The 41,805-nt window shown below is 42.4% G+C and carries 32 protein-coding genes and 1 pseudogene (1 of these 33 cut by a window edge); 8 read left to right on the top strand and 25 right to left on the bottom strand.

Features of this window, described 5'->3' with window-relative positions; translation table 11 throughout:
* From B4Q04_RS22955 to B4Q04_RS14200, 3 genes and pseudogenes are all read left to right on the top strand, one after another.
* Positions 1-123 (top strand): annotated as a pseudogene (locus tag B4Q04_RS22955) (IS5 family transposase); the annotation flags it as partial.
* Positions 124-665: 542 nt separating this feature from the next.
* A complete protein-coding gene (gene gap, locus B4Q04_RS14205; RefSeq protein WP_013995959.1) occupies positions 666-1,655 on the top strand; it encodes a type I glyceraldehyde-3-phosphate dehydrogenase in 990 nt (329 codons plus the stop codon).
* Between the two features lie 129 nt (positions 1,656-1,784).
* Complete coding sequence (locus B4Q04_RS14200; RefSeq protein WP_161496073.1) at positions 1,785-2,879, top strand: aldose epimerase family protein; 1,095 nt, start codon at positions 1,785-1,787, stop codon at positions 2,877-2,879.
* 12 nt (positions 2,880-2,891) lie between these two features.
* On the opposite strand, the gene B4Q04_RS14195 is transcribed toward B4Q04_RS14200, so the two are convergent.
* The 8 genes from B4Q04_RS14195 to B4Q04_RS14160 all read right to left on the bottom strand — a co-directional run bounded on the left by B4Q04_RS14195 (position 2,892) and on the right by B4Q04_RS14160 (position 11,775).
* Positions 2,892-3,740: an SDR family oxidoreductase gene (locus B4Q04_RS14195; protein ID WP_201723398.1), complete on the bottom strand. Its 849-nt coding sequence runs from the start codon at positions 3,738-3,740 to the stop codon at positions 2,892-2,894.
* A gap of 21 nt (positions 3,741-3,761) precedes the next feature.
* The gene (locus tag B4Q04_RS14190; protein WP_123772374.1) at positions 3,762-3,959 is read right to left on the bottom strand and encodes a hypothetical protein; all 198 of its coding nucleotides are present in this window, start codon (positions 3,957-3,959) and stop codon (positions 3,762-3,764) included.
* Positions 3,960-4,064: 105 nt separating this feature from the next.
* Positions 4,065-4,514, bottom strand: coding sequence for a MoaF-related domain-containing protein (locus tag B4Q04_RS14185; RefSeq protein WP_088697169.1), 450 nt, complete (start codon positions 4,512-4,514; stop codon positions 4,065-4,067).
* A gap of 97 nt (positions 4,515-4,611) precedes the next feature.
* A complete protein-coding gene (locus B4Q04_RS14180; RefSeq protein ID WP_088697168.1) occupies positions 4,612-5,472 on the bottom strand; it encodes an AraC family transcriptional regulator in 861 nt (286 codons plus the stop codon).
* A 198-nt stretch (positions 5,473-5,670) separates the two neighbouring features.
* Entirely contained in the window at positions 5,671-6,789 is a 1,119-nt protein-coding gene (locus tag B4Q04_RS14175; protein ID WP_161496072.1) for a fasciclin domain-containing protein, read from the bottom strand.
* Between the two features lie 115 nt (positions 6,790-6,904).
* Positions 6,905-8,752 carry a cytochrome-c peroxidase gene (locus tag B4Q04_RS14170; protein ID WP_088697166.1) on the bottom strand — a complete coding sequence of 616 codons (1,848 nt, stop codon included), beginning with the start codon at positions 8,750-8,752 and terminating at the stop codon, positions 6,905-6,907.
* 85 nt (positions 8,753-8,837) lie between these two features.
* Positions 8,838-10,376: a hypothetical protein gene (locus B4Q04_RS14165; RefSeq protein WP_088697178.1), complete on the bottom strand. Its 1,539-nt coding sequence runs from the start codon at positions 10,374-10,376 to the stop codon at positions 8,838-8,840.
* 259 nt (positions 10,377-10,635) lie between these two features.
* Complete coding sequence (locus tag B4Q04_RS14160) at positions 10,636-11,775, bottom strand: Gfo/Idh/MocA family protein (RefSeq protein WP_088697165.1); 1,140 nt, start codon at positions 11,773-11,775, stop codon at positions 10,636-10,638.
* Positions 11,776-11,924: 149 nt separating this feature from the next.
* On the opposite strand from B4Q04_RS14160, the gene B4Q04_RS14155 reads away from it, so the two are divergent.
* The 5 genes from B4Q04_RS14155 (at position 11,925) to B4Q04_RS14135 (ending at position 15,635) form a co-directional block, all read left to right on the top strand.
* On the top strand, positions 11,925-12,194 hold the full coding sequence (locus tag B4Q04_RS14155; protein WP_088697164.1) for a hypothetical protein: 270 nt from the start codon (positions 11,925-11,927) through the stop codon (positions 12,192-12,194).
* Positions 12,195-12,264: 70 nt separating this feature from the next.
* Entirely contained in the window at positions 12,265-12,735 is a 471-nt protein-coding gene (locus B4Q04_RS14150) for a hypothetical protein (RefSeq protein ID WP_088697163.1), read from the top strand.
* Between the two features lie 46 nt (positions 12,736-12,781).
* Positions 12,782-13,435: an SGNH/GDSL hydrolase family protein gene (locus tag B4Q04_RS14145; RefSeq protein WP_236631024.1), complete on the top strand. Its 654-nt coding sequence runs from the start codon at positions 12,782-12,784 to the stop codon at positions 13,433-13,435.
* Between the two features lie 114 nt (positions 13,436-13,549).
* Positions 13,550-15,271: a phytoene desaturase family protein gene (locus tag B4Q04_RS14140; protein ID WP_046288143.1), complete on the top strand. Its 1,722-nt coding sequence runs from the start codon at positions 13,550-13,552 to the stop codon at positions 15,269-15,271.
* A gap of 100 nt (positions 15,272-15,371) precedes the next feature.
* Positions 15,372-15,635, top strand: a complete 264-nt coding sequence (locus B4Q04_RS14135; RefSeq protein ID WP_088697161.1) for a hypothetical protein — start codon at positions 15,372-15,374, stop codon at positions 15,633-15,635.
* A 9-nt stretch (positions 15,636-15,644) separates the two neighbouring features.
* Here B4Q04_RS14135 and B4Q04_RS14130 read toward each other — a convergent pair whose 3' ends face one another.
* The 17 genes from B4Q04_RS14130 to B4Q04_RS14050 all read right to left on the bottom strand — a co-directional run.
* Positions 15,645-16,805: a mandelate racemase/muconate lactonizing enzyme family protein gene (locus tag B4Q04_RS14130; protein ID WP_013995975.1), complete on the bottom strand. Its 1,161-nt coding sequence runs from the start codon at positions 16,803-16,805 to the stop codon at positions 15,645-15,647.
* A 31-nt stretch (positions 16,806-16,836) separates the two neighbouring features.
* Entirely contained in the window at positions 16,837-18,138 is a 1,302-nt protein-coding gene (locus B4Q04_RS14125) for an MFS transporter (RefSeq protein ID WP_013995976.1), read from the bottom strand.
* A gap of 307 nt (positions 18,139-18,445) precedes the next feature.
* A complete protein-coding gene (locus tag B4Q04_RS14120) occupies positions 18,446-20,983 on the bottom strand; it encodes a glycoside hydrolase family 2 TIM barrel-domain containing protein (protein WP_088697160.1) in 2,538 nt (845 codons plus the stop codon).
* A gap of 115 nt (positions 20,984-21,098) precedes the next feature.
* A complete protein-coding gene (locus B4Q04_RS14115; RefSeq protein WP_088697159.1) occupies positions 21,099-22,115 on the bottom strand; it encodes an L-rhamnose/proton symporter RhaT in 1,017 nt (338 codons plus the stop codon).
* A gap of 60 nt (positions 22,116-22,175) precedes the next feature.
* Complete coding sequence (locus B4Q04_RS14110) at positions 22,176-23,219, bottom strand: aldose epimerase family protein (protein ID WP_088697158.1); 1,044 nt, start codon at positions 23,217-23,219, stop codon at positions 22,176-22,178.
* Between the two features lie 37 nt (positions 23,220-23,256).
* Positions 23,257-24,351 (bottom strand): mandelate racemase/muconate lactonizing enzyme family protein, encoded by a 1,095-nt coding sequence (locus B4Q04_RS14105; RefSeq protein ID WP_088697157.1) that lies wholly within the window; start codon positions 24,349-24,351, stop codon positions 23,257-23,259.
* Positions 24,352-25,806 (bottom strand): aldehyde dehydrogenase, encoded by a 1,455-nt coding sequence (aldA, locus tag B4Q04_RS14100; protein WP_013995981.1) that lies wholly within the window; start codon positions 25,804-25,806, stop codon positions 24,352-24,354. It abuts the gene before it with no gap.
* A gap of 13 nt (positions 25,807-25,819) precedes the next feature.
* On the bottom strand, positions 25,820-27,208 hold the full coding sequence (locus B4Q04_RS14095) for a sulfatase (protein WP_088697156.1): 1,389 nt from the start codon (positions 27,206-27,208) through the stop codon (positions 25,820-25,822).
* Between the two features lie 45 nt (positions 27,209-27,253).
* On the bottom strand, positions 27,254-28,018 hold the full coding sequence (locus B4Q04_RS14090; protein ID WP_173427297.1) for an SDR family NAD(P)-dependent oxidoreductase: 765 nt from the start codon (positions 28,016-28,018) through the stop codon (positions 27,254-27,256).
* A 30-nt stretch (positions 28,019-28,048) separates the two neighbouring features.
* A complete protein-coding gene (locus tag B4Q04_RS14085; protein WP_013995984.1) occupies positions 28,049-29,065 on the bottom strand; it encodes a (R,R)-butanediol dehydrogenase in 1,017 nt (338 codons plus the stop codon).
* A 13-nt stretch (positions 29,066-29,078) separates the two neighbouring features.
* Positions 29,079-30,227: a glycoside hydrolase family 117 protein gene (locus B4Q04_RS14080; protein WP_231854779.1), complete on the bottom strand. Its 1,149-nt coding sequence runs from the start codon at positions 30,225-30,227 to the stop codon at positions 29,079-29,081.
* 129 nt (positions 30,228-30,356) lie between these two features.
* Positions 30,357-31,049, bottom strand: coding sequence for a helix-turn-helix domain-containing protein (locus tag B4Q04_RS14075; protein ID WP_161496071.1), 693 nt, complete (start codon positions 31,047-31,049; stop codon positions 30,357-30,359).
* A 283-nt stretch (positions 31,050-31,332) separates the two neighbouring features.
* The gene (locus tag B4Q04_RS14070) at positions 31,333-32,124 is read right to left on the bottom strand and encodes an IclR family transcriptional regulator (RefSeq protein ID WP_088697153.1); all 792 of its coding nucleotides are present in this window, start codon (positions 32,122-32,124) and stop codon (positions 31,333-31,335) included.
* A gap of 95 nt (positions 32,125-32,219) precedes the next feature.
* Positions 32,220-33,857, bottom strand: a complete 1,638-nt coding sequence (locus B4Q04_RS14065; protein ID WP_161496070.1) for a tetratricopeptide repeat protein — start codon at positions 33,855-33,857, stop codon at positions 32,220-32,222.
* Between the two features lie 9 nt (positions 33,858-33,866).
* Complete coding sequence (locus tag B4Q04_RS14060; RefSeq protein ID WP_088697151.1) at positions 33,867-37,220, bottom strand: VCBS repeat-containing protein; 3,354 nt, start codon at positions 37,218-37,220, stop codon at positions 33,867-33,869.
* Between the two features lie 166 nt (positions 37,221-37,386).
* Entirely contained in the window at positions 37,387-38,901 is a 1,515-nt protein-coding gene (locus tag B4Q04_RS14055) for a RagB/SusD family nutrient uptake outer membrane protein (RefSeq protein WP_088697150.1), read from the bottom strand.
* Between the two features lie 22 nt (positions 38,902-38,923).
* On the bottom strand, positions 38,924-41,805 hold the 3' portion of the coding sequence (locus B4Q04_RS14050; protein ID WP_088697149.1) for a SusC/RagA family TonB-linked outer membrane protein. The gene runs 133 nt beyond the window's last position; 2,882 of the gene's 3,015 nt are visible here — the last part of the coding sequence; the start codon falls outside the window, past its right edge — the gene reads right to left on this strand; the stop codon is at positions 38,924-38,926.

The raw sequence follows: 41,805 nt of genomic DNA, 5'->3' as shown, positions 1-41,805 counted from the left end.
ATCGACAGTTTCAGGTCACTGCTCAACAGGTTCGATACCTCCGTTGAGAGTTGGAAAGGGTTCAACTACCTATCATTCATCGTAATCGCCCTGAAAAAAATCAAACTAAAAAAGTTTAAATGAGTTCTTAGTAAAAATTCATAGGTTTTGCCCCAAAAGCGGTTTTTTTATGTTAAAATTATCGATAAACTGCACTTTTCTCAGTTTAAGAACCAAAAAATCGGATGAAGTAACCAATTCGCCACCTATTAATTCCTACTAGTATGTCCTGTTATTTTCCCCATTCGATTTTTCCATAAAGCAGTTATCCCATCTTAATTTTAGTTTCCATCATACGACACTTTTCTAGTTTGAAGACACACGGATGTTCTTTGGAACAAATTCCGAATCGATAAAAGAAAAAAATCGTTCGGATTCGATCGCAAAAACCATCTTCCAACCTATATAGCACCTCAAATATCGGATAAGGTTACTTTGATGGGGACACTTTCATTATCATGGCAAGCGTATTGAAACCGGTTTATCGTTCCCTTGTGCCTTAACAGCATTTTAACGTACCGAATGTCGGTTCCCTCTTTTGCCTACGACCAAGGAATCAGGAAGCGATGGCTGTAAAAAGTCGCCTTTTGACATAACCTAAAAACAATCAATTTAAAAATTACACTATGAAAAGAATAGCAATTAACGGAATGGGGCGAATAGGCCGAACCGCATTAAAGGTCATACTAGATACCCCTGAACTGGAAGTAGTTGCGGTCAACGATATTGCATCCATTGAAAACATCGCCTATTTATTGGAATACGACAGTGTACATGGAAAGTTCGAGAAATCAGTCGATTTTCAAGAAGGAAAGTTAATCGTAGACGGAAAAGCCATTCGCTTCCTGAACGAAAGAAATCCGGAAGACCTACCATGGAAGGAATTGGATATTGATGTGGTAATCGAAAGCACGGGTATTTTTACGAAGTATAAGGATGCGGACAGGCATATTAAAGCAGGAGCGAAAACCGTAGTCTTGTCGGGCCCTTCAAAGAGCCCTGAAATACCTACCGTAGTTCACGGGGTCAATTCCGACGACGGCAAAACCAGCATCTTTTCGTGCGCCAGTTGTACCACGAACAACATTAGCCCCATAATTGAAATCATAGGGAGGCGTATCGGAATCAAAAAGGCCATTATGACCACGATTCACGCCGATACCAGTTCTAACGCCATGGTCGACTCACCGAACAAAGGTAATTTTAGAATGGGACGTTCAGGTATCAACAACCTTATTCCCACAACAACAGGGGCAGCCGTTGCCACGACCAAGGCATTGCCCGAATACGCCGGTAAGTTTGATGGTATGGCGGTTCGCGTACCCGTTGCCGTGGGTTCTATTTCCGACATTACCATCGTAACGGAGAAACCGGTAAGTGCTGAAGAGGTAAACAAAATTTTGGAGGAAGAAGCGCAAACGGACCGTTATAAAAAAGTATTGCAGACCACCTATGCCCCTTTGGTTTCCAGCGATATTATCAAAAGTCCTTACGGATCCATAGCCGATCTATCCCTAACCAAGGTTGTAGACGGTGATTTACTGAAAGTACTGGCATGGTACGATAACGAATGGGGCTTCACCAATCAGATGATCCGTCAAATCCTCGGTTTGTAATTGAAAACAGATTAGATTAATCATAATTCACTTATAAAAAACAGGCCAAGCTTTTATAGTTTGACCTGTTTTTACTTTATACCCCTTTTTCTTTTTTGTAATTTGATGCGATTTTTAAAATTTCATCATTTGAAGAAGATACTTTGCTTTGCGGTATTTTTCACCTTGGTCAGCTATCCTATGTATGCTCAATCCATTCAAAAAGAGCAATGGGGAACCGTAAAGGGGAAAGAAGTTTCGCTCTACACCGTTACCAATAAAAATGGAATGAAAATGCAGATCATGAATTTGGGCTGCATTATTACCTCACTCTTCGTACCCGATAAAAACGGAAAATTGGACGATGTGGTCCTAGGCTTTGATAATTTGGAAGACTATGTAAAGGGCCACCCTAGTTTCGGTACCACCGTGGGAAGGTATGCAAACCGAATTAAAGATGCCCAATTCGTTATGAACGATTCGGTTTATAAACTTACGGCCAACGAAGAAGGTACCGCCATACATGGTGGGAACGAATTCAGGGACGCCGTTTGGGATGCCGAGATCGTTTCTAATGAAAATGGTGAAGGTCTGCGATTTCATTACCTATCGCCCGATGGTTCTTTTGGTTTTCCGGGAAAACTTGATGTTTACGCCACGTATCTTCTCAATGACGACAATGCCATTTATGTGACTTTTGAGGCGGAGACCGATAAGGATACCCATGTAAGCATGACCAACCACAGCTATTTTAACCTGAACGGAGCCAAAGAGTTGATTTATGACCACAGGGTACTCGTTGATGCCGATACCTATACGGAATTTGATGAGGATATTACCCCAACCGGAAAATTACCTCGGTTAAAAGAAACGGCATGGGACCTTTCTTCGATGACCCGGTTAGGCGATAAAATTCACGATATCCCCTTAAACGGCTATCACCACTGTTATGTTTTGAATAAGGAGGATGGCGAAATGAAAAAGGCCGCAGAAGTTATAGAACCGAACTCGGGCAGAAAACTAGAAGTGTTCACCACCCAACCGGGAATAACCGTCTACGCCAGTAATGGACTGGACAACATTACCGGAAAATACGGCACTGACTATATCCCCCATATGGCCCTTTGTCTAGAAACCCAAGATTTACCGGATGCCGTAAACCATCCTAATTTTCCATCCACACTCTTAAAACCAGGTGAAACCTATTCCGAAACCGTTGTATACGATTTCGGCATCGTTAAATAAGCTAGGGCCAGCCTATGCCTTTTTAAAATCCCTTATAATATCAATATGTGGTCTATGGGGTCTGCCTGCAGCCATTTCATAGTGAGATGGAACATCATTGACCCCATTGCGGATCCCTTCATATATACCTGCTATTATGGTCCCCATAAAATCACCTAAGGCTTCCTTTCTTTCCGCTGCATATTCCGCTACGGACACGGAGTTAAATTTTAGGTTTAAGCCATATACCTCGTTAATGAGGTCGGCCAACTTTGCTTGGGTAATGGCCTCGCCCACTAAGTTATAGACATGTCCGTTGTGCTTATTATCCAAAAGCATTTGGGCATAGGCATAAGCCAATTCCCCCCTACTGGTATAGCCACACTTTCCTTCACCGGCACAGTTTCGAATCTCACCATCTTTCGCATAATGGTCAATATACTCTAAATCAGGCTCTATATAAATGCCGTTTCTACCGATGGCCCATTCGAGTCCAGACTCTTTGATATCCTCTTCGGTCTGGCGGTTACTTTTTACGACCGGACTAAAAGCCGTGTTCGCTTCATCGCCAACAATGCTGGTATAGACTATTTTTTGAACCCCGTTTTGTTTTGCCGCCTCAATAACGTTTCTATGCTGTTGGATTCGTTTCTTGGGGTCATCCATCCCAGAAACCAAAAGAACCGTATCGATGCCCTTTAATGCGGCATCAAAATCTTGACGGCTATTATAATCACCTTTTCTGACCTCTACACCAAGATGTGCGGCCTTTTCGGGAGTTCGGGCAATTCCTATTACATTTTCTTTTCCGATCTCATTTATCAATTGGCGCACGATTGAAGCCCCTAATTGTCCACTTGCGGAGGTTACTGCTATTGTCATGATTGTCGTATTTGTCCTAAATTACAATTTTGCTTTTAGCGCCTCTAGTTCTTTCTCTAGATTATCGGCTTTTGCCTTGAATTTCTCCATGGCCTTTTTCATCTGGCCAATCTTTTTGAAGGCCTCTTCGTCTTGTACCGCCTGATAGGTAACAACACCTTCTTTTTCCTTTATCTTTGATTTGCTGCCGCATGTAGGGCATATTGCTACTTGACTCATAATTGTATCTTTTTCTTTTACAAAATTCAAAAAACAAGAAGCTCCGTTAAAGGTAAATCCACTATTAAAAATGGTAAATATGACAATATAATGATGGTAACCTACTTATTCGGCTATCTTCAACTGATCAATAATACCACTTTGTAAAATTGTTTTTAGCCTTCTTTCAGGTTTGTTCCGGTAGCCGATAATAATTGAATTGTGCATGAGCATTTTATCAAAGTCGAATACCAGGGTCAAATAATCTTTTAAACCTGTTTCATGCCAGCTTACCAAGTAAAGGTTATCACCTATTTTAAGGGACTTGTAAGCAATATCTTTGTTTCCGTTTCCTCTTGAAGGTCCGCCCACCCATTCGTACTTGGCCCTCCCATCATAAAATATCATGTGTATGGCCACCCCATTTTGATACTGAAAGTTCATGGAGTAGCCATCCAAATAATGTTCCGGCTGTCCGAACCGATAGTTGTTTACTTCCATGGCCTTACCCTGACCAAAACTAAGTCCGACACCAAACAAGACAAGCCAAATACAGCTAGCCCATTTTGTTTTCATTTCTCCAAGATTTTAAGTTGGGTACAAAGTTGGTACAGTACGGCACCCCCAGGTAGGCAAATGTTCTAAAAGAATGGTAAATATGCGAACAGGGGCGCTAAAATTCGGCCTTGAACCGTTTTGGAGTAATGCCGCTGTGCTTTTTAAAGAATTTGGTAAAGTTCGTTACCTCATCAAAGCCCATGGCATAGGCGATTTCCTTTAGGCTGGAATTGGTACTCGCAATGGCTCTTTTTGTTTCGAGAATCACAAATCCGTCAATAAAATGCTTGGCCGTATTCAAGGTAAACTCTTTTACGACCTGATTCAAATGTGCGGTAGAAACGTGCAACATTTCTGCATAATCCTTTACATTTCGCGTCTTCACATACTGCTTTTCCACCAAATTCCTGAATTCAAGAAACAAGGGGTAATGAGGCTGATTTTGCCTTACCAAGGAAGTGGAGGCATCATCGCGCTCCAGTCTTAACAAGTACAGTTCAAGAATTTTGGCGAGAATGTTCTGTTGGGCCACACTAGGCCCACGTTTGAATTCCTCCCCTAATTGTTTAAGAAAGGGTTCCAATCGGGTATTTTCCACCAAGGGTTCGGAAAGGTGGTAGTTGTAGAGATGGGAAATATATTCAATAGAGAACTTTGAGAAATATTTTAGGATAAAATCCTCGGTAAAGATAACCAAGGCGCCTTCGTAGTTGATATCCTCTTGAAAAGCATGTACTTGTCCCTTGGCTATTTTTAAGACACTCCCTTTTTTTACCGGATAGGTTTTAAGGTCGATTTTATGGTACCCACTCCCCTCGGTCACCAAGAGCAGGGCAAAGAAAGTGATACGGTGCGGCTGCCACGGATTATGGTCTAGACCTTTGTCTATTTTAGCGGACAGTTCAGCCATGCTCAAAACATCAAAGTCCCTTATGTGCTCTTGCCCTTCAAATGCTATACTGGGGATGTTGTTCAATGCCGTTTGGTTTTCTTGCTTATCGAATATGCTAAGTTAAGACGATTCGCTTAAAACAGAAGCCTAAAGTCTGACAACCGGCACAAAAGCAGTCGCTTTAGCTTTTCCTTTTTAACCAAAACCAAAGCCCCCCCATTTTTCATAACCCGATGTTTTCGAGTTACAAGATATTTTTATTTCACTGTAGAGAAAAACGACCTAGTTGAGCAACAATAACGCTTTTTGGGGAATAAGAATTTTATCTATGGTATGTATGATCCCGTTGGAAGCTTCAATATCGAACTCAACAAAATTGGCTTGCTCATCAGAAGCATCTTGTATCGCCAAGCCACCTGCCCCTTCTACCACCTCTATTGAATCACCGGAAATCAGCGTAGGTAACACCCCTACCTTTAAATCATTACGGGCTATCACTTGTTCTAGCACATGACCTAGAATAATTTCTTTTAAAGCCTGTTTTTCTAGAATACTTGAAAAGTCCTGAAAAGAATTATAGTCATCTCCAAGCGTTTTGAACAGGGTCTCGATTGCAGTATTTGTTGGGGCGAAAACCGTGTAATCGCCATCATTGAACCTACCTTCCAATCCAGCTTCCGCAATGGCATCTGCGAACATTGACAAGTCATCGCTTTCATTTACCAAATCGATCAAGGATGATTTCGGGAACAAGGCCTCCAGCACGGACTCCGGTATCAAAACCTTGTCGATGATGTGGAGAACCCCGTTGGCCACCTCGATATCGGCCGTGGTTATTTTGGCTTGCATCTCCGTAGTATCAATAATATACACATCGCCATCTACCGTAATTTTAATTTCTTCGGATTGCATGGTCTCCAAAATGGAACCGTTGGAGAGTTCGGTAGAAAAATTGGCCCCTCCTATAATTGCATGGTACTTCAATACTTGCGCAAGGATCTCTTTTTCGAGCTCTTCATCAAAATCAAGTACATCGGTATATTCCTTTAAGGAAGCTAAGAATTCGGTAAAGGCTTTATTGCTCGGCACAAAAAATGTAAGCTTTCCGTTTTCATCCGAAAGTTTTTCCACAAGGGCATCGTCAATAGTTTCCAAGGCTTCGACAGCAATGGTCAAACTATCTTCCGATTGAATAAACTCGGCAGCATTCACTAAGGTTTCATCATCAGTCGCCTCTTCCCCAGGAGTCTCCCCTGCAGTTTCCTCGGTCTTGTCTTCCTCTTTGCTAATTTCCTTCTCAACATCATCGGCAATATCATTTCCTTTTGAACATCCTATGGCCATTGATACTCCCATAAGCAGCATCGCCAAATTTTTAAGAAATCCTTTTGTAGTCTTCATTTTCATGCGGTTTAGTATCTAGCCACAAAGTACTTCTTTATATAAGTTGTAATTCGTGCTTTTCTTTAATTCTAGGTTAGCTAAAGTTTAAATTTGTAAGTGCAGCCCCAAACACTTAGGAGGTAGCATTGGCCAATTGAGGCATTTCCCCTTCCTCAACATTCGTATCGGACAAGGTTTTCAAAAATGCAATGAGGGCTTGCTGCTCTTTTTCGGTCAGGTTCAGCTCATCAAATGGCAAAGTTTGGTGCGGTAAGTCGAATCCCATTCCGCCGCCACCGCCTTTGTTATAGAAATCCATAACCTCCTCTAAGGTATTGTAAACCCCATTGTGCATATAAGGTGCGGTAAATTCGGCATTCCGTACCGTTGGGGTTTTGAACATGCCCAAATGTTCTTCTTTATTGTAGCGCCAATAGAAACCCAAATCATCGTCTAAAGTTTTGTTCGCTTTGGTTTCCGGAACCCCAATAACCTCTTTTTCAGTTTCTGCATAAAAGGGAGGTACCGTACCGTTGGTCAAGGGAATAAAGTGGCAGGTAGCGCAAAGGGCTTTCCCCATAAACAGGTTCATACCCAATTTTTCTTCGGCGGAGAAGGAATCTTCTTCACCTCTCATGTTTTTATCGAACTTAGAATCAAAACCGTTCAAAGTAGAGATGTACGATGAAATCGCCTTTATAATATCTGTATTTCTATTGGAAATTCTACCAAAGGCATCTTCGAACAAAACATGGTAGGTGCTATCTTTTAGAATATCGGTGGAAAACTCGTGTACGCCCGTATTGAATTCTTGTTCATTATTAAATACCGATGAAATCTGATCTAAAATATTCTCGGCACGTCCGTCCCAAAAAAAACTTTTTTGAAAGGCCGAATTGATCAAGGTGGGGGCATTGCGTTGCAACGGACTCCCATTATTCCCGATACTGACCGTTTTTCCGTCGGTATAGGCCTTATCTGGCATATGACAGGTAACACAGGCCATCGTGCCCGACTGCGAAAGATTGGGATCTAAAAACAATTTCTTGCCCAAGGCGATCTGTTTTTCGGACGGGTTCCTATTGATCGGGGGAGTGAAGTATTCTAGGTTAAAAGCGTCTTTTTCAAAAAAGGTGGGGGCATCAAAATTAAAAGGTTTGTTGTTCACCCCTTCCCATAGTCCGCTCTCCTTTCGTATGGCCACCCAGTTTCGGGTAATGGGGCTCATATACTCTCGAATAAAGGTATAGCGATCAAAGGCATTGAAATCGGCATTCTTTTCAATAAAAGCGACCGCCCGCGCTATGTTAAGGAGGAACTCCGTATCCAATTCGGCATTTTTTTCTTTTATAAGTTCACCTAGACTATGGTCATACACTTCTTTTAAACTCTCTAGCGACACTACGGTTTCGGAAAGTCCCAATTGACTCACAGGAGTATCAAAGCCAGAAATACCCATACTTATGATCCGTAAGAGTTGTTGATGGGTAGCGATAAAAAAACGTTCGGCATTCAATTTGCGTTCGCCCACGTTTTGCATCAGGTTTACCAATAGGCCCTTGGTCAGCTGGGTCTCCCGTACAAAAATTGCCGGGTCTTCCCCTCCTTCATAAATAGATTCCTCTATTTTTTGGAGCCCTATAGGGTTTAGCACACGTTCCGTGTCTTCCGCAAATACAGGCAGGGCCGGGCCATTGGCACGATGTCCGACTTCAGGGTTCAGGTAAGAAGCATAGGGTTCCGCTTTTTTAAAGGCTATACGGAGGTCCGTAAAGATTCGTTTGGCCTCATCGCTCTCCGCATCCACTTTACTCAAGGCATCGATCAACTCAACGGCCTCGGTCATATTTTTATGGTAGTATTTTTGGGCATAGCCCCAGTCGACATTCTCGGTCTTAAGAACCGTAGCCAATTGCTCATTTTGATTTTTACAGGAGAAAGAACCCAATAGTAGTGTAAGAAAGAAAATCGATTTATACATAACTCGGTAAATTGAAAGAAAATTATAAATAGGGAAAGACCCCCATGCAATCCATGGAGGTCTTTCAACATCATATAGCAAGGTCTTATCTAGGCAAACCTTTTAAGATAACGATTTGTCCACCCTGATTATCTTCCCTGGCACCTGCGGCAATGGCATCAGGCCTATCAGATTCCATATCGTGGCCGTCTTTACTCTTGAAGTCGTCATTCTGCCAGTAGTGGGGCTGTAGGTTCAATAGGAAGGTATCATCGACACCAACTTTATCGGATATGTCGACCAAGGCACCGAACTCTCCACTGAAACCAGTGCTTCCAGAGGGATCAAGGTCATTTCTAACCACCAATTCCAATACGACTTTGGCATTGTTACCATTTAAATCGGTTTGGTAGATTGCAGCGGCATGCCCCCTATCAAAAGAGTTGGGGTCTTCTTGAAGGTAAACAAAGTTCTCGGTAACGGTAATGTTATCCGGACTCTGAAGTCTCGAAATGTTTCCGTCCATATTGTTCGTATCGGTGTTACCACTTATAATTTGGGTCAATTTACCCGTCAAAGGAGAATCTTCATCCAACTCTAATTTGTAGGCGGTACCCCAGTCGTTATACGTGCCCCTGCCCGGACCCCTACCCGTTACGGCAAAGAATACGTTTCTTGCATTGTTTATAGAGCCTTTTTGGTAATCTACATCTTCAACACGCATGAAAGCGGAGGCGCCAACGGCAACACAAGCATCTTCCATTTCGTTTTTGGTCAAATCGGCACCATTTTCGATTTCAACAAATTCCACTTCATAGGTTTCCCCAAAAGCCAACTGACCTTCATTGTAGATCACTCCTTCTTCAACTGCCATTGGAGCAATTGGGTTTCCATTGGCATCGGTAGAACCAGAAGCCACTTCCTTAAATTTCAAAACATAAATTTTACCATTATTGAAATCGGCATCGCCATTTTCAGAATAGTAAAGTGTAACCTGTCCTTCCGAACCCGATGAATCATCATCGCCACCGATGATAACCGTTTTTCCTTTGTACGTATCCCGTGGTAAAGGAACCGCATTCTCCCATGAGAATTCGCCCAATGCATCCAGACCAAAATCTGCGGTCGGTGTAGGTACGGCAACATGAGGGTCTATTCCCTTAACATCGTAATGAAAGCTCTCAGAAGCAGAAAGGAATATATCCCTTGGCCCACCGTGAATATCGGCTTCCCACATGGTACCGGAACATTGACGGGCAAAATCAGCAACACCGGAGCTCAACAACCATTCACCTCCTATTGGGTTGAGGTTTTTATCCAAGTGAATACGGCTAACAGCGTAATCGTCTTCTGCGTTCACAACGTACATATATCCATCACCATCTTTCAAAAAACCAGCACCATCTTGGGCACCCACCAATTGAAAACCGTCTTCCAAAATATCGGTTGAACTAATTAAAGAATATGCCTTGACAAAGTTGAAGTTCGAGTTAATGGCCACTAAAGGCTCAAGCTCGGATTTGTTCTCGAAGATGGTCCCCTCTTCTTCCCCCTGATTGCCATGGCCAAGATAGTTTTCAAGTTTTTCACAGGAAGTAGTTGCCACCAAACCTGCCAGTAATAACATTTTAGATACTGTTTTCATTTTGTTCTTTTGGTTATTTGTTACAATAATTTGGAACAAAAATATCTTAGCAAAACCCAAATATTGTTAACTGACCATGGTGTTACCTTAAATTAAAGTTCATCATTACGTTAAATCGTTAGCTTAACGTTACCATCTATTTTGATTCTAAATAACAGCGTGGTTTTGGAGGGAAAATCAGATTAGAGGTAAGCCTTCAAACAAAAAAAAGGGACGTTTTCAAAAACGTCCCTTTCAAATTTTATGTGTAGAAGAAAACCTATTCGCGTACGATACCCATATCCCCTAAATCGAGAGGAATCCTTTTCCCGCCTTCCTTAATGGATCTATAAATGGCCTCTACAATTATCATATCGCGCTTGCCCATTTCACCTGGCGCATAGTTGGTCGTCCCTAGCATTATGTGCTTTGCAAAATCGTCCATCTGCAATTTTTGCTGGCTCTGGTGTGGAAATTTTATTTCCTTACCATCCGATGTGCGTCCGTTTAAAGGTCCGTAACTATGGCAAGGGTTTAATTCTGCCCAGCCTTTTTCGAACGAAACGAAAAGTCGGTTGGCATTGGCATTATGTGAAGTGAACAAATTGCCCACTACCCCTTCTGGGAATTCCATCTGGGCCGTAATGGTCTCATCGGTATCCTTAAAATACTCCGGTTTTGAACTGAATTCCTGTGCGGAAACGGATACCGGGTTTTGTCCGGTACCGTAAATATTGCTCTGTATGGAGTAAACCCCCATATTCATTAAGGCACCACCACCCGAAAGCGCATGGTTCAATCGCCATTGATCGGGATTGCCCCGTGAGATATAACCTGCATCGGAAGACACATAACGTACGCTACCATAAGGTTTTTCCTTTACCAAGCGCTTAATTTCATTGGTATAGGGATCCGACTGCATGCGATAGCCCACAGATAGTTTAACCCCCGCCTCGTTACACGCATTAATGATGGCATCACATTCCGCTACGCTTACCGCCATGGGTTTCTCGCAAATAACGTGTTTGCCCGCCTTTGCCGCACGGATACAGAACTCCGCGTGCATACTGTTGGGAAGTACCACGTAAACGATATCAATATCGGGGTTTTTGGCGATGGAGTCGAAGTTTTCATAGTTGTACACGTTCTTTTTAGGAATGTTGTACTTCGCCATCCATTCCTTTTCCTTTGCCGGGGTTCCCGTAACAATACCCGCCAAATAACAATGTTCCGCATCTTGTAAGCCGGGAGCCAGCTGTCCGCCACTATAGCTTCCCAACCCCACCAAGGCAATGCCCAGTTTCTTTTTTTCTTTTCTAGGTGAAAACCCATAACCCAATCCAACACTTCCTATAATCGCGGTTCCGGCAATGCCTTGCGACAACTTTGTATTAAAACTTCTTCTCGATATTTTTTTCATTTTGTGTCCCTTTTATAATTTCCTCTCCTAAAATACATATAAATTAGGTTCCCCCTATTCCATCACCAAAGTTCAGTAGCAAAGAAATATCTACTTATATACTTTGTAACTTATACGTCTGAACGGATACCTATACCTAAAACTAAATTATGGCTAGTGAAGGTTTCATGGCGCAAGTCATAAGCAGTTTAAAACAAAACAGGACTCTTCTTAAAAAACGAAAATTCAAAGGTTTAAGAAAACTCTATAAAAATGAGGTTGATTTTAAAAAGCTAAATAGTAAAGAACAGGCGATACTGAAGCAAAAAATTAAAGAACAGCACCAAAACAATAAAAGTATTGAAATCATTATCTATTCCCTATCCATAGTAGCCGCCTTTAGCATTCTTTATTACATCTATTGGTTCATCGTAGGGTAGTGACCGCCTAATTAATTTTTTATCTTTCCTGTTGATTAGCTACCTTTATAAGCAGTTTAACTTACATTTAATGGACCCGAATCCTTCTGCATCTCTTAAAACCCTATCTATTATTCACCTTGCATTGGTTGGCGGCATTGCTGTCTTTGGCGTGATAACCTATCTTAACAACGGTAGTTTTATAGCCAATGCAGACCCGAACGATATGTACATTTACGTGGTTCCCGTAGTTGGGGCCTTGGGGTATTTCTTGAGCCAGTTCTTGTTTAAAAAGCAATTACAGACCATTGATAAAAACGATAGCCTATCCTTAAAACTCGGAAAATACCAGTCCGCATCCATTACAAAATACGCCCTGTTAGAAGGGCCTGCCATTCTTGCCATATTTGCCTATAATCCAAGTGGCAATGCCTTGTTTTTGGTCGTCGCGATTTTCTTGGTCGTATACCTTTTTATGCAAAAACCCTCAGAAAGAAAATTTACCGAAGAGGTGCCCTTGAGCTTGGAGGACAAAAAGCAGTTCAACAATCAGAAAAAATAACCTACCGAAGACAATGAAACAAAAATCACTTTTACTTGCTTTTTTAATGGGACTAGGAATAATCAATGGGATAAAAGGACAAGATTGGCCGAATTTAGCCAATTTTCAAGCAGAAAACGCCAAATTGGCCAAACCGGCCCCAAATGAAAACCGGGTCGTTTTTATGGGAAACTCCATTACCATAGGATGGCTGAACTCCCGACCTGAGTTTTTTGCGAACAAACCCTATATCAACAGAGGTATCAGTGGCCAGACCACGCCACAAATGCTCCTTCGTTTTAGACAGGATGTAATCGACCTTCGGCCCAAAGTAGTGGTCTTGTTGGCCGGTACCAATGATATTGCAGGAAATACAGGGCCCTCTACCCTTGATATGATCATGGACAACATAAAATCAATGGCCGAAATAGCGGTGGCCAATGATATCAAAGTGATACTGTCTTCCACCCTACCCGCCTTCGATTATCCGTGGAAACCGGGAATGGAACCTGCCCAAAAAATAGTAGACCTAAACAAAATGATCAAGGCATATGCCGATGAAAAAGGACATATCTATCTTGACTATTTTTCCGCATTGGCAGATGAACGCAACGGCCTACCAAAAAAGTATGCCAATGACGGTGTTCACCCTACCGTGGAAGGTTACAAAGTAATGGAGCCTATGGTAGAAAAAGCCATAGCACAGGCCTTAAAAAAATAGAAAAGCTTATTTTTCTACACTGGAGGCCCGTTTAAAGCGTGAAAATGCTTTCGTTTTTTATACATATCTTAGGATATGTCATTCTATTTTGAATTTCACCCTTTAAACTTGCCAATGCAAAACACAAACCAGGATTCCAGTGCAACGCGAACCAAAGATGCCGCCCAGACCTACGATTCCATAGTAATCGGTTCCGGAGCGGGCGGACTTGCGACGGCCATTTGCTTGGCTAGGGCCGGAAAAAAGGTGGTCGTTCTCGAACAACACGACGTTCCCGGAGGTTGGTGCCATAGTTTTTACTTGAACGGACATCGGTTTACTCCGGGCGTGCATTACGTTGGGCTCATGGCCGAAGGTGAAGCTACCAACGATCTGTACAGGGGCTTGGGCATTGCCAACGAACTGGTGTTCTTTAGAATGAATCCCGACGCCTACGAACATGTACGCATTGGTCAAGAACGATTTGATTTTCCCGCTAATCTCGATTTGCTTATTGAGCGATTATCAGCACGATTCCCAAAAGAAAAAAAACAGATTTACAACTACCTTCACCTTACCAGAAAAGTAAGTGAAGAGCTTTACTCCCTTCCCTATTTCAAAGGATTCTGGCAAAAACTCACTATTCCCTTCAAAACCAAACACTTTGGCAAATACGGAATGTTCAGCGTAAGAAAGGTAATTGGGTGGCACATAAAAAATCCGCTTCTAAAAAACATTCTCAACATTCAATGTGGAGACCACGGGGTACAGCCAAAAAAAGTACCTTTTGTAATGCACAGTGCCCTTATGTACCATTATTTCGATGGCGGTTACTACCCCATGGGCGGAGGTGGCGCACTTATTAAAGCCATGACCAATACCCTCAAAAAAAATGGTGGTGAGCTCCGCACCTCGACCGCGGTAAGCAAAATACTTCTTGAAGGGGATACACAAAAAAAGGCCGTAGGAGTAACCTTGTCGAATGGCGAAAATTTGTACGCGGGAAATATTGTTTCCAATGCCGATGTGGGTATTACCTATAACGATTTGGTAGGAAGGGAAAACCTAAGTCGTAAATTTCAAAAAAAACTGGCGAACACCAAATATTCAAGTACATCTCTAATGTTGTTTTTGATAGTCGATATGGACCTTCGCGCAGCAGGCCTCGACTCCGGTAATATTTGGATGATGCCCAATAAAGACACCGACGATTTTTACGACAGTATGCTAGCTTCCGATATTTCCCAAGGCGATGCTTTTGAGGGAATGTTCGTTAGCTGTACCACTTTAAAAGATCCTTCAAGTTTTGACGGGAAGCACCATAGTATCGAGGCTATTACCCTGGTTGACTATAAAGCCTTTGAAAAGTTCAAAAACGAAGGTCAAGAACGCTCTCAAGCTTACTTGGATTTTAAAGAATTATTGATGCAAAAGATGATTAACGGCTTAGAAAAGGCCATACCCGGCATCAGCAAACACATCGTTCAGAAAGATTTGGGAACCCCTTTGACCAATAAGTATTACGTCAACACCACCGATGGTAATATTTACGGGACCGAGAAAAGCCTAAAACATATTGGTCCCTTTGCCTACAAGGCAAAAAGTGAAATAGAAAATCTATACTTATGCGGCGCAAGCATTCTTTCCCATGGTGTAGCGGGAGTTTCGCATTCAGGCGTAGATACGGCTGCCCAAATTCTAGGTTGTGACCCTGATGAACTTAAAAAACCACAAGAAGATCAACATATTAGAATCTACGAAGCCGAAGATGCTTCCGATTATCCGGAGTGGATGCTGAAGAAAATAGCGGTCAAAACTGCGAGAACAAAGAGCAAAACCCAAGAAATAAACTCATAACCCCTTCATTTTAAGGGTAAATCAAATTTAAACTAAGCTTTAAATCATTTGATTTTGCTTCACCCTACACAAAAGGTTTACCACAATCGACCTTTTTTAAGTGAGCAGTCAAGACCAAGAACGTAAATCCGATATCGATAAGGGATGGACCATGGAAATGGCCATCCCCCATTCAAACTTTGGTGAGCTTGGTAAAGTGGTTGCGATCGAAGCCGGAAATAAGTGGGCCTTCCTCGCTATTCGTCAAGACCGCAATGATGCCAATGGCAAGAGGCGATCTACTTCAACGGTCTTTCCAATTTATGACATTTCCAAAAATGTACATCAACCCCACCGTTTTGGCTTAATGGAATTCGTTGAATAGTATGTTTTATTACCAGTTGGTAAACGAGCCATCTTTACGTCGTAATCTTGGTATTTCAATTGGTTTGAAAGTATGTTCCTGTGCCAATTCCTCATTAAATTCCACTCCAAGTCCCGGGGTATCCAATACGGGATAGGTCGGCCCGTTCAATATAGGTCGTATCGGATAGAATTCAGGAGCATCCGTACCCATATACTGTGCAGGGGTATTCATTTCTTCCAACCAACCGAAATTAGGACAAGCTGCCGCCATATGGATGGTAGCCGCCGTACAAATGGGGCCTAATGGGTTATGTGGCATCAAATCAATATAATGTGCTTCCGCCAAACTGGCCACTTTCATCGCTTCTGTAATCCCGCCTACATTACAAATGTCTATACGTGCATATTGTGTTAAGTTCCTTTCCAAAAAAGGTAGAAACTGCCACTTACTGGAAAACTCCTCACCTATGGTAAAAGGGATATCAACCATTTTACGAAGGTTCTCATAGGCTTCGGGGTTTTCATCACGGATAGGTTCCTCTATATAATCCAATGTTCCCGGCGGCATACGTTTCATGAACGAATACGTCTGTGCCGGAGTAAGTCTTGTATGGTAATCGATGCCTATGGTAATAGCCGTACCCACTTCTTTACGCAGGTCCGTAAGCCATTCGGCTATGATAGCAATGGACTGGCGAGGTTCAAAAAGCTCTTTATCTCCCTCGGCTTCAAACTCGGCAGGTGCCAAACGAAGCATGGTCCACCCCTCTTTAATACAAGTTTTAGAATACTCAAAGAGCTCTTCCCTTGTTCTAAAACGAACCGAAGCAAAACAATCTACATAGTCACGATGTTTACCTCCTAGAAGTTCATATACCGGTACACCAAGGGCTTTTCCCTTAATATCATAAAGCGCAATGTCGATTGCGGAAATAGCCGCCGTAAGTACTCTTCCGCCTTCAAAATACTGTCCTCGGTACATTTCTTGCCAAAGAGCACCAATATTTCGGGCGTCTTTCCCAATCAAAAAACCTTTAAAATGTTCTATGGCCCCTATAACGGCCAATTCCCTACCGGAAAGACCGGAAGCTCCCCATCCGTATATTCCGGAATCCGTTTCAACCTTAACGACCAACTGACTTCCAAAACCTACATTGATAGGGTATGTTTTTATTGCTGATATTTTCATAAAAATGCCTATTTACTATGTTTTTGTTTTATTATTTTTTTGGCACGATACGTTCCACTTTACCTACTATAAAGGTGTAAGATATAAATCCGAGCAATGCTATTCCCCCAATAAAGAAAAGAGCTGGGCTAAAATCGCCATCTTCAACCAAATAGCCAATAACAATGGGTACAACTATACCTGCAAGACCACCGATAAAGTTAAACGCCCCGCCGGTAAGTCCTATTAGTTTTTTAGGAGCCATAAGCGAAATAAATATCCAAGCGATACTTGCCAATCCATTACCGAAAAATGCGACAGCTAAAAATAGTATTACGAAGAAAGTACTATCTGTATAATTCGCCCCAATAATACATGTAGACAAAAGCATTCCAATGATGATAGGGGTCTTTCGTGAAATTTCTACGGAATAGCCTTTTTTAATCAAATAATCAGAAGTAAAGCCCGATAGAAGCACCCCGAAGAATGCCGCTAAAAAAGGAATGGAAGCCAAAAATCCCGATTTTAGGAAATCCAATCCCCTAAACTCTACCAAATACGTCGGAAACCAAGTCAAAAAGAAAATGGTCGTAGCTCCCAAACAGAATTGACCGATGTAAAGTCCCCAGAGTTTTCTATAGATAAAAGCCTGTTTGAAATCGTTCCAGTCAAATTTTTTCCTCTCTTCCTTTTTCACATCGTTCTTACCGATCAGGCCTCCCCCTTTTTCGATGTACTCAAGTTCTTTTTTACTGATGGACTTATAGTCTTTCGGGTCTCGGTAGAAAAAATACCAGATAGCCGCCCATACCAGACCGATGATCCCGGAAATAATAAAAAGTCCGCGCCAACCAAAATAACTCTGTATGGCTACAAGTACCGGGGTCAAGAAGGCCAAACCTAGAAATTGGCCCGAGGTATACACCGCTATTGCAGAGGCCCTTTCGTTTTCAGGAAACCATTTGGTCACCACTAAGTTGTTCGTTGGGTAGGAAGGCGCCTCAAACACCCCAATACTGGCCCGAAGGCCTATCAAGGCCGCAAAAGAACTTACCATACCCTGTATCAAGGTCGCTACGGACCACAATGCCATTATCAACGAGTACAATATGCGTGTCGGAAATTTGTCGGCGATAATCCCTCCCGGAATCTGAAGGCAAGCGTAGGTCCATCCAAAGGCCGAAAAAACATAGCCCATTTGCACATTGCTCAGGCCAATATCTTCCTTCATGGCAAAAGCCGCTACCGAGATATTACTTCTATCCAAATAATTGATCACCACGGTAATAAAAACCATGGCCAGTATATTGTAACGCTTCCGTGAAGATTTTTCATTCAGGTGTAAATCGGTCATTGAATCGGTTGTGTTTTTTAGGTTGATTTTCAAGTGCTTCCCTTTATCCGTTCAGAAACAAACGGTGTAAAAATCCAACACTCAAATTTAAAAGCGTCAAGATAACAATTAATATAATTTAGTGTCTGATAAGTTCGTTTTAAAACATACTATCCCCTAGCGAATTCGTTATAAAAATATAGGACAACGCATCTATATCCCATGAACGGTCTCTATGGAGATTCCTTAGTTGGTTACTACCTAACACCCAAAACAAAAAAAAGCCCAATTCCTTAAGAAACAGGGCTTTCCTTGAAATTACCATTTACTAGTCCACTGCCTTGAGCTTCAACATCAACTCACCCGTTTTCAACCCTTCTGATTCTGCTGCTATCCTTACGTCGCCTACGTTGAAATTCGATTGTACGATAAGAAGACAGCGCCCCTTATCGGTTACGATCTTGGTCGATTGGTAATCTTGAACATTCCTGGCCGAACCATTGTCTACCCCCAACAATCTTACATCGCCGGTAATGGAGAAAGAAATTTCAGCGTTACCATGTCTTACAGGGTTCCCTTTTTCATCTACAATTTGGGCCACTATATGGGCCACATCGTAGGCATCGGCAGATAGTTGGTTCTTATCTACGGAAAGTTGAACGGCATAAGGCACTTGAGCCGTCTTTAATGAAGCCTCTGCCCCTACTTTCTTTCCATTTATAAAACCTTCCGCCCTAAGCTCACCGGCAACAAAGGGCACAGACCATTTGTAAATACGGTCGTCAAAATCCGCAAGCTTTTTTCTTCCTAGCGAAGCATCGTTTAAAAAGAGTTCCACTTCGTCGCAATTGGAATAGACCTCTACAACGGTCGGTTCGTTGGTCTCGTAGTTCCAATATTCATTACTTTCATGCCAGAACCACAGTGCCTTCTCCCACCCGTTCTCTTTCTTTTCCACGGGCTCGCCCGCCTCGTTCAATTTATAGATCGATTTGTCTAAAGACTGTGTGGTCAGGTGCAAATGCGGTTCGTCGTTCCACAAAGTTTTCATCATGTGGTACGAAGTCTTTTCAAAACCGGCCTGATCCAATAAACCGCTTTGAGTACCTTTTTTGGGCCAACCTCCATTCGATTCGCCCATATAATCGATTCCCGTCCAAAGGAAGAGGCCGGAAATAAATGGGCGCTCCATTACCGCTTTCCATTCGTGCCATTGCGGTAGATTTTCGGTTCCCATGATGACTTTATCCGGGTAATTCTTGTGGCCATAATCATAAATCACCCTTCTATAACTGTAGCCTACTACGTCGAGTGCATCGGCATAGCCTGAGAGATGACTTGCGGAGGGCAGAATACAATTGGCCGTAACATATCGCGTAGTATCTAATTCCCGGGTCCATTTCGCCAATTTTTTAGCGGTTACCCCAATATCATATTTTTCCTTGGGCAATGTGTTGAGTTTCTCTTTTATCTGTTCTACCGAATACGGTGGCTCTGAAAAGAAGTAATTGCCCTGCCATTCCATATTATTGAAAAAACCGGTAGCTTCGGCATTTCGCGGATACGTCCATTCTATTTCATTCCCGATACTCCATTGAATGATACTCGGGTGGTTTCTATGGGCCAAAACCGTATTCTTTAAGTCCTTTTCGGCCCACTCTTGAAAATGCTCGGTATAGCCTCTTGTGATATAGTCTACACTCTGCTCGTTCATGTTTTTCCTTTTGTCCTTCGGATTGTCCCATTCATCAAAGAACTCGTCCTGCACCAAAAAGCCCATTTCGTCACACAGGTCCAAAAACGCTTGTGAGCCGGGATTGTGAGAAATTCTGATGGCGTTACACCCTGCTTCCTTTAACTTCTGTAGACGCCTTCTCCAGACACCCTCGGGTACGGCCGCCCCTACCAATCCACCATCGTGGTGCAAGCAAACCCCTTTTATTTTTCGATTTTTACCGTTAAGGAAAAAACCTTGATCAGGGTCAAAACGGATGGACCGTACACCAAAAGCAGTTTCTTGTTGGTCTATGAGCTTTCCTTCATAAAGAATTGAACTTACCACTTTGTAGAGATAAGGCTTATCGACATCCCACAAAATTGGGTTTTCAAGGGATACAGACTGTAATTGAAGGCTTTGATTATTCCCTCGAACCTCAATAGGTTGTGTATGACTGTTGACTTTTTGCCCGTCCCTAGTATAAATCTCCATTCGGAGTTCCGCTTTTTTATCCTCAGGAAAATCATTCTGAATTTGAACCGACACCGACACCTCCGCTTGTTTTTCCTCTATTTTCGGGGTGGTTACGAATACGCCCCAAATAGGTATATGCAATTTGTTCTTCACCAAGAGTTTTACGTCTCGGTAAATACCCGAACCGGTGTACCAACGACTATCGGCATAACGGGTTCTATCTACTTTCACCTCTATCAGGTTGGTATCTTTTTCCGAATTCAAATAGGGCGAGATATCGTAGTAAAACGGAGAGTATCCATAGGGATGTTCCCCTACTTCCTTTCCGTTTAGGGAAACCTCGGAATTGTTATAGACGCCGTCGAACAAGATATAGGCCTTTTCATCCGATTTCAATTGAAGCGGGAATTTTTTACGATATATTCCCACACCTCCTGGAAGGTATCCCGTAGCCCCTTCCCCGTTTATAGAATCAAAAGAAGCCTCTACACTCCAATCATGAGGAAGCCTAATATTTTTCCAATCATCGTTTTGCCCCGTTGAATCGACCAAACAAAACTCCCAATCGAAATTAAAATCGGTCATAACATTAAACTGCGAGTCATTTGACGGCTCGCGGCCACATGAAGAGAGCAACACGGCTGTAATTACTACGTATAAAAAGTGTTTTATCATAGGTCTAATCTTTATTTTAAAGCCTGAAATAAAAAAAGCCCGATTGAATAGGAACAAACAACCGGACTCAACTACTAAAGAACAATATTTTTACTTGTCAAAAACGGAACCATCATTATCCTAAACCATTGGCATATGCTACAATTATGATACCTACCACCATACAACCAAGACCTCCGTATAAAAGATTCCTGGCCTTGGGGGAGGCACTTACCCATTCTTTTGTTACGATACCGCTAACGATGGCGGTAGCTACGGAAGCCGTATTAAAAATGGCATATCCGACCGTATTCCCCGATGCCCCCAACTTAAAGGCTGCATAGGCAAAAAGGGCGGATGCGGCATAATGAAAAACCGCCATGATCAATATCAGAAACAGGTTTTTTCCGAAAGCCGGAGTCTTGAATTCCCCCCATGCATTTTTAGCGTTCAATTGCCATAGGAAATAGGCGGTCATAACGATACCCCCACTAATAAAGATCGGGAACATTACGGCTACGGCCGTTATCCAATCGGCATTGCCCTGGGCCACACTGGCCTCGTGCAAGTAAGGTCGACCTGCGGCATTGGCATAGCTAAAGCCCGTGGCCAATAATCCACCAACAACGGCGATCATAATGCCGGTCACCATTGAACCTTTGGCCGGCGCACCTTCGGAGGCTATTTTAGCTTCGTCCTTTTCTCGGGTAAGTCCGGCTTTACCGTTTAAGATAACCCCTAACAACACCACTAGAATACCGAGCAAAATAAAGGTCAATACATTTGAGGGAGGAAGTCCGTCTTCAATAAACGGCAATAGGGAGCCTACCAAAATTATGGTTCCGATAAAGATGGAAAAACCAAGGGAGAGACCAATATGGTTAATGGCCTTGCTCCACATCATAACCCCAATTCCCCAAAGGAAACTGGTAAGGCCCATTTTCACCCATATATCGGTCGGCATATTTCCGAAAATTTCCCCAAAACCCTGAATAAGGGTTACTGAAGCAATAATCGGCACAACGAACATGGTCAAAAGAAAGAAGAGACTCCATGTATTCTCATACTTGAAACCTTTTGTAAATTTTTCGGGAAGGGCATAAAGGCCCAACATCAATCCGGCGAAAATCGCCCATAATACACCTTCGGTCATAACTATAATATTTAATTGGGGCCAAGTACACCGGTTCGGGCATACCAGGCCGTGTTTGGTTTACCAGTTGAATTTAAAAATCGTCGTACTATCGTAATCCTCCCCCACTTTTAAGATTGTCTTCGGGGCGTCTGAAATATTGGGGCCATTTGGGTAGCGGTGAGTTTCACAGCAAAAGCCGCGATATTTACCGTATTGCAATCCCGATTCTCTTTTGAGCTCATCTGAAGTATATTTTCCGGTGTAGAGTAACATTCCGGGTTCCGTGGTAAAAACTTCCATGGTGCGACCACTTTTAGGTTCACTAATTTCTGCCACTTTACCCAGTTCAAACCCCTTATCCTCAAAGAGGTAAAAATGTTCAAAACCATCGCCCATAGCCTCGTGTACTTCCTTTATGATCTTTGGAGAGCGCAGGTCGTCGGCCTTGCCCGCAACAGAGACGTTTTCCCCAGTGGCAGCTCCGGTTTCATCCCAAAGCTGTTTGGTATCGGCATCTACCATTACGGTGTGACCCTCAACATTTTCAGCAAAGCCCGAAAGATTAAAATAGGTGTGATTCGTAATCGTAAAAGGCGTGTCTTGGTCGGTGATAGCCCCATACCGTATTTTAAGTTCGTTGTCATTGGTCAATGTGAAGGTCACCTGAACCGTAACATTTCCTGGAAAGCCCTCTTCCAAATGTTTACTCTCAAGCTCCATTTGAACACTGGCAACTTCAGGCGAAAACGCCTTTACCTTCCATATTTTTTTATCGAAACCGATTTTTCCTCCGTGCAGGTTATTATCGCCAACTATTTTTGCCAATTGGTATTCCTTTCCATTCAAAGAAAATCGGGCATCTTTTATTTGCGAGCAATAGCGGCCAACCGTTCCCCCAAAATATGGGGCATTGGCTTGATAGGCCTCGGAGAAATAGCTCTCGAACGTATCAAAACCACAAACGATTTCATCCGTTTTCCCTGTCTTTTGCGGTAAAAGAATAGAGGTAATGGTAGCCCCATAGTTGGAAATCTTTACACTAAGCCCATTATCGTTCTCTAAAGTATAGCGGTAAATGTTTTCACCGCTCAATACACCGAAATCTGTCTGTGTCGTTTTCATTATCGTAAGCGTTTTTGAATGTTCTAGTCAGAATTATTTATTTCGATTGAAAAGCTGCCAGTTTTTCCCAATCGAACTCCACTCCTACCCCTGGCGTATCTGGTGCTACGGCAAGATGGTTCTCTACCACCAACGGTCCTTTGGTGTATTGGTCAATAGGAAAACTATGTACCTCTAGCCAACCTGAATTCGGTTGGGCGGATACCAAGCTCACATGTAGTTCCTGCATTCCATGCGAACAGGCTGGAATATTATGCTTATCGGCCAACCGTGCGGCGGCCAACCAACCTGTGATCCCCCCACAATTTGAAGCATCTGGCTGAATAAAGGATAATTTTGCCTGATCCATGGCATATTCAAATTCATGGATGGTATGCAGGTTCTCGCCCATAGCCAAAGGAAAGCCTGTAGCATCGGCAATTTGTGAGAAACCTATATAGTTATCAGGAATAATCGGTTCTTCGAACCAAGTGATATCGTATTCCCTAAAGCGGTTAATAGCCTCAATGGCCTTATCAACGGTCATTGAGTAGTTGGCATCGACCATGAAGGTCACATCGGGCCCGATGAACTCACGTACCGCTTTAATGCGCTCTATGTCCTCATCGAGATTTTCCCTTCCGATCTTAATCTTGACCGCGTTGAAACCCGCGGCCAAATAGCCCTCCATATTCTTCAAAAGTTTTGGAATAGGAAATTGTAGATCAATTCCCCCGCAATAGGCCTTACAGGTATTACCCGCACCACCAGCCATTTGCCAAAGTGGTTTTTCGGCCTTCTTACAACGGATATCCCACAGTGCAATATCTATCGTAGAAACGGCAAAGGAAACGATACCCCCTCTACCTACATAGTGCATGTGCCATTCAAGAAAATCGTAAATCCCATCAATATCGGAACCGTCCTTACCTATCAAGGCCGGTGCTATATCGTAATCGACCATGGCCTTAATGGCATTTCCTCCTTTTCCACCCGTATAGGTATATCCAGTGCCCGTACTACCATCTTCTAAAGTGATCGTAGAAGTAATCAGTTCAAAATGCGTATGGTCTCCGTGTTTGGCATCGTTCATAACTTCCGGCAAGGGAACCCTGAACAATTTACAGTCAACCGATTTTATACTTGTACCCATTTATGCCTTGTGTCTAATATAAAACGTCTTTTTCTCCATGTACTGCTCAAAGCCGTACTTCCCATCTTCACCTCCCGAGCCACTTAGCTTATATCCGTTATGGAAGCCTTGGTGTTGTTCACCATGACCACGGTTTACGTAGATTTCACCGTATTCCAACTCATCATTACACTTCATGATGGTATTCATATCATTGGTAAAGACCATGGCCGCAAGTCCGTATTCACAGTCATTGGCATAACCGACCACTTCTTCAAAAGTCTTGAATTTCAAGACGGGAAGAATTGGCCCAAAAGATTCTTCATGAACAATGGTCATATTTTGGGTTACATTGGTCAAAACCGTAGGCTCAAACCAGAATCCTTTTTCAAAAGCACCACCTTCAAGTTTTTTACCCCCTGTAGCCAAAGTCGCACCTTCTTCTAGGCTCACGGCAACCAAATGCTCCATATGCTTTAATTCGGAAGCATTTACTTTAGGGCCCATATCGGTATCCTCCAACATAGGGTCACCTACCTTAATAGCCTTTGTCTTGGCGATAAATTTTTCCATAAAGGCATCGTAAATGCCTTCATGAACGTACATTCTTTCATTACAGGTACACACCTGTCCACAGTTATCAAAACGCGAGTGTAGGGCAGCGTCTACAGCGGCATCGATATCGGCGTCTTCAAAAACAATAAAAGGAGCTTTCCCTCCAAGTTCCAACTGAACGTGCGTAAGGTTTTGTGCCGCGGCCCTGGCAATAGACTGACCCACGGGCGTAGAACCGGTCATTGTCACCATTTTAGTAATAGGACTTTCAACAAGGGCATTACCCATGGCCCTACCCGGACCGGTCAATATATTGATGACCCCATCTGGAATACCCACTTTCTTCGCAAGATTACCCAATTCCAAAGTAGCCAAAGGCGTTTCGGAAGTCGGTTTTATAACGATAGTATTTCCGGCAACCAAGGCTGGTCCTAATTTACGACCGGCCAAGGCCAATGGGAAATTCCAAGCGGTAATGGCAACCACTACGCCGCGAGGTATTTTCTGGATCCAAATTTGCTCGTTGGGGTTGTCGGAAGGCACAATATCCCCCTCGATTCTTCTAGCCCCTTCACAAGCATATTCAATAAAAGAAGCGGTAACAGCCACTTCCCCCTTAGCTACTTTTAGCAGTTTCCCCTGTTCCTTGACCAAGAGCTCGGCCAAGAAATCGGAATTCGCCTTAATCTCATCGGCCAACTTATACAGGAGCTCGGCACGCGAACGGGCCGGTAATTTCTTCCATTCCTTTTGGGCCTTTTCGGCCGCCTGTAGCGCTAGATGGGCCTCTTCGACCGTACCGTTCTGAACCCTTGCAACGACCTCTTCGGTAGATGGGTTTATAATATCTATGGTCTCACCTGAGGTTGAGGTAACCCATTTTCCGTCGATAAATAGTTGGTATTCTTTAATTCCTGACATTTTTCGTTAATTATTAGTGTTTTCTATATGAATCCATTCGTTTGGCCGCAAGACCTTCAAACCTTCTTTCCAATTGCCAAAGAGGTCGCTCCAAGGTTAATTCCCAATTAAAGAGCATTTGATAAAGTTTACGGACTTTTTGAGGATATTTAGAAGCTAAATCATTAGTTTCGGATATATCTTCCTTAATATTATAGAGTTCCGCAGGGCGATCGGGAAAGCGTACCAGCTTCCAATCGTTATGCCTAATGGCTCCCCTAGCTTCTTTTTTCCAATACAGTGTTTCATGTGGCCTCCCTTGCTTTTTTCCTTGTAGGTAAGGCAGGAGGTCTACCCCGTCCAATCCGTCGATAGCATTGACGTCACCACCGGCCGCCGTAACAAAAGTCGGCAATAGGTCCAATGTACTAATTGGGTTTTCATAAACCGTATTCGGCTTTAATTTACCGGGCCATGACATTAGAAAAGGAACGCGAATCCCCCCTTCTAAATGGTTGGCCTTGGTGCCGCTTAAAGGAAGGTTCGAAGATTCGTTTGCATCCGATGGCCCACCGTTATCGTTAGTAAAAACAATTAGTGTATTATTATCGAGGCCCAATGCCTTGATCCGGTCCAAAACCTTACCGCAAGCCCTATCCATGGCAATGGTCATTGCCGCTAGCGTCTTTCTTTTTCCGCTTAGGCCTTTGACCTTTTTAAGGTCTTCTTCCTTTGCTTCCATTGGGGTATGTACCGCATTAAAAGCCAAGTAAACAAAAAACGGATTCTTCTGGTTTCTCTCGATAAATGCAATGGCCTCATCGGCCAATTCCTCTGTTAGATAGCCTTCGTGTTCTTGAAAACCTCCAAAACCACGTTCTAACCTATCTTCGTTTCTCGTAAGTTCGTTATCGGCTCCGAAGGGCATATAACTTCTTGCACCTCCGCGAAAACCATAAAACTCGTCAAAACCACGTTTGGTCGGATGAAACCGATCGGCATTCCCTTGATGCCACTTCCCGAACAAAGCTGTTCTATACCCCTGTTCCTTTAGGTAGTCGGCAATAGTTCTTTGATCAAGGGGCAAGCCCATATCGTCACCTGTAAGACCGTTTTTACTCATCAAACCAGGAACGTTGTTCTCTTCAAACCCAAATTTCTGCTGATACTTTCCGGTTAGGAGTCCCGCCCTTGACGGACCACACACGGCCGCAGACACATAGGCCTGCGAGAAGCGTACGGCATTTTTTGCAAATTTGTCTAGTTCGGGCGTCTTGAATTCTTTACTCCCATGAAATCCGAAATCGGCATAACCGGCATCGTCGGACAATATAAAAACAATGTTCGGTTTGTCTTGGGCCCAGCCACTAAAGAGCATAGTGAAAGACGCAAAGAACAAGAACACACGTCTTGACCATTTCATTTTTCTATATTTTTTGTGGATTATTTTTTACAATTCCCGGTACCATTATCTTCCCATCCAGCCACCATCTACCAACATGGTAACACCGTGCATATAAGCCGCTGCATCTGAACTTAAAAAGACTATAGGTCCCGCAAAATCTTCAGGTTTACCCCATCTACCAGCCGGTATTCGCGACAAAATAGACGCCGATCTTTCAGGATCGTTCCTTAAAGCCTCGGTATTATCGGTACTGATATAACCTGGCGCTATGGCATTTACGTTCACTCCCTTAGCCGCCCATTCATTGGCAAAGGCCATGGTCATCTGACCGATTGCCCCTTTACTGGCCGCATAACCGGGCACTGTAATACCACCTTGGAACGTCAACAACGAAGCCGTAAAAATAATTTTACCTTCCCCTCGGGCCACCATCTCCTTACCGATTTCACGGGTAAGGACAAATTGCGCTGTTTGATTGATTTCGATTACCTTATCCCAATACTCATCGGAATGTTCAACTGCAGGGGCCCGAAGAATGGTACCTGCATTATTTACTAGGATATCGATTTTAGGAAAATCGTTTTTCACTTCCTTTATAAATTCATATAAAGCTTCCCTATTACTAAAATCACAAGTGTATGCCTTAAATTTTCTTCCCGTGGCCTCGACTTCCTGCCCTACCATACTACCATGCTTCTCCAAAGAGGCGCTAACCCCTATGATATCGGCTCCCGCTTCTGCCAATGCTACGGCCATAGCCTTTCCTATACCTCTTTTACACCCCGTTACCAAAGCTGTTTTTCCTTTCAGGCTAAATTGATTCAATATGCTCATTTTCTATGCGTTGTTTCCCTTTAATTATTGTTGACAATCCATAAGTACTTTCATACCATCAGGATTATTATCTATATTTTCAAATACTTGTTGAATATTGCTCAATGGCTGTACATCGGTAATCATATCCTCGAAGGGCAGTTCGTTTTTTGTAATCAAATCGATTGATTTTTCATAGTCCTCCTTTTCGTATACCCTAGCCCCGATCAGGCTCAATTCTTTCCAAAAAAACTTGAAAAGGTCTACCGGTTTCTTTTCCCCATGAATGGCCACCATCAAGATTCGCCCGCGAATACCGGCAACCTCACACATAATATCCAAAGCAGGCTGTACCCCTGCAACTTCAAAAACCACATCGGCACGACGGTTATCGGTTTGCTCCTTCACATACTCTACCAGGTCTACCTTCGTAGGGTTTACGGCATGTAATCCCATTGACTGGGCCTTAGCGATACGTTTTTCGTTCACTTCTGAAACGATGACGTTTGCCCCTACTTCCTTAGCTACCATGGCCACCAAAAGACCTATAGGGCCGCCGCCCAAAACCACGGCCGTTTCACCGGCTACCAAACCACTTCTACGAACGTCGTGGGTAGCAACCGATAGGGGCTCGATCAAAGCGGCCAATTTTAAATCGGTCTCCGCCTTTAGTTTATGAAGGACGAAGGCAGGTACGTTCCAATACTGCTGCATAGAACCCGGACTATCGATACCGATGAATTTTAAATCTTCGCAAATATGGTTAAAGCCTTTATCGGAAGCCTTTACCAAACGATCGTCCAAGGGACGGACCACAACTTTATCGCCAACCGCGTAGCCTTCAACCCCTTCGCCAACGGCGTCGATGATTCCCGACATTTCATGACCAATGGTCTGAGGCATGGCCACCCGCTTGTCCATCATACCATGATAGATATGCACATCGGTGCCACACACTCCTGAATAGGCCACTTTAATTCTAACCTCACCTTTTTCCGGTGCTTCAATTTCCTTCTCGATTACGGAAAAGGTTTTGTTTCCTTTGTAAACAGTTGCTTTCATCAAACTTATTTTCCTATTGTTTTTTTACTCCTTTAGCTACGTGACGTGTTTTTCTTTCCGAAGAAAAACGCATGATACTCTGGTAATCGCCATTATTGTATATATGCGTCAATCCCCATCGTAAAATTTCGGTCGGTTCCTTTTCAACATCCGCTGTTCGGTTCAGTCCGATAGCATGGGCATTGACCCCTGGTATTACCGATTTAATTTCAAAGTTAATTCCGTCTGGAGCCCACTGGATCGTATTCTTTTCAGGACCATCTGTAGTGATCAACGAAGCAATACCTCCGTTATAAGGCCAAACACAGATTTCATGACCACTATTGCTAATAGGGTTATATGGAGATTTCACGTAAGGCCCTTTGGGATTGTCGGCTATGGCCACACCATGACGTATCTGTCTTCCGCCGAAAGTAATCGCTTCACCCATCTGTTCCCCTTTGTAATAGAGATAGAATTTCCCCTTATAAGGTATAATACATGGATCATGTACTTTATGGCTATCAAAATCACCTTTTTTAATCACGGCGAAACGATCTTGCTCTTCACCCTTCCACACTCCGTTATCGGCCGGACTCAAAATAGGCTCTTCACTTTTGGTCCATGGCCCGTCGGGAGAATCCGCCCAAGCCAGACCTACTTGATTTTTAACACGGACATTATAGGGTGATTTTACCGTTTGATAGCAGAGGTAGTACTTATCTTCCCATTTCATGATCTCAACGGTAAAAACGGAGCGATCATCATAAGCCCCTTTTTCACCTCTTGTTACTGCGGGACCTTCTTCTTTCCACGTCCAACCATCTTCGGAGGTAGCATACCAAATATCACATCGATCCCACGGAAAAACCTTATCTTTTTCAATATCCCCACCAAAACCTTGCGTTGGCCCGGTACTTTTAGAATACCACACGTAGTACTTTCCATTCTCTTTGATTATGGCACTTGGATCACGACGAACGACACCTTCCTCATAAGCCAAATCCCCCTTTAAAGGTTGTAACGGACCAAACTGAATAAACCATTCATTACCCAAGTCCGTAGGCCATTTCAAGGCTCTTTTTGACGCAGCGCTCAAATGGTTGGTATCCGTAATGCCGAGATGGTCAATTTGTTCGGGAGTAAACGTCACCTTCTCTGGGCAATCATCTGTAGATTTCATTTCTTTTGTAGTTTTGGGAGAATTGCAGGCCGATACCAGCACCGCAGCAAAAATTAAAAATTGGGCGTATTTGTTCATAGTTATTGATACTTGATCTAAAATTTAAATATACATGTTTACACTACTAAACTAATTGGCTCGATTCATCGCGATATAATCGGACGGGGAAGTTCCATAGAACTTCCTAAAACACTTACTAAAATAATTGGGGTCGCCAAAACCGACCTGATAGCTGACCTCGGCAATCCGGAGCTCTCCACGGGAAAGCAACTCTCCCGCCTTCATCAGCCTTAAGTTCCTCATAAAATCCTTTGGCGCATGACCCGTTATTTTTTTTAATTTTCTAAAAAAGGTCGAACGACTGGTATTCATGTCGAATGAAAGGTCATCTACCCAATATGTATTGTCGGAGATATTTTCCTCTACAAAATCCAAAACCTTTTCAACAAACTCCCTATCCCCTGCTTCTAACGCGGAAAGATTCACCGTTAATCCAGGTTGACCCATAGTGTTTTTTTCATCTACATCGCCCGCAAAAATCATTTTACCCGCTTTACCCTTCAATATCTTGAAGTGTTCTGAAATATTTTGATCCATACCAAACTCTAGTACTTTCACTTTTGCCATCAAGGCATAAAATGCATCAAGTAAAATAGCGGGCATATTCAATCCTTTTTCAAAGACCCCATTATACACCTGCACATCATCTCCGTAATCATCAACAAAATCTACATTAATATGTAGCTCACCGTTTTGCAATACTCCATTCTGGTTTTCAACGTCACCAAGAGCATCTTCCCTTATAACAATTGTAGCATCCATATGGTATTTTTTTTGATTCAAATAAGAAACTAGTTTCATATTTGAATCAAAAATATATAAAAAATTGACATATAGACATATTTAGACCATCTTTTTTTAGGATATGCCCCACAATTTCCCTTAAAAAAATCAAAACCCTTATTTCTAGCTATCAGTCGATTAGCACAATGTTCCGGACAAAATATCCATAGACATAAAAAAAAGACCTGCCAGACAGGTCTTTCTTATCTTCCATCACCTCAAAAGTGATATTTAATTACTTCTTTTTTTACTCCACAAAAAATCAATGGGTCAAATATCCCAGCTTGGTAGAAATTACAAGGGCGTATTTCATAACGATTTTACCCTTACTTTCAAATTGCGATGCAGGAAGTCTACCGTAAGGAGCCGTAATCCAAAGTGCCGCTACGGGATAACCGTACTCATTGAATATGGGAGCACCCACACAATTGATCCCTTCAATATCCTCGCTATTATCTACCGCATATCCTTTTTCCCGAACTTCTTTCAACACCTTCTTAAACTGTTTCTTTGATGTAATGGTATTTTCGGTAAACTTGGTCAGAGGTTTTCCGTTCAAGGCCATATCAGCTTCTTCCGAGGGAATATGGGCCAATATACATTTACCCCCTACCGAACTATGCAGATCAAATTGGGTACCAGGTTCAACAAATAGTTTGACCGGGTAGGAAGAGGGCACCTGTTCCAAAATAGTTCCCGTAGAGCCTAGAAGCACCCCTAGCATGACCGATTCCTTGAGCTCATCGCGCAATGCGCGCATGACGTCTATAGAATGCTCTACAATACTCTGTTCGTTCATAGAAGAAATACCAAGGGTCAGCATTTTTCTAGAAAGGGTTATTTTTTTGGTGGTTTCGTTCTTCTGAAGATAATTCTTGAATATAAGGGTACTGACAATCCGAAAAGCACTGGATTTTGTAATGGAAAGGGTTTCTGTTATTTCCGCAAGGGTCATACCTTTGGTTCGAGTAGCCAATAACTCAATAATCGAAAGCCCTCTCTCTAAGTTTGGAACATTGTAAGTGGACTTTAATTCTGCCTTCGGTTTCTTCATTTTAAAATATTATATGCGCAATTTAACAATCTTGGGCGTATTTTCGCAAAAATTTGCATAGGCTCCCATAGAGAGACTCCCCTTCGACCAATCTTCTAAAGGGACGAAATGTACTCTTCCAGATTGACCGATCTTTCCAATTTCATTTTTTTGCGCAATCTATATCTTGTTGTGTGCACCGACTCGACCGAAATCCCCAGAAGTCTAGCTATTTCCTTACTTGAAAAGTTTAGTTTGATCAAAGCGCACAACTTTTGATCCGCTTGACTTAGCTTAGGGTACATTGTAGTGATCTTATTATAAAAGTCTTCGTTTACCGCGGTAAAGCGAAGGCGGAATTCCTCCCAATTGTCGCTTCGATTATGGGAAATGGATTTTAAAACCTGTTTGACCTCTGGTTTATCGGAGATTCCTTCCGCTTCTTTTAACCTTTCCGCTATTTCCTTCAAAAACTCATCCTTTTCGACCATTTGAAGCGCCGATACGGCCAACTCTTTATTCTTCAAGTCAAGAAGTTCCTTCCCCTTCTTGATTTCGAGCTGCTTATTTCTCCGCAACATTTGCTTTTCCGTCAGATGCCTTGTTCGAATCGACCTGAAATAAATAAGACCAAGTATAGCCATAAAAACCAAGGAGCCCAATAAAATAATACGCTGCAGCATCGATATCTTATCGGCCTGTTCCAATTTTTCCAAACGCTGTTTCCGCACAAGGCGTTCCTGTTTTTCCTTTTCTACCCTAAATTCATCCTTTATTTCCAAAAGACTCTGGTTGATTGCCGTTCTACTATCAAAGAACTGGGCGTCAATGGCTTTTGCCTTCTTTTGGTTTTTATAGGCATTTTCATACGCCCCGAGACTTTCATACAAATCGGCCAGTTTCTCATACACCAAGGAAGAGAAATCAACATGGCTATTGTATTCTTCCGAAATTGCCAAGGCTTTTTTATAGTAAGCTTCGCTTTGTTTATAATTGGACATATTCGCATAGACGTCACCCATATCGGAATACACCAAAACCAGAAAAGACGGCCTGTTCTTTAAAAACCACGACTCTACTTCTTCCAACAACAGCAGGGCCTCTTCGTTTTTATTATCCAAATACAATTGAAAGGCCTGTTCAAAATGTAAATAAGCCATAGGAAGCTGCCCGTCCATGGGAGCATAATTTACAAAACAACTATCAAGATACACCCTGGCCAAGTGGTGCTGGTTTAATATCCTATGGGTAGCGCTTATCAAATAGTAATTTTCAACCAGTTTGGCTTTTTGCAGTTTGCCCCTGTCAATTAACTTGCGATTGATTTCAAGGGAGGTCTGCAAATACTCTAGGGCCTCGTCTTTTCGTTTAAAGAAACTATAAAGTCTACCTAGCCCATTATAGACAGAGGCCTTTAAAGCATCATCATCGACACTATCCGCCAAAAAAAGGGCATACCAAAGCGTATCGTATGATTTTGTATAATCAACATGCTGCCCATTTATATAAGGCATCTCTAAAAGAGCCTTTACCGCATTGACCGTGTCGCCTTTTTTTAATAATTCTTCATGTTTTTCTTGTAACAGGACCAATGCTTCTTCAGGGTTGTCACGCCTCAATTTTCTTGCTTCCTCAAAAAACGCTTCTCCCTGCAGGCCTTCCAAAGTATCGGATAGTTGCTGCGCATCTAATCTACTTAGTGGAACCCAACAAAGGATAACCATTATAAAAGAAACCAAATGTTTGACCTGCAAAACCATAGTTTATTCTATATCCTGATTTAATTTAAACAAGTTGTGATAACCGTCATTATTTGCAACTAGAATAAATTTACTGCCTTTTGTATTCAACGCGGCTATATTACGAACATCTTTATCCGCAAAGAAACCCGATTGCAAATTAGGCACCAAAACGAAAGTGCCTTTACCATTTCCTTTCAGAAAAGTTCCGATGCCAGCATCTGAGCGGGTCGTTTCAACTTCAGATTGATAATTATTTCCTGCCAGGACGAGGTCACCGATTCCATCTCCATCAAAATCTTCAAACAAAATACTGTTAATCGGCGCCGTTTGCACCTGGTTCACGAAGGGCTGAAAACTAAACACCCCCCTATTATTCAAAAATATACCCGACCGGAATTCCGTTGCCTTATAATGGAGTGCCGTCTGAAGTCCTTCGCCAACGATACCTTTCAAATCTTTACTGGCAAAGTCGGTATAAGTTGGTATTTTTTGGGCTAGATGTGGTAATTGCTGCGTCATACAACTTTTCCCCCTAACCGGCACCTGCTTCCCTTGATACTCTTTTGCCAAAATAACATCTTCGGAGCCGTTCATATCAAAGTCGGAGGTGTAGATTTCAAATGGTTTTTCATAGGAAGCGTGAAACTTTGAATTGAGCCCCAAGTTACCTGCAACAATATCCTTATCGCCGTCCCCATCGATATCTTCGATCAAAATTTCATTCCACCAGCCGACGGCATCGGCCAATTGAGGATAGGCATCACTGCGTTCGAGTTTGTTATTTGTATTGAGAAATACCTGAATACCCATCCACTCCCCTGTCAAGACCAAATCGGTGTCATTATCATTATCGATATCAATCCATTTCGCATCGGTTACAAGTCCCAATCCTCGAAATTCAGGTGCCAGGTCATCGTTTTGTATACTAAATTTACCCGTTTCATTGACCAAGAGCAGACTACTGGCAGGATACGGATATTTACCCGTTATTAATCTGCCCCCTATGAACAGATCGATATCTCCGTCACCATCATAATCGGAAGGAAGTACTATAGACCCCGAAATCCCTACTTCGGGAATGGCATCTAGCGCTTTTGTCAAATTGCCGCTTCCATCGTTAAGATAAAGTCTATCGATCAACATTCTCGGGTTCTCGTTAAATTCGTAGCTTCCACTTACCACATAAAGGTCTTTATCCCCATCGCCATCGGCATCGAAAAATGCTGCACCAATATCTTCATACCCCTTATCTTCCTCCAAAACCGGAATACTTATTTTTTTAAAAGAAGTCGATCGGCCCAATAGCAGTTGTCCAGGCTGGCCCTTGCCGCCACCTATAAAGACATCGTCTTGACCATCTCCGTTAAAATCGCCTTTTGCCAAGGCAGGCCCTAGTTGCGAAAGTTTATGGGGCAATAATATCTGCAGCTTATAGTCATTGTAATAAGGATCGGTATGCCTCACACCGAAGGCCAGTTCAGAGAACAAGGTCTCCGCCTCATCTTGCTCTTCGCTTCTAGCTTGGGCCATGCCATAATCAACACGTAAAGATTGATTTGCCTGCACATCTTCGAGTTCTTGAACCTTTCGATCAGGCCATATAATTTTCACACGTTGAACCGATTGATGATTCCCAAGGCCAAAGTATAACGAATTAGGTACCGAAGACAAAAATCCCCTAGTAGGGATTACCTGGCGCATTTGTTTGGTACCATCCTCAAAATAGAGGTGAACAACAGCCCCTATACCAAATGTGTTCTTGCCGGCAGCTTCCAAATTCAGTTCCAAATAGTATTTTTGGGAGTTGTCAACAGCCCTATTCTCGAGTAATGTAGCGGTGTCATTTATATTATTCACCACAACGTCCAAATCGCCGTCATTGTCAAAATCAGCGTACGCGGCACCATTGGAGAAAGAGGCTTCACTATCTACCCATGTCTCACTCGTATCCTCGAACGTTAAGTCCCCTTTATTTCGAAAAAAGAAATTTTTCAGCTTTTGCTGAGGGAGCATTTTTGCGAACTTTAGGAAATCTTCATCCGTAGGTTTTCTTTTGTTCCGCCTTAAGATTTCTAGTATTTCATTGTTCTTGTCGCGATCAATGACGTCGCGATAAACACCGTTGGTCACAAAAATATCGTTAAACCCATCTAGATCGAAATCGGCCGACAATAAGGCCCAACTCCAATCCGTATTGGCTATACCTGCCATATTACCAATTTCGCTAAAGGTTCCGTTACCGTTATTGGTCTGTAACATATTATGCATATACTGATAGTGGTACCCGTTTTCGACCATACCTTCAAAATCGGATATAGAGGTCATGGCCATTGTTGTTTTAGACCTTACGTAATCTTGGGGATTCATATCCAAGGTCATCACATCGAGAAGGCCATCGTTGTTCATATCAGCCATATCACTGCCCATGCTATTGAAGGACATATGCTTAAAAAGCTTATCACGCGATTCGGTAAAAGTGCCATCACCATTGTTGACATAAACCAAATCGGGCACATTGAAGTCGTTACATATATAAATATCGTCCCACCCGTCATTATTAAGATCGCCCACTTGGGGATTCAATCCAAAACCAATATCATAAAGCAGCCCTGCCTTTTTTGATATATCGCTAAAATGGCCTGTACCATCATTTTCATATAGGCGGTCACTTCCCTTCAACTCTAGGCTTTTAGGGTCGTTTTGAACTTTATTCAGGTCAAGTATTTCTGATCTACTGGTTATATCAGGGGTATTGGAAATGTAGACATCTAGGTCATTGTCCTTATCAAAATCGAAAAAAGTGGCCTGAATGGTTCTATTGGGGTCGGCCAGCCCTAATTCTTCAGCCTTTTCTGTAAAAGTTACGACACCGCCTTCCGAAGGCCCGTTGTTTATGTATAATAAATTTTTGAATTTTCCATCCTCATCTTTCCATCCGCCCCTTGAAACATAAATATCCAAGAGTCCATCACCATTGATATCTACCATGGTTACCCCTGTATTGAAACCGGGTCTTTGTTCTATACCAGCAGCCTTAGTGACATCTTCAAATTGCAGATTGCCCTTATTGAGGTATAATTTATCATCGGATGAATTCGAGGTGAAATAAATATCATCATATCCGTCGTTATTTACATCACCGACTGCTACTCCGCCACCGATATAGGTATACATGTATTGATAGTAATTGGATTCTAAGGTCTCTTCGAGCCGATTTACAAATTCGATACCCGAAAGTTCTGCCGGCACTTCCCGAAAAAGCCTAGACGACTTTTCAATAGTTTCTTGATTTGCCGTTGGTTTCTTTTCTGTTTGCTTACAAGAGCATAGCAGTACCACCACTACCAGCCCCCACATCTTAGGATAACACCTCATAAGTTTTCGGTATTAATTTTAAATTGTTTTAAAATACAAAGATTTTCAGCGATATACACCGTGAGGTTCGCTCAAGGCCCATTTAACGAAGCCCTTCTAAACAAAGATAACGGCAAGGCTTTTTTTTTAAACCTTACCGTCATGCTTAAACTAACTAACTCAACTTTTAATTTGCCAGATTGGGGTTTAAATCAATTTCTATCTGAGGAATAGGGGCATAATAATTATCCGGAGATAATGAACCCAAAACCGGGTTCGCAATTGGGATATTAGGATCCAATGGTGTACGGGCTTCATTTTTCAATGCTTCTTCAACCCTTTCCATTCTAACCAAATCATTATATCGTAAATATTCCCCTGCAAATTCCCACTTCCTTTCGGTGAATGCCAATTCCGCTAAATCTCCAGAAGTAACATCTACAGAAGGATCCGGAGAATCAAATGGTTTACCGGCAGCTCTTCTTCGAATCATATTCAATGCTTCCCATGCGTCGGCAGTAGCATTGCCCGATCGACCCGAAGCTTCGGCATAATTTAAAAGTACCTCTGCATAACGCATATAAAAGTCGTTTCTATCCGTTGACCATTGACTAGGAAGGTCTCCTAAAGGTCCGGCTACTTTTGTAAATACAGGTTGCACCTGATCGGTAAAATTCTTCCAATCTAAATCTGTTCTATACGTTGCTTCTTTTCTTGGTCCTTCCGGAAAGTCTTCGAAGAATCGAACTTCAGCAAAAGTTTCCGACCAACCTCCCTCTACATCGGCAGGGTATCCCAAAATACCATATTTTCTATTTCCCAAACCTGCCCCATTACTATATACTATTGTCCACACAGACTCTTTATTAAACCTATTGGCTACTTTCCATAAATCGTTCAAGTCATTTACCAACTCAAAACCATAGGAAGAATGGTTATCAATAACTTTCTTTGCTGCATTGGCCGCATCGGTATACTTAGAGCTATCCTTTAAAGGAAAACCGGCCCAATTCATATAAAGACGCGATAAAATGGCTTGTGCACTTCCTTTATTGGGACGAGCCGCACCTTCCGGTATCTCTAGGCCGGGGTACATGTTCGGAAGCAAGCTTTCTGCTAGTAACAGGTCACTTTCAACTTGCTGATAGACTTCTTCTTGTGTAGCCAATCCTATCTCAAAATCAGGTGCCGATGTTAGAGGCAAAGGTATTCTACCGTGAATTCTAGACATGTGTAAGAAAAGTGTACCTCTTAAAAAATGGGCTTCCCCCAAAAGCCTGTTATATCTCTCTTGATCTGTTGTACTAAGACCTTCTGCACTCTCGATAACCGCATTTACGGCACGAATCATAGAATAAACGTCGTTCCAATTACTCAATGATCGAGGATTGTCACCAGAAACATTCATTTGGTCATACTCCCTAAATGGAGCTTTATTCAATGCCTTGTGCGTGGTAATATCATCTCCGGCCCAACCAAAAACGTTAAATGTGGTCCATTGAGCGGCCGTCCGTAATTTTCCATAGACCCCTGTCACGGCCAAATCAAAATCTTCCAATGATGAAAATTGCCCAGGTGCCAATTGTGAATCTGAAGGGTGCTCTTCTAAGTTTGCGCAGCTTTGCAATGACAGTGCAAAAACCACCGATACCATTCCAATACCGCTACTTAAATATTTTATCAACTTATTTTTTGTATACATAATTTTGATCAATTTTGATTTATTAAAAATTGAATTTTAAACCTAAGGAAATAGTCAATGGGTTCGGAAAGGCTCCCGCATCGATACCGGCCGCAACATCTCCATTGCCTCGTTCTGCGGGATCTGCCGCGACAGATGTAAGTTCTGGATCATAACCTTGATAATCGGTAATCAAAAATAAATTCTGCCCACTGGCATAAATTCTCAATGATTCAATAGCTCCGATATCACGAAGGGTATACCCAATGGCCAAGTTTTGTAGACGTATAAAACTTCCATCCTCAACAAATCTGGACGAGCCGATTATACTTTGCCCACCAGCTGGGATATCCGTTTCATTTTCAGGTGTCCATTGATTGAGTTGATCGGGAGACATAAAACTCTTGGCAGGACCGTTAATGGTACCCCGCATTGTATTGTATACATCAAAACCATGAACCCCTTGAATAAACAAGTTCAAGTCCCAATTTTTATAAGTAAATGTATTGTTGAAACCCCAAAATGTTGTTGGCGTACCATTACCGATAGGTCTATATACTATATCACCAGATTCATCCCTTAAGTACTTCGGGTCACCTGGCACTCTACCAAACTCCGCAGCTTCAGTAGCTTCAGCTGTTTTCCATGTTCCTAAAAACGTAGCTCCCAAGAACTGCCCCAAAGACCGTCCTTTTTCTATAATGTTCCAGTATTGCTGTGTACCATCGGTCGCTTCAAAAGAACCTTGTATAAAGTCTACACCTCCTAAATCAACCACTTTGTTTTGTACGTAGGAAAAATTAAAGTTTGAATCCCAATTAAAATTATCGGTACTTACGATACCTCCCCCTAAGGAAAAGTCTACCCCGTAATTTTCAACTTCACCAATATTTTGAGGAATTACCCCCCCTCCATTGGTACCTGGAACAGGAACATCCAATAACAAATCCGTTGTATTCTTTTTATATCCGTCGATTGATAAACTTGCTCTTCCGTTCCAAAAGGCAAAATCAAGTCCCGCGTTAATTTGCGTCGTTGTTTCCCAGGTCAAATCTTCATTTCCGTATCCGTCAGGAATAGCCCCTGGTGAAGGAGTTCCTCCACTGTAGGGGTAGGAAGCATCCCCCCCTCCAATTTGCGAGCTAGGATATGTTGCATATGGAGCTATATTTTGGTTCCCTACTTGTCCCCAGCCCCCTCTGATGGCAAAATCCGTTAAAAAATCACCATTACTAAGAAAATCCATTTGCTTAAAGCTATACTTTAAAGCTACAGATGGGAAATAGCCTGTATTCTGATCTTTTCTAAATCGTGAAGATTGATCCATTCTAACAGTGGCAGTAAGGAATAAGCTTTTATCATAAACGTAGGCCGCCCTAGCCATGAGCGATTGAATATCCGACTTGTTATAGTTATTCCATGCATTAAAGGACTGGCCTAATTCAGCCAAATAATAATTACCGGGAACAATATAGTCCGTTGATTTATATCCATTCTGACTATATTCATTTTGAGAGAACTCATATAAACCAGTTGCGGAGATATCGTGCTTACCATAGGTATTGGCCCAAGTTAAAATATTACTGACTTGAAAGCTGGTGGTTTTAGCCCCACTGTAAGTTGCATCCGGCAAAGTTTCACTAACAATATAGTTTTGCTGGGCAGTATTAATTGAATTTGCACCTACGATCAATGAATATTTAAGCTTATCTGTTATGCTGTAATCCGTATTAAAATTAACATCTATTCGATCATTTACATTTTGCAAGTCAGATTCCAACATATCAGCGATAGGGTTATAAGTACCACTGGCAACACTTTTCGTCGAATATAGATTGTAGTCTCCATTTTCATTATAAATCGGTGTGGTGGGATCCCAAGTCAATGCCTGAAAAATCTTCCTGCCTTCAAATAAGTTGAATTGATCCAGGTTGTTTTCGGTCTTGGCCCTAACAGCTGATATTTTTACCCCAACGTTTAACTTATCGCTTATTTCGGCGTTTACATTAGCACGTACGGAGTATTTTTCATAGCCTGTTTCAATAACCATCCCTTTTTGGTTCACATAGTTACCCGATAAAAAATAGTTGATCTTACCGTCTTCGGAAGCCCCGCTAGCTGAAAGCTGTAAGTTTTGTGTCAATCCGTTCTGCCCTAGTAGTTCCTTTTGATAGTTTGTCCCTCCATTTGCCTCTAAAGCAGCTATTTCTTCATTAGAATAAACAGCAGGGGAATTTACCCTAGCTCTACTAGAATTTTCTATTCTCGCAAAATCAGCGGCTCCAAGGGTAGGTATATATTTACGTACATGATCACTGGAAATAAAATAATCTACGCTAATTTTTCCTTTTCCTTTTCCTTTTTTAGTAGAAACCAAGATTACACCATTTGAACCTCTCGAACCATAAATTGCAGTTGCAGACGCATCTTTTAACACCTCCATAGATGCAATATCATTTGGGTTTATTGAACTTAAATCACCTCCAATAACCCCATCAACAACAACCAAAGGACTATTATTCCCCGTAATGGAATTGACACCTCTAATACGAACTTTGATTTCCCCACCAGGCTGTCCTGAGTTTCGGGTTACTTTAACCCCTGATGCCCTACCTTGCAAGGCGTCTTCAGTTCTTGTCAACGGCTGGTTTTCAAAAGATTTGGATGTCACCTGGGATACAGACCCGACCACATCACTCTTTTTAGCTGTTCCATAACCTATAACAACCACCTCTTCTAATTTACTGGCATCTTCAACTAGAGTCACGTTTATAGTGGTTTGGTTTCCCACGGTAATCGTTTGGGTTGCATATCCCAAATAGGTAAATACCAATACATCTTCAGAAGATGCCTCAATGCTATAGTTACCATCGAAATCTGTGGTCACCCCATTGGTCGTGCCCTGAACAACAATGTTCGCTCCCG

The organism is Zobellia sp. OII3 (genome assembly GCF_002211465.1).
Lineage (GTDB): Bacteria > Bacteroidota > Bacteroidia > Flavobacteriales > Flavobacteriaceae > Zobellia > Zobellia galactanivorans.
Note: the sequence above shows the minus strand (reverse complement) of the source record. Positions and strands in the feature narration are given on the sequence as shown.

Bases quoted from the DNA above. Each gene is read 5' to 3' on its own strand.
- gap (WP_013995959.1), top strand. From the start codon at position 666: ATGAAAAGAATAGCAATTAACGGAATGGGGCGAATAGGCCGAACCGCA.
- B4Q04_RS14195 (WP_201723398.1), bottom strand. From the start codon at position 3,740: ATGACAATAGCAGTAACCTCCGCAAGTGGACAATTAGGGGCTTCAATC.
- B4Q04_RS14190 (WP_123772374.1), bottom strand. From the start codon at position 3,959: ATGAGTCAAGTAGCAATATGCCCTACATGCGGCAGCAAATCAAAGATA.
- B4Q04_RS14185 (WP_088697169.1), bottom strand. From the start codon at position 4,514: ATGAAAACAAAATGGGCTAGCTGTATTTGGCTTGTCTTGTTTGGTGTC.
- B4Q04_RS14175 (WP_161496072.1), bottom strand. From the start codon at position 6,789: ATGAAGACTACAAAAGGATTTCTTAAAAATTTGGCGATGCTGCTTATG.
- B4Q04_RS14170 (WP_088697166.1), bottom strand. From the start codon at position 8,752: ATGTATAAATCGATTTTCTTTCTTACACTACTATTGGGTTCTTTCTCC.
- B4Q04_RS14165 (WP_088697178.1), bottom strand. From the start codon at position 10,376: ATGAAAACAGTATCTAAAATGTTATTACTGGCAGGTTTGGTGGCAACT.
- B4Q04_RS14160 (WP_088697165.1), bottom strand. From the start codon at position 11,775: ATGAAAAAAATATCGAGAAGAAGTTTTAATACAAAGTTGTCGCAAGGC.
- B4Q04_RS14155 (WP_088697164.1), top strand. From the start codon at position 11,925: ATGGCTAGTGAAGGTTTCATGGCGCAAGTCATAAGCAGTTTAAAACAA.
- B4Q04_RS14150 (WP_088697163.1), top strand. From the start codon at position 12,265: ATGGACCCGAATCCTTCTGCATCTCTTAAAACCCTATCTATTATTCAC.
- B4Q04_RS14145 (WP_236631024.1), top strand. From the start codon at position 12,782: ATGGGACTAGGAATAATCAATGGGATAAAAGGACAAGATTGGCCGAAT.
- B4Q04_RS14140 (WP_046288143.1), top strand. From the start codon at position 13,550: ATGCAAAACACAAACCAGGATTCCAGTGCAACGCGAACCAAAGATGCC.
- B4Q04_RS14130 (WP_013995975.1), bottom strand. From the start codon at position 16,805: ATGAAAATATCAGCAATAAAAACATACCCTATCAATGTAGGTTTTGGA.
- B4Q04_RS14125 (WP_013995976.1), bottom strand. From the start codon at position 18,138: ATGACCGATTTACACCTGAATGAAAAATCTTCACGGAAGCGTTACAAT.
- B4Q04_RS14120 (WP_088697160.1), bottom strand. From the start codon at position 20,983: ATGATAAAACACTTTTTATACGTAGTAATTACAGCCGTGTTGCTCTCT.
- B4Q04_RS14115 (WP_088697159.1), bottom strand. From the start codon at position 22,115: ATGACCGAAGGTGTATTATGGGCGATTTTCGCCGGATTGATGTTGGGC.
- B4Q04_RS14110 (WP_088697158.1), bottom strand. From the start codon at position 23,219: ATGAAAACGACACAGACAGATTTCGGTGTATTGAGCGGTGAAAACATT.
- B4Q04_RS14105 (WP_088697157.1), bottom strand. From the start codon at position 24,351: ATGGGTACAAGTATAAAATCGGTTGACTGTAAATTGTTCAGGGTTCCC.
- aldA (WP_013995981.1), bottom strand. From the start codon at position 25,806: ATGTCAGGAATTAAAGAATACCAACTATTTATCGACGGAAAATGGGTT.
- B4Q04_RS14095 (WP_088697156.1), bottom strand. From the start codon at position 27,208: ATGAAATGGTCAAGACGTGTGTTCTTGTTCTTTGCGTCTTTCACTATG.
- B4Q04_RS14085 (WP_013995984.1), bottom strand. From the start codon at position 29,065: ATGAAAGCAACTGTTTACAAAGGAAACAAAACCTTTTCCGTAATCGAG.
- B4Q04_RS14080 (WP_231854779.1), bottom strand. From the start codon at position 30,227: ATGAAATCTACAGATGATTGCCCAGAGAAGGTGACGTTTACTCCCGAA.
- B4Q04_RS14075 (WP_161496071.1), bottom strand. From the start codon at position 31,049: ATGGATGCTACAATTGTTATAAGGGAAGATGCTCTTGGTGACGTTGAA.
- B4Q04_RS14070 (WP_088697153.1), bottom strand. From the start codon at position 32,124: ATGAAGAAACCGAAGGCAGAATTAAAGTCCACTTACAATGTTCCAAAC.
- B4Q04_RS14060 (WP_088697151.1), bottom strand. From the start codon at position 37,220: ATGAGGTGTTATCCTAAGATGTGGGGGCTGGTAGTGGTGGTACTGCTA.
- B4Q04_RS14055 (WP_088697150.1), bottom strand. From the start codon at position 38,901: ATGTATACAAAAAATAAGTTGATAAAATATTTAAGTAGCGGTATTGGA.